This window comes from Flavobacterium soyangense (assembly GCF_015277675.1).
GTDB lineage: Bacteria > Bacteroidota > Bacteroidia > Flavobacteriales > Flavobacteriaceae > Flavobacterium > Flavobacterium soyangense.
Map to the genome: position 1 here is coordinate 1 of NZ_JADHEC010000027.1, position 50,166 is coordinate 50,166.

At 33.0% G+C, this 50,166-nt stretch carries 48 protein-coding genes, 1 other RNA gene and 1 pseudogene; 22 read left to right on the top strand and 28 right to left on the bottom strand.

Annotated elements, in window-relative coordinates:
* Nucleotides 1–1,471: hypothetical protein (locus IR213_RS11720; protein WP_194312500.1), on the bottom strand; the 1,471-nt coding region annotated here is incomplete at its 3' end.
* A 634-nt stretch (nt 1,472–2,105) separates the two neighbouring features.
* Between IR213_RS11720 and IR213_RS11725 the strand changes: the two genes are divergently transcribed.
* The 4 genes from IR213_RS11725 to IR213_RS11740 all read left to right on the top strand — a co-directional run bounded on the left by IR213_RS11725 (nt 2,106) and on the right by IR213_RS11740 (nt 5,891).
* Nucleotides 2,106–2,591, top strand: a complete 486-nt coding sequence (locus IR213_RS11725) for a SixA phosphatase family protein (RefSeq protein WP_194312501.1) — start codon at nt 2,106–2,108, stop codon at nt 2,589–2,591.
* A 5-nt stretch (nt 2,592–2,596) separates the two neighbouring features.
* The gene (gene ppk1 / locus IR213_RS11730) at nt 2,597–4,663 is read left to right on the top strand and encodes a polyphosphate kinase 1 (RefSeq protein ID WP_194312502.1); all 2,067 of its coding nucleotides are present in this window, start codon (nt 2,597–2,599) and stop codon (nt 4,661–4,663) included.
* 76 nt (nt 4,664–4,739) lie between these two features.
* Nucleotides 4,740–5,630 (top strand): Ppx/GppA phosphatase family protein, encoded by an 891-nt coding sequence (locus tag IR213_RS11735; RefSeq protein ID WP_194312545.1) that lies wholly within the window; start codon nt 4,740–4,742, stop codon nt 5,628–5,630.
* Nucleotides 5,631–5,657: 27 nt separating this feature from the next.
* Complete coding sequence (locus IR213_RS11740; RefSeq protein WP_194312503.1) at nt 5,658–5,891, top strand: hypothetical protein; 234 nt, start codon at nt 5,658–5,660, stop codon at nt 5,889–5,891.
* A gap of 25 nt (nt 5,892–5,916) precedes the next feature.
* Here IR213_RS11740 and IR213_RS16355 read toward each other — a convergent pair whose 3' ends face one another.
* Nucleotides 5,917–6,198 carry a DNA polymerase III gene (locus tag IR213_RS16355; protein ID WP_228479176.1) on the bottom strand — a complete coding sequence of 94 codons (282 nt, stop codon included), beginning with the start codon at nt 6,196–6,198 and terminating at the stop codon, nt 5,917–5,919.
* 136 nt (nt 6,199–6,334) lie between these two features.
* Between IR213_RS16355 and IR213_RS11750 the strand changes: the two genes are divergently transcribed.
* The gene (locus IR213_RS11750) at nt 6,335–6,562 is read left to right on the top strand and encodes a hypothetical protein (RefSeq protein WP_194312504.1); all 228 of its coding nucleotides are present in this window, start codon (nt 6,335–6,337) and stop codon (nt 6,560–6,562) included.
* Between the two features lie 28 nt (nt 6,563–6,590).
* Here IR213_RS11750 and dnaX read toward each other — a convergent pair whose 3' ends face one another.
* Together dnaX and IR213_RS11760 are read right to left on the bottom strand one after the other, a co-directional pair.
* Entirely contained in the window at nt 6,591–7,676 is a 1,086-nt protein-coding gene (gene dnaX / locus IR213_RS11755) for a DNA polymerase III subunit gamma/tau (RefSeq protein ID WP_194312505.1), read from the bottom strand.
* A 247-nt stretch (nt 7,677–7,923) separates the two neighbouring features.
* On the bottom strand, nt 7,924–8,214 hold the full coding sequence (locus IR213_RS11760; protein WP_194312506.1) for a hypothetical protein: 291 nt from the start codon (nt 8,212–8,214) through the stop codon (nt 7,924–7,926).
* Nucleotides 8,215–8,331: 117 nt separating this feature from the next.
* On the opposite strand from IR213_RS11760, the gene rnpB reads away from it, so the two are divergent.
* An RNA gene (gene rnpB / locus IR213_RS11765) (RNase P RNA component class A) lies at nt 8,332–8,645 on the top strand.
* 102 nt (nt 8,646–8,747) lie between these two features.
* On the opposite strand, the gene IR213_RS11770 is transcribed toward rnpB, so the two are convergent.
* Nucleotides 8,748–9,344: an RsmD family RNA methyltransferase gene (locus tag IR213_RS11770; protein WP_194312507.1), complete on the bottom strand. Its 597-nt coding sequence runs from the start codon at nt 9,342–9,344 to the stop codon at nt 8,748–8,750.
* Nucleotides 9,341–10,159 carry a DUF3822 family protein gene (locus tag IR213_RS11775; RefSeq protein ID WP_194312508.1) on the bottom strand — a complete coding sequence of 273 codons (819 nt, stop codon included), beginning with the start codon at nt 10,157–10,159 and terminating at the stop codon, nt 9,341–9,343. The genes IR213_RS11770 and IR213_RS11775 overlap by 4 nt, the downstream gene beginning before the upstream one ends.
* Nucleotides 10,160–10,260: 101 nt before the next feature.
* Here IR213_RS11775 and IR213_RS11780 point away from each other — a divergent pair, with 101 nt between their 5' ends.
* The 4 genes and pseudogenes from IR213_RS11780 to kdsB all read left to right on the top strand — a co-directional run bounded on the left by IR213_RS11780 (nt 10,261) and on the right by kdsB (nt 13,789).
* Nucleotides 10,261–11,682 carry an ATP-dependent DNA helicase gene (locus tag IR213_RS11780; RefSeq protein WP_194312509.1) on the top strand — a complete coding sequence of 474 codons (1,422 nt, stop codon included), beginning with the start codon at nt 10,261–10,263 and terminating at the stop codon, nt 11,680–11,682.
* Between the two features lie 165 nt (nt 11,683–11,847).
* Nucleotides 11,848–11,988 (top strand): annotated as a pseudogene (locus IR213_RS11785) (4,5-DOPA dioxygenase extradiol); the annotation flags it as partial.
* A 61-nt stretch (nt 11,989–12,049) separates the two neighbouring features.
* Nucleotides 12,050–12,988 (top strand): DUF5655 domain-containing protein, encoded by a 939-nt coding sequence (locus IR213_RS11790; RefSeq protein WP_194312510.1) that lies wholly within the window; start codon nt 12,050–12,052, stop codon nt 12,986–12,988.
* A 75-nt stretch (nt 12,989–13,063) separates the two neighbouring features.
* A complete protein-coding gene (gene kdsB, locus IR213_RS11795; protein WP_194312511.1) occupies nt 13,064–13,789 on the top strand; it encodes a 3-deoxy-manno-octulosonate cytidylyltransferase in 726 nt (241 codons plus the stop codon).
* Here the strand turns inward: kdsB and IR213_RS11800 are convergent, their stop codons facing one another.
* Complete coding sequence (locus IR213_RS11800) at nt 13,790–14,500, bottom strand: potassium channel family protein (RefSeq protein WP_194312512.1); 711 nt, start codon at nt 14,498–14,500, stop codon at nt 13,790–13,792.
* Nucleotides 14,501–14,568: 68 nt separating this feature from the next.
* On the opposite strand from IR213_RS11800, the gene IR213_RS11805 reads away from it, so the two are divergent.
* Nucleotides 14,569–15,126, top strand: coding sequence for a 1-acyl-sn-glycerol-3-phosphate acyltransferase (locus IR213_RS11805; protein WP_194312513.1), 558 nt, complete (start codon nt 14,569–14,571; stop codon nt 15,124–15,126).
* Here the strand turns inward: IR213_RS11805 and IR213_RS11810 are convergent, their stop codons facing one another.
* Complete coding sequence (locus tag IR213_RS11810; RefSeq protein WP_194312514.1) at nt 15,127–15,606, bottom strand: helix-turn-helix domain-containing protein; 480 nt, start codon at nt 15,604–15,606, stop codon at nt 15,127–15,129.
* 311 nt (nt 15,607–15,917) lie between these two features.
* Between IR213_RS11810 and IR213_RS11815 the strand changes: the two genes are divergently transcribed.
* The 4 genes from IR213_RS11815 to IR213_RS11830 all read left to right on the top strand — a co-directional run bounded on the left by IR213_RS11815 (nt 15,918) and on the right by IR213_RS11830 (nt 20,798).
* Nucleotides 15,918–17,072 carry a M14 family metallopeptidase gene (locus IR213_RS11815; RefSeq protein ID WP_194312515.1) on the top strand — a complete coding sequence of 385 codons (1,155 nt, stop codon included), beginning with the start codon at nt 15,918–15,920 and terminating at the stop codon, nt 17,070–17,072.
* Nucleotides 17,073–17,112: 40 nt separating this feature from the next.
* Nucleotides 17,113–17,592 carry an Lrp/AsnC family transcriptional regulator gene (locus IR213_RS11820; RefSeq protein WP_194312516.1) on the top strand — a complete coding sequence of 160 codons (480 nt, stop codon included), beginning with the start codon at nt 17,113–17,115 and terminating at the stop codon, nt 17,590–17,592.
* A 94-nt stretch (nt 17,593–17,686) separates the two neighbouring features.
* On the top strand, nt 17,687–20,272 hold the full coding sequence (locus tag IR213_RS11825) for a phosphoenolpyruvate carboxylase (protein ID WP_194312517.1): 2,586 nt from the start codon (nt 17,687–17,689) through the stop codon (nt 20,270–20,272).
* Nucleotides 20,273–20,282: 10 nt separating this feature from the next.
* Nucleotides 20,283–20,798 carry a DinB family protein gene (locus tag IR213_RS11830; RefSeq protein WP_194312518.1) on the top strand — a complete coding sequence of 172 codons (516 nt, stop codon included), beginning with the start codon at nt 20,283–20,285 and terminating at the stop codon, nt 20,796–20,798.
* Between the two features lie 37 nt (nt 20,799–20,835).
* Here the strand turns inward: IR213_RS11830 and IR213_RS11835 are convergent, their stop codons facing one another.
* The 3 genes from IR213_RS11835 to IR213_RS11845 all read right to left on the bottom strand — a co-directional run bounded on the left by IR213_RS11835 (nt 20,836) and on the right by IR213_RS11845 (nt 23,903).
* On the bottom strand, nt 20,836–21,252 hold the full coding sequence (locus IR213_RS11835) for a thiol-disulfide oxidoreductase DCC family protein (protein WP_194312519.1): 417 nt from the start codon (nt 21,250–21,252) through the stop codon (nt 20,836–20,838).
* A gap of 187 nt (nt 21,253–21,439) precedes the next feature.
* The gene (locus IR213_RS16585) at nt 21,440–21,631 is read right to left on the bottom strand and encodes a GIY-YIG nuclease family protein (RefSeq protein ID WP_317173149.1); all 192 of its coding nucleotides are present in this window, start codon (nt 21,629–21,631) and stop codon (nt 21,440–21,442) included.
* Between the two features lie 106 nt (nt 21,632–21,737).
* On the bottom strand, nt 21,738–23,903 hold the full coding sequence (locus IR213_RS11845; RefSeq protein WP_194312520.1) for an endonuclease MutS2: 2,166 nt from the start codon (nt 23,901–23,903) through the stop codon (nt 21,738–21,740).
* A 115-nt stretch (nt 23,904–24,018) separates the two neighbouring features.
* Here IR213_RS11845 and ung point away from each other — a divergent pair, with 115 nt between their 5' ends.
* Nucleotides 24,019–24,687 (top strand): uracil-DNA glycosylase, encoded by a 669-nt coding sequence (gene ung / locus IR213_RS11850; RefSeq protein WP_194312521.1) that lies wholly within the window; start codon nt 24,019–24,021, stop codon nt 24,685–24,687.
* A 23-nt stretch (nt 24,688–24,710) separates the two neighbouring features.
* On the opposite strand, the gene IR213_RS11855 is transcribed toward ung, so the two are convergent.
* The 8 genes from IR213_RS11855 to truA all read right to left on the bottom strand — a co-directional run bounded on the left by IR213_RS11855 (nt 24,711) and on the right by truA (nt 32,399).
* On the bottom strand, nt 24,711–25,205 hold the full coding sequence (locus tag IR213_RS11855) for a hypothetical protein (RefSeq protein WP_194312522.1): 495 nt from the start codon (nt 25,203–25,205) through the stop codon (nt 24,711–24,713).
* The gene (locus IR213_RS11860; RefSeq protein ID WP_194312523.1) at nt 25,202–25,729 is read right to left on the bottom strand and encodes a GNAT family N-acetyltransferase; all 528 of its coding nucleotides are present in this window, start codon (nt 25,727–25,729) and stop codon (nt 25,202–25,204) included. Before IR213_RS11860 ends, IR213_RS11855 begins: the two co-directional genes overlap by 4 nt.
* A gap of 3 nt (nt 25,730–25,732) precedes the next feature.
* Entirely contained in the window at nt 25,733–26,599 is an 867-nt protein-coding gene (locus IR213_RS11865; protein ID WP_194312524.1) for a nucleoside phosphorylase, read from the bottom strand.
* Between the two features lie 48 nt (nt 26,600–26,647).
* Nucleotides 26,648–26,977 carry a translation initiation factor gene (locus tag IR213_RS11870; protein WP_194312525.1) on the bottom strand — a complete coding sequence of 110 codons (330 nt, stop codon included), beginning with the start codon at nt 26,975–26,977 and terminating at the stop codon, nt 26,648–26,650.
* 136 nt (nt 26,978–27,113) lie between these two features.
* Entirely contained in the window at nt 27,114–28,064 is a 951-nt protein-coding gene (locus tag IR213_RS11875) for an isopenicillin N synthase family dioxygenase (RefSeq protein ID WP_194312526.1), read from the bottom strand.
* Between the two features lie 207 nt (nt 28,065–28,271).
* Entirely contained in the window at nt 28,272–29,660 is a 1,389-nt protein-coding gene (lpdA, locus tag IR213_RS11880; RefSeq protein WP_194312527.1) for a dihydrolipoyl dehydrogenase, read from the bottom strand.
* Between the two features lie 216 nt (nt 29,661–29,876).
* Entirely contained in the window at nt 29,877–31,631 is a 1,755-nt protein-coding gene (locus IR213_RS11885) for an ABC transporter ATP-binding protein (protein WP_194312528.1), read from the bottom strand.
* 33 nt (nt 31,632–31,664) lie between these two features.
* Nucleotides 31,665–32,399, bottom strand: a complete 735-nt coding sequence (gene truA / locus IR213_RS11890; protein ID WP_194312529.1) for a tRNA pseudouridine(38-40) synthase TruA — start codon at nt 32,397–32,399, stop codon at nt 31,665–31,667.
* A 189-nt stretch (nt 32,400–32,588) separates the two neighbouring features.
* Between truA and IR213_RS11895 the strand changes: the two genes are divergently transcribed.
* Nucleotides 32,589–33,083: a metallophosphoesterase family protein gene (locus IR213_RS11895; protein ID WP_194312530.1), complete on the top strand. Its 495-nt coding sequence runs from the start codon at nt 32,589–32,591 to the stop codon at nt 33,081–33,083.
* Between the two features lie 133 nt (nt 33,084–33,216).
* On the opposite strand, the gene IR213_RS11900 is transcribed toward IR213_RS11895, so the two are convergent.
* Complete coding sequence (locus IR213_RS11900) at nt 33,217–33,630, bottom strand: DUF4293 domain-containing protein (protein WP_194312531.1); 414 nt, start codon at nt 33,628–33,630, stop codon at nt 33,217–33,219.
* Between the two features lie 180 nt (nt 33,631–33,810).
* On the opposite strand from IR213_RS11900, the gene rho reads away from it, so the two are divergent.
* Nucleotides 33,811–35,601, top strand: a complete 1,791-nt coding sequence (gene rho, locus IR213_RS11905) for a transcription termination factor Rho (RefSeq protein ID WP_194312532.1) — start codon at nt 33,811–33,813, stop codon at nt 35,599–35,601.
* Between the two features lie 90 nt (nt 35,602–35,691).
* Here the strand turns inward: rho and IR213_RS11910 are convergent, their stop codons facing one another.
* The 7 genes from IR213_RS11910 to IR213_RS11940 all read right to left on the bottom strand — a co-directional run bounded on the left by IR213_RS11910 (nt 35,692) and on the right by IR213_RS11940 (nt 43,122).
* A complete protein-coding gene (locus IR213_RS11910) occupies nt 35,692–36,948 on the bottom strand; it encodes an RsmB/NOP family class I SAM-dependent RNA methyltransferase (protein ID WP_194312533.1) in 1,257 nt (418 codons plus the stop codon).
* Nucleotides 36,949–37,065: 117 nt separating this feature from the next.
* Nucleotides 37,066–39,027 carry a KUP/HAK/KT family potassium transporter gene (locus IR213_RS11915; protein WP_194312534.1) on the bottom strand — a complete coding sequence of 654 codons (1,962 nt, stop codon included), beginning with the start codon at nt 39,025–39,027 and terminating at the stop codon, nt 37,066–37,068.
* 126 nt (nt 39,028–39,153) lie between these two features.
* Nucleotides 39,154–40,275: a hypothetical protein gene (locus IR213_RS11920; protein WP_194312535.1), complete on the bottom strand. Its 1,122-nt coding sequence runs from the start codon at nt 40,273–40,275 to the stop codon at nt 39,154–39,156.
* A gap of 227 nt (nt 40,276–40,502) precedes the next feature.
* Complete coding sequence (locus IR213_RS11925) at nt 40,503–40,955, bottom strand: sensor of ECF-type sigma factor (RefSeq protein WP_194312536.1); 453 nt, start codon at nt 40,953–40,955, stop codon at nt 40,503–40,505.
* Between the two features lie 6 nt (nt 40,956–40,961).
* Entirely contained in the window at nt 40,962–41,375 is a 414-nt protein-coding gene (locus IR213_RS11930) for a hypothetical protein (protein ID WP_194312537.1), read from the bottom strand.
* A gap of 33 nt (nt 41,376–41,408) precedes the next feature.
* Nucleotides 41,409–41,951 carry an RNA polymerase sigma factor gene (locus IR213_RS11935; RefSeq protein WP_194312538.1) on the bottom strand — a complete coding sequence of 181 codons (543 nt, stop codon included), beginning with the start codon at nt 41,949–41,951 and terminating at the stop codon, nt 41,409–41,411.
* Between the two features lie 61 nt (nt 41,952–42,012).
* A complete protein-coding gene (locus IR213_RS11940; protein ID WP_194312539.1) occupies nt 42,013–43,122 on the bottom strand; it encodes an SRPBCC family protein in 1,110 nt (369 codons plus the stop codon).
* Nucleotides 43,123–43,421: 299 nt separating this feature from the next.
* Here IR213_RS11940 and IR213_RS11945 point away from each other — a divergent pair, with 299 nt between their 5' ends.
* The 3 genes from IR213_RS11945 (at nt 43,422) to IR213_RS11955 (ending at nt 47,944) form a co-directional block, all read left to right on the top strand.
* On the top strand, nt 43,422–45,455 hold the full coding sequence (locus tag IR213_RS11945) for a dipeptidyl-peptidase 3 family protein (RefSeq protein WP_194312540.1): 2,034 nt from the start codon (nt 43,422–43,424) through the stop codon (nt 45,453–45,455).
* Between the two features lie 149 nt (nt 45,456–45,604).
* Complete coding sequence (locus IR213_RS11950; protein ID WP_194312541.1) at nt 45,605–47,053, top strand: IS1182 family transposase; 1,449 nt, start codon at nt 45,605–45,607, stop codon at nt 47,051–47,053.
* Between the two features lie 501 nt (nt 47,054–47,554).
* Entirely contained in the window at nt 47,555–47,944 is a 390-nt protein-coding gene (locus tag IR213_RS11955; RefSeq protein ID WP_194312542.1) for a pyrophosphohydrolase domain-containing protein, read from the top strand.
* Nucleotides 47,945–48,029: 85 nt separating this feature from the next.
* Here the strand turns inward: IR213_RS11955 and IR213_RS11960 are convergent, their stop codons facing one another.
* Complete coding sequence (locus IR213_RS11960) at nt 48,030–49,097, bottom strand: branched-chain amino acid aminotransferase (protein WP_194312543.1); 1,068 nt, start codon at nt 49,095–49,097, stop codon at nt 48,030–48,032.
* A gap of 276 nt (nt 49,098–49,373) precedes the next feature.
* On the opposite strand from IR213_RS11960, the gene mnmD reads away from it, so the two are divergent.
* Complete coding sequence (gene mnmD, locus IR213_RS11965; RefSeq protein ID WP_194312544.1) at nt 49,374–50,036, top strand: tRNA (5-methylaminomethyl-2-thiouridine)(34)-methyltransferase MnmD; 663 nt, start codon at nt 49,374–49,376, stop codon at nt 50,034–50,036.
* The last annotated feature ends 130 nt before the right edge of the window (nt 50,037–50,166 follow it).

The following is a 50,166-nucleotide window of genomic DNA, read 5'->3' on the forward strand; positions in this document are numbered from 1 at the left end:
CAAAAACTGGAGTAGCAGGACAATTGATGGTTGAAGTTGCAGGCAAAGCAGCAATAACTGGAGCGGTAATATCTTGAACGTTTATCGTTTGGGAAGCAGTGGATGAATTGTTGCAAGCATCTTTGGCAGTCCAAGTTCGGGTAACAGAATACGATCCTGCACAAGTACCAGACGTAGTTACATCGGCAAATGTTAATGAGGAAACCGTGCCACTATTATCAGTAGCGGTTGCTATAGCAAAGACTGGAGTAGCAGGACAATTGATGGTTGATGGTGTTGGTAAAATAGCAATTACAGGTGGAGTATTATCACCAGCTGTTATTATTACACTTGATGGTGGAGAAATACAACCTGTTGCAGATTTAGCTGTAACAGAATAAGTTCCAGCTAAAATAGATGTAAATATTCCTGTAGTATTTGTGTAAGTTAAACCATTAATACTATACGTCATCCCGGTTTGTATTGGAGAAGTAATAGTTATAGTTCCCGTTCCTCCAGAACATGGTGGTTGTGTCAATGTTGTTGTAGGAGCATTTGGCGCAGCATTCACTGTTATTTTAGCAGCACTTGAAAAAAATGAATTTACGCAAATACCTGTATTTAAAATTCTAGCTCTGTAGTAATGATTACCTACAGAAAGTAAACCAGGTGCATAAATATACAATCCTGAAGTACCAGCAATATCAGTAAAAGTTACTCCGTCTGTGCTATCTTGCCATGATTGAACAGTAGTATTTATTCCACCGTTTATAGTTAAAGTAAGTTGAGAAGCACTTGTTCCTTGACAAAGAGATTGGTTGGGAGTTACACTTCCCGAAAGTGGCACACCAAAATTCAGCTGTTGGCTAGTACATCCTGAAGAATTGGTAGATCCACCAGAAACAGAAGCATACCTTGCAACATTTATAGTTCCAGGTTGAGTTGTATTACAAGGATCAAAACCAATAGATGCAAAAGGAATATAAAACTCTACAAACACTTTATCACCTCCAGCACAACCATTAGAATCTCCATTTTTTCCGCTCAATCCACCTGGTACCAAGGCAACTTCAGTTACCGTTGTTGAAGTAAGATCTTTGAATAATTTAGTTGCGCCCGTATTAGTATTGATTTGAAGAATATATTCAGCCCCTCCAGCTGCAGGTGTACCTCCAAAAGAAGAATCTGTTATTAAGCCAGTTGAACTATTATTGTCTTTATCAATATATATCCTAATAAGAGCGGTACCTGCGTTCCCGATTTTAAAAGCTAAACGAAGACTCTGACCTAAATTGTCAACTTTAGCCCATATTTGGCCTATTTCACACGTACCACCTGAGCTGGATAGAGCGCCAGTGGTTAATTGACCTAAATATTCGTCTCCTGATACACCAGGTCCAGGACAATAACTACCATCGAAAGTATTTTGTGAATATGCATTACTAACGAACATAAAGAAAGCCAGTAAAAGAAGGGTAATTTTAGTTTTCATACAATTAAATTTTAATTTATTGTGTGTAATATTTGGGTTTTTGTACTAATTTATTTTTCATCATTTAAATTATAAATTACGCTTGTATTTTATAATTCATAAACTTTTCATAACAAATTTAAATACTATGCTGTTTATTGATGCTTTTTTTCTATGAATAACCTAAATACTCGTTGAAACGACATTTTTTTGTCATTTTTACTCTTTTATTATTAAAATTTATTATAATTTATTGATAATTTACTTGCTAATTTTAACCTAATTTTATCCATAAACAGATGGTTTTATATCTAAATCATTGTTTTTTCTAATTCAAATCTAATTTGGAATTTTATAGTTTTAACAAAAAATATCGTTTAAATGCAAAAAAAAACTGTTTATACATATAAAATATATTATTTTATATGTATAATATTATAAATAACAAATAAAAACAGTATTTATTTAAATGTTAAAAATTTTAACTATCAAAAATTGATTTGATATGTACGATTATAAAAATAAATATATCTGAGACTTTTCTATAAAAGAGTTTTTAAAGAATTATGAGCCCTTTTTGGAAAATATTTTGTAATTTGTAGTCATCAAAACTTATGTTGCCATACTATAAATTGACAATAAAATAAACCCAAAGATGAAAAATTTAATTGTAATTCGACACGCAAAATCAAGTTGGAAAGCTCCACTTAAAGATATTGATAGACCATTAGATCAGCGAGGAATTACTGATGCACATTTAGTCGCTTCAAATTGCATAAAATTTATTCCTTCTCCTTCTGTTATTTGGAGTAGTTCAGCAAAAAGAGCATCGGAAACGGCAATGATTTTTGCTCAAAATATTTTATATCCCATCGAAAGTATCGTTTTTAAAGAAGAACTTTATACTTTTGATGAAAACCAATTGGAAAAAGTGATCAAATCAAGTAGTAATGTTTTTGAAAATATAATTCTTTTTGGACATAACGAGGCTATTACAAATTTTGTTAATAAATTTGGAGATATTTTTATTGGTCATGTTCCTACAGCCGGGTTTGTATGGCTACAATTTAATACAAATAGTTGGGGAGAAATAACGAAAGGCAAAACTAAAAAAACTATATTCCCTAAAAATTTAAAATAAACATAGTGCATAAATATATAGAAAGAGAAAAAAGTTGGTTAACTTTTAATGCACGAGTGCTTCAAGAAGCTGGGGATAATTCAGTACCGTTATTGGAAAGGCTTAGGTTTTTAGGTATTTTTTCCAATAATTTAGATGAATTTTTTAGGGTTAGATTTGCTGCAATAAGAAGATTGAGTTTATCCGGCATATCAGGCGAAAAAGTACTTGGCGGTATCTCGGCACAACAATTAGTGAAAGATATTACCGAAATCGTAATTCAGCAACAATCCGAAAGTTTACGGATTTTAAATAATATTGAAGCAAAACTCGAAACTGAAAACATATTCATTATCGATGAAAATCACATTTCGGTAGAACAGGAAATATTTTTGAAAGACTTTTTTATTCAAAAACTAAGCCCTGAATTGATTACCATTATATTAAATGATTTGGCCGAATTTCCTATATTGAAAGATACTGTGGGCTATTTGGCCATAAAATTGGTTATGAAACATAATGCAGAAGTTCATTATGCAATGATTGAAATTCCCAATACAATCAATCGGTTTGTAGTTTTACCATCCAAGGATAAAAGACAATATGTCATTTTGCTTGACGATGTAATTAGACACCATTTGGGCAGCATTTTTAATATTTTTGATTACGAAAGTGTTTCGGCTCATATGATAAAAATCACTCGTGATGCTCAATTGGAAATTGATAGCGATTTGAGCAAAAGTATGCTCGAAAAAATCGCAACAAGTGTTAAAGACAGAAGAATAGGCGAACCTGTGCGGTTTATTTATGACCAGGAAATTGAAAAAGATACGCTTCAATTTTTTCTGGAAAAAATGCATATTGTGTCTACAGATAGTATTATTCCAGGAGGAAAGCACCATAATAGAAGGGATTATATGAAATTTCCAAATCTTGGAAGATTTGATCTGCTTTATAAAACCAACAATCCTTTACCCATTCCCGGGCTAAGTCTCGAAGGCAGCTTATTGGAAAAAATAAGCAAGAAGGATTATTTATTACATGCACCATACCAGTCATTTTCCTATCTCACTAAGTTTTTGCGTGAAGCTGCTTTGGATCCAAAAGTGACTTCTATTAAGATTACTTTATATCGATTAGCCCAAAATTCTCAAATTATAAGTTCCTTAATTAATGCGGCCAAAAACGGAAAAAAAGTAATTGTCCAAATTGAATTACAGGCCCGTTTCGATGAAGCTTCAAATATTTCTTATGCAGAACAAATGCAAACTGAAGGTATCGAGCTTATTTTTGGAATAAAAGGTCTAAAAGTACACAGTAAAGTATGCGTTATTGAAAGAACCGAAAAGGAAAAGACGAAACGATATGGTTTCATTTCTACAGGAAATTTTAACGAACAAACTGCAAAAGTATACACGGATGTTACCCTTTTTACAAGCCATCAGCAAATATTAAAGGATGTTTCCAAAATTTTTGAGTTTTTCGAAATCAATTACCGTTTATACAGATACAAACATTTGATTGTTTCTCCTCATTACACAAGATTTCGATTCAATAAATTGATTGACAGAGAAATTGCCCATGCTTTAGAAGGTAAAAAAACTTTTATGAAGCTAAAAATGAATAGTTTATCTGATTTTGATATGATTGATAAATTATATGAAGCCAGTAATGTAGGAGTGAAAATACAGCTTGAAGTAAGAGGGATATGCTCTTTAATTCCAGGTGTTCGCGGAATGAGCGAAAATATTGAAGCCATAAGTATCGTAGATAATTATCTTGAACATTCAAGAATCTATATTTTTGGTAATGCCGGCGATACTGAAGTTTACATTTCCTCCGCCGATTTTATGACCAGAAACCTCGATGGAAGAGTTGAAGTTACGTGCCCTATTTATGATTCGGAAATTAAAAAAGAACTGATTGATATTTTTGATTTGGGTTGGAAAGGCAATGTAAAAGTACGATACCATTCAGAAAAATTAGATAACAAGTATAAAATTCGCAAGGAAAACGAACCTGTTTTTAGAGCTCAATTAGAAACCTATAACTATTATCAAAAAAAAGTTGAAGTAGTTGCCGAGATTGTTTAATCGGAAATAGTTACAAAATAAAGAAAAATCAGAATTAATGAATGACCCATTAGCGATTAAACAACCCAACGAGAAAATGTTTAAAATTAAAAAATACGCTGCGATTGATATTGGTTCAAATGCAATGCGCCTTTTAATTACGAATATTGTCGAGCAGGATGGAAAAGAATCGCAATTTAACAAAAACTCCTTAGTTCGTGTGCCTATCCGTTTGGGGCAAGACTCCTTTACTGTTGGTGAAATTTCAGAAGAAAGTATTGCAAGAATGATTGATGCTATGAAAGCATTCCGTCTTTTGATGAAAGTGCATAAAGTTGAAAAGTACTTGGCTTTTGCCACATCAGCCATGCGAGAAGCTAATAATGCCTTCGAAGTAGTGGAAATCATTAACAAAGAATCCGATATAAAAATTGAAATTATTGACGGAAAAAAAGAAGCCACAATAATTGCTTCAACAGATTTGCACCATCTTCTAAAAACAGATAAAACCTATCTTTATGTGGATGTTGGAGGTGGAAGTACTGAATTTTCTCTTTTTTCTGATGGCAAAATTGTTGTTTCCAAATCATTTAAAGCTGGTACGGTTCGTTTTTTGAATGAAATGGTAAGCCAGGCAGTTTGGAAAGAAATGGAAAACTGGATTAAAATTAACACTCAAGATTATGATGATGTTACCCTTATAGGTTCCGGGGGAAATATCAATAAATTATTCAAAATGTCTGGCAAAGCTTTAGAAAAACCCTTGTCTTATATTTATCTGAATTCACAATATGCTTTCCTGAATTCACTCACTTACGAACAAAGAATCTCTGAATTAGGACTGAATCCAGATCGTGCCGATGTTATCATTCCGGCAACCCGAATCTATCTAAATGCAATGAAATGGAGTGGTGCCCGAAATATATATGTTCCTAAAATAGGATTGTCTGATGGAATAGTTAAGGCAATGTATTACGGGAAGATCTAATATGAATTTAATTTAATATACAAAAAAATGAAAAAGCACTTAGGTTTTGTAAATACATTTGTAATTATATTGACAATCATTCTTTTTGGAGTAGCACTATTTACCACAGGCTTCACACACGATTTACTATTAGAGGCTGGGGTTTTATTGGTTTCGATAAAATTAATAATGATGTCATATAAAAATTCTATTTTCAATAAAGAGTTATTAAATAAAATAGAAGAAATATCTGAAAAGTTAGATAAAATAAAAAATGTCTAATACTTAATAGTAAGTCTTTTAATTACTATATATCCAAATCAAATGTCTTTTTCAATAACTCTAAACTAGGGTTTATTTCTTTCAGCCTGTTGTATTTATCTATAGGCGTGAATGCAAATTTATTCTCCACTTTTTCATTGACTATAACTTCAATGCTAATATCATGATTGTGAAGTTTGCCTCTTAAATAGCCCAAAATTTCAATTTTTTCGGTTTCAAAATCAATCTTAGAACCCTCATTGGGAAGTTCGTGTGTGATAGTTGTTCCTTCTAATTTTGGATCGCCAATTAATAAAAGTGATTCCATTATTTTATGACCTTTGTCGCTTAATCGTTGCGCATATTTGCTCCATTGCAGCAACATTTCTGTTTCTGTGAATGCTTCAGTAGGAAGATGAACTTCTTCTTTTACAAATCCTTTTGTACTTTCAAGTAATTCTTTTTTGGCACGAATACTCGAAATGGAAAATGCTGAAACTTTAGGCTCTCCTGAAAGTTCTTGGGTTATAGGTTTTGGATTTGCTTCGACTGTTCGAGCGGAGTTATCGGGTTGGGTTTCGGTTGAAACTGCTAAATCAGAATTATTAATTTCAAGTTTTGTTTCTTCAATAACAACTTCAACTACAGGAGTTTTCTCGGCTACCTGTTTAACAATTTCAACTATCGAATAATCAGTTCTTCTAAAATAAGTAGGGGAAATTATAAATTTGTCAACTTTTTTTTTTCTCCATCAAAGGTGATAGAGGCTAGTTGCATCAGGCAAAGTTCAACGAGTAGTCGCTGGTTCTGACTCACTTTGTATTTCAAATCACAATCATTGGCAATTTCGATTCCTTTCAACAAGAAATCTTGAGATGCTTTTTGGGATTGAATTCCGTATAATTTTTGAGCTTGTTCGCCCACTTCCAACAATGATAAAGTAGATGGAGTTTTGGATACCAATAAATCCCTGAAATGTGTAGCCAATCCGGATACAAAATGATGCGCATCAAACCCTTTGGCAAGAATATCGTTGAAAACGATTAATAATTCCGGAATTTTGTTTTCCAAAATCAAATCGGTTACCGTGATATACGTTTCATAATCCAACACATTCAGGTTTTCGGTAACAGCCAGACGAGTCAGGTTATTGCCGCAATACGAAACCACTCGGTCAAAAATAGACAAAGCATCGCGCATCGCACCATCAGCTTTTTGTGCAATAATATGCAAAGCATCATCTTCGCAAGTTACGCCTTGGCTAAAAGCAACTTCGGCAAGATGTTCTTTTGCATCTTTTACGGTGATTCTTTTAAAATCAAATATCTGGCAACGAGAAAGTATCGTCGGAATAATTTTGTGTTTTTCGGTCGTGGCCAAAATAAAAATGGCATGTTTTGGCGGTTCTTCCAATGTTTTTAGGAAAGCATTAAAAGCTGCCGAAGACAACATATGCACCTCGTCAATAATATAAACCTTGTATTGTCCCGTTTGCGGCGGAATCCGAACTTGGTCAATCAAATTCCGAATGTCGTCTACGGAGTTGTTTGAAGCGGCATCCAATTCGAAAACATTGAAAGCAAAATCTTCATTCGGGTCATCATAACCGGGTTGGTTAATTTTCCGGGCAAGAATTCGGGCGCAAGTCGTTTTTCCAACACCACGAGGGCCAGTAAACAATAGGGCAGAAGCAAGATGATTGCTTTCTATAGCGTGCAATAAAGTGTTGGTAATCGCCTTTTGTCCCACAACATCTTTAAATGTTTGTGGACGATATTTACGAGCCGATACAACAAATTGTTCCATAGATTTTTTATTCGAAAGCAAATATAGTTTTTAATTCAAAGATTGAAAAATTTAAGGATTGAAAGATTCTATTATTTATCAATAGTTTGTTAAAAACATAAACCGCAGCCCATATTGCGATGGAAATCCTCTCGATTTTTTCGGGAGATTACTTCACTTAATTTTTTATTTTCATAGGAATACAGTGAACTTCGTTTGAAGCGAAGGGCTGGAAAAAGCTCCTAATCAAAATTTTTAATTGAGTGTTTTATGCTTTGATACTTATTTTTTCCAAAATTTGTGCAGTTTTATTTTCTGAGTTTGCCGAAAATCCTGCAACATAAACACCTTTTTCGCCTGAATTAGATTTTATTCCATAAACTACGGCTTCATCTCCGGGATCAGTATTGCCTTCATAGCGGTAAATGTGGATAATTTGATATTGATGCGGATTTTTTATAATGTTTTCATCTTGAAGGTTAAAATCATGGATGAAACCTTTTTTATTTAATTCTTCTAAAGCTTCCGAAACAGTGGCATAATGATAAATAGGTTTCATAATAAATGATTTACTGTTAGGACTTAAAGGTAACTATTTTATTTTTAAGTGATTGTGAAAGAGTTGTTAAAGTGAAGTCTTTAAAATAGGAAACAACGTTAATTATATTAAATTTGCACTGCAGACCGCCTTATCGCCGCGATTATATCGGGGAGGAAAGTCCGGACACCACAGAGAAGCATAGCGGGTAACGCCCGTCGGTTCCGATTTATCAGGATTAGGACAAGTGCAACAGAAAGTATGTACAGGTAATGCTGTAGTGAAACCAGGTAAACTCTATGCGGTGAAATTTCAAGTATATCGGCATTTAAGGGTTCTCGCCCGTTGTCGAAGGGTAGAAAGATGGAGCACATGAGCAATTGCGTGCCTAGATAAATGATAAGGCTCCGATTTATCGGGGACAGAATCCGGCTTACAGGTCTGCTTTTTTATTAAAAAATTTAATTTTTTAGCCACAGATTCACAAATTTTTTAATCACTTTTAAAATCTGTGAATCTGTGGCTATTATTTTTTTGAATATGGCTGTCTAAAATTATTCTTCTTCAGAATCCGAAAATAAATCTTCATCATCGATTTCTTCGTCGGTTGATTTTCCAATTTCGAAGAAACTAAAAATCGAACCACCATAACTTTTCTTGAATGAAAAATGAATCAAATGGTCGAGTTTTGTGTACTTAGAATGTTCAATAATCATCATTCCGTCTTCTTGAAGTGTATTTTTTTCGAAAACCAGCAACACAATTTTATCGAAGGTTTTCTGGTCTAAAGCATAAGGTGGATCGGCAAATATGATGTCGTAAGTGGCTTTGTTTCTTTCCAAAAATTGAAAAACATCGCTTTTGGTGGCTGCAATATTAAAGTCATATTCCGCAGCGACCTGTTTGATGAATTTTACGCAACCAAAATCAGCATCTACAGAAGTAATGGGCGTGCTGCCACGGGAAGCAAATTCGAAACTAATATTTCCGGTTCCTGCGAATAAATCTAGTATTTTCAAGCCTTCAAAACTGAAATGGTTGTTCAAAACATTGAATAATGCTTCTTTACTCATATCGGTCGTGGGGCGAACGGGGAGTCCTTTTGGCGGAAAAATGCGTCTTCCTTTGTATTTACCTGATATGATTCTCACGATTGGAATAAAATAAAATGTTTCTGATTTTGGGCAGTTGAAAAAGTATTGTTTTTTTGCAAATCCGAAACATCAAAAAGAGATACATTTCGAATGTATTTGAAAGCCAATTGATAAAAATTGTCTTCCTCGGCAATGGTTCCCAACAGTTCCAATTTGAAATTTTCCGGATTCATGTTCAATTGTTCTGCAGTGAAAAGCAAATAGTAAAGAAAATCTTCCGGTGTTTGATAATCGAAAGAATTGAATAAGTGCAATTTTTGGTTTTGGAGAACAATAATTTCAAAATGACCGGGATTGAAATTCACAATCATCTTTTTGTCGTCATTATTTTTAGATACATCCAATAGCTTTGTGACTAATATACTGTTGGCGTGTTTATAATCGAAAGAACCAAATTGGTCAATAAAGAAATTATTGATGTTCACATATGGAATGTAAACCGCATTCATTTGGTAACTCGATATTTCGTCGAAAGCAAAAAAATCGGTATCGAAAACCTTCGTATTGTATTGTAAATAACTTCCCAGGAAGTTTTCGTCAAAAAGCGGTTCTGGAACAAATGTAGAAAGATTATTGTTGTGAATTACGACTATTTCATCATAAGAATCCTTTAATTCCGGATTCTCCAAGAAAGCATTGGCGAACAATTCTTCGATTTTTGTGGCTTTATGAAACCTATCAAAATAAACTTCCTTAACGGAAAGTATCTTGTGATTTAAAGTATCAAAAACACAAAACGAAAGCCCTGTCAAGGAAACTTGAAGCGAGAGTTTTCTGTATTTTTTATCGGTGATGGTAGTGTTAATCGACATAGTTGCAAACTTACAATTTTTTTTTATTCTAATGCTATTTTATGTCTTTGCTTCATATTTCATCCTTATATTTGAAGTTCATTTATATTAACCAGTCCCGAATGAATTCCTCCTTGTTTTATAGTCTATTACAGAAAAAATTTCCATTTACGCCAACGTATAAACAGGATATATTTTTTCAGAAAATTGCTATTTTCTTGACTGAAAATGATAATAACACCATTTTCGTATTAAAAGGTTATGCCGGAACGGGAAAAACAACCGTGATTTCGACCATCGTAAATAATTTAATCGACATCAACAAGAAATATGTTTTGCTTGCACCAACAGGTCGCGCAGCCAAGGTTATTGCTAATTATTCGAATAAGCCCGCTTTCACCATTCACAAGAAAATATACTTTCCAAAGAAATCTTCAGGGGGGGGCGTTTCGTTTACTTTGCAACAAAACAAACACAAGAACACCATTTTTATCGTAGATGAAGCTTCGATGATTTCGGATACGAACTCGGATTCTAAGTTATACGAAAACGGTTCTTTGCTCGATGATTTGATTTCGTATGTGTATTCGGGAACCAATTGCAAGATGATTCTTTTGGGAGATACTGCCCAATTGCCGCCGGTAAATTTGGATATTAGTCCCGCATTGGATATTCAAACTTTGGGATTAAATTATAATAAGGAAGTTGAACACATCGAATTGGACGAAGTAATGCGTCAGGAAGAGAATTCCGGAATCTTGTACAATGCAACGGAACTTCGGGAATTGTTGAAGGATTCTTTTATTGACGAGTTTAAATTTGATTTGAAAAAATTTAAAGATATCGTTCGTTTGACGGATGGTTACGACATTCAGGACGCCATCAATTCGGCTTATAGTAATTACAGTATCGAAGACACGGCTTTTATCGTTCGGTCGAATAAACGAGCCAATCAATACAATGAGCAAATCCGCTCAAAAATTCTCGATAAAGAAAACGAATTGTCAACAGGAGATTTTTTGATGGTTGTGAAAAACAATTATTTTTGGTTGAAAGACTCCGATGAAGCCGGTTTTATTGCCAATGGCGATATCATCGAGGTTTTGGAAATCTTCAATATCAAGGAATTGTACGGTTTTAATTTTGCCAAAGTGAAAATACGAATGGTCGATTATCTGAACCAGATTCCGTTTGAAACCGTCCTATTATTAGACACAATAAAAAGCGAATCGCCGTCCTTGACTTATGAAGAATCGAATAGATTGTATCAGGAAGTCTTGAAGGATTATGAAGGCGAAACCAAGTTCAAGCAATTCCAAAAAGTGAAAGCTAACGAATATTTCAACGGCCTGCAAGTCAAGTTTTCGTATGCGATAACCTGCCACAAATCACAGGGAGGACAGTGGAATACTGTTTTTATCGAGCAACCATATTTGCCTGATGGAATAAATCGAGATTACATTCGCTGGTTGTACACCGCTATGACGAGAGCAAAAAATAAATTATATTTGATAGGTTTTAAGGATGAGAGTTTTGTGGAATAATTTTTTAATAGCCACGAATTCAAGAATTAAAACTAAAAATAATTACTATTAATTCGTGAATTCGTGGCAAAAAAATAAACAGTTTTAATTAAACACCCTAAACAATTTACATAAAATTTCAGGCACTTTTTCGAACGCCAAAAGATGCCTATATTGTTTCTGGGACAAATTACGATTCCTACTCAAGACCATTATTTGCCTTTGATTTATACTTTAGGATTAAAAGACAAAACCGAGGAACTGACTTTGTTCAATGACAAATTAGTAGCGGGTTCGTTAAGTATGACTTCGGTGAAGATTATGTAATTGGTTTTGTGGGAAAAGGTTATATTTGGGGGATTGAATTAAATTTAAAAGTCAAAAGCAAATGGCAATATTTGAAATTGAAAAAGGAAAAGCAAAACGAGTTCGATTAAGTGAATTTAAACTTGAAAAAGATCTTCAGCGATTAATTGAAGAAAACATTGGAATTATATTTAATTGCCAATTGATTGCAACTGAATTTTCTACAGGGAATATTCATTCTGGTCGTATAGATTCCCTTGCAATTTCAGAAGATTTTAATCCTGTAATTATTGAATACAAAAAAGTAGCTTCATCCGATTTAATTAATCAAAGTCTATATTATTTACATTGGATTAGAGATCATAAAGGCGATTTTCAGGTTGCAGCAAATAAAGGTTTAGGCAAAAATATTGAAGTAGATTGGTCTGACATTCGAGTGATTTGTATTGCTCCAGAATATAAGAAGTATGATTTACACGCTGTTCAGGTAATGGGAGCAAATATTGAACTTTGGCAATACAAACTTTATGAAAACGGTATATTGAATATTGAAGAAGTTTACAAACGCACCAATACAATTTCAAGAGAAGTTGGAGATTTCAACGAAAAAAATCCTGTAATGGTCGAAGCTGGGAAAAAGGCTGCTATTACCAGAAAAAATGCAGTTTATACAATTGAAGAACATTTTGATAATCTTGACAAAAGCTTAGTAGATTTATTTAATACTATTCGGGATTTCATTACTTCATTAGATAGTTCAATAGAAGAATTACCAAAGAAAAATTACATAGCATACAAAACTAGTCAGAACTTTGTTTGTCTCCAAACATACAAGAAAAAGTTAACACTGTATTTGAAACTCAATCCAGACGAAGTAAAACCTATGCCAGTACAATGTAGGGATGTTAGAAATATTGGGCATTATGGGACTGGTGAATTTGAATTAACTATTAAAGACGTAATAGATTTTGAAGAGACTAAATATTTAATAAGTGATGCATATAAGAATATTGGAGGGTAAAATTATTACCAAATAATAACTAAAAATAATACTTAGCGACTTACTATCTATCCAGTTAAATAAAAAAATAAAGTAATGAAAATAATAGCAGTCATTCCCGCACGTTACGCATCAACAAGATTTCCTGCCAAATTAATGCAGGATTTGGGAGGAAAAACCGTGATTTTACGAACCTATGAAGCAGCACAAAAATCTAATCTTTTTGATGACGTTTTCGTGGTTACCGATTCGGATTTGATTTATAAAGAAATAACTTCCAATGGAGGAAAAGTAATAAAGAGTATCAAAGAGCATGAATCTGGAAGTGACAGAATTGCCGAAGCGGTGGAAAATATGGATGTGGATATTGTGGTAAATGTGCAAGGCGACGAACCTTTTATCAACACAGAGGCTTTAGAAAAACTGATTGCAGTCTATAAAAACGACCCCGATAAGAAAGTTGATTTGGCTTCACTAATGTTTGAAATCACCGATGAAGACGAAATCAGCAATCCCAATAATGTAAAAGTTGTGGTGGACCAAAACGGCTTTGCCTTGTACTTTTCCCGTTCCGTGATTCCGTATCCAAGGGAGAAAAACTTGGGTGTTCGCTATATGCAACATATCGGGATTTACGCTTTCCGGAAACAAGCTCTTTTAGATTTTTACAGTTTGCCAATGAAATCCTTGGAAGCATCCGAAAAACTGGAGCAATTACGTTATCTCGAATTTGGCAAACGCATCAAAATGGTGGAAACTGCTGATAAAAGCATTGGCATTGACACACCGGAAGACTTGGAAAAGGCGAGAAGAATGATTTAATTAGGAATTGTTATCAAGATCAAAATAGCCTTTGGCTTTTATTCTGGTAGAGAAAAAATTTAAAAACAAAATAACAAAAAATAAAAACAGAATTGCTTGTGCACTCACCAGTACTTTTCCAATGGTAGTTATCGGATAATAATCGCCATATCCTATCGATGATGATGTAATTGTGCTGAAATAAACCGCATCAAACCAGTTTTCAAGCGGTTTGTTTAAATAATTGTCGCAAGAATACAAGACACCAAAAGCAAATACAATTTCTAAATAATTAAGGAAAAGCAAAAGCATAGATCTTTTATAAGAGCGCGGTTTTGAAAACAAATCCGAAGCGAAAATCAAGGTTGGAATGTATAAAACAGTCTCCAGCAATACATAAACCATTATCCAAATCACAAAAGGATAACTTTGCCAATGATAAATTAAAATCAATAAAGGGAAGCTGACTTTGAGCAAAACATAGAAATCCAAGGCTAAATCTCTATATTCATATCCTTTTAAAGTAGCTAAATATTTAATGTAAACGCCCGGAAAAAACAATTGTGACGAAGAAAGAAACAACCGCACTATTTTTTCTATTCCGTTGTCATCTTGATGATCGTTATTCCAAATGGCTTTAATGTTCTGAATGCGTTTTTGAACAGGATTATATTCGGGTTTTGTAATCCTTGAAACATTTCCTAACAAGAGTTTTTTTAGAATTGCTTTCATAATTTTAGGATTGGAATGCGACCTCTAATTTACGAAATAATTGCTAATTTTACCAAAAAAGGTTCCAAATGAAAAAAAGCATCTACAAATTTATTTTCTTTAAACAATTGGGTTGGAAGATTGAAGGCACTATTGATGAAAGCATCAAGAAATGTGTGCTGATGGTTTTGCCTCACACGAGTTGGCATGATTTTTTTCTGGGAATGTTTACCAGGGGAATTACTGGTATTGAAATGAATTTTATTGCCAAAAAAGAATTATTTCGTTTTCCATTCAGCTTTTATTTCAGTTGGATGGGTGGTGCGCCAATAGACAGAACCGGAAGTTTGAACAAAGTAGATGCTATTGCAAAAATATTTGAAAAACACGATGAGTTTAGACTGGCCATTTCTCCGGAAGGAACCAGAAAAAAAGTCAATGAACTAAAATCTGGGTTTTATTATATTGCATTAAAAGCAAATGTTCCCATAATTCCTGTGGCATTTGATTTTAGCAAAAAAACAGTACGCTTTGGTACACCATTTTATCCTACGTCAAACTACGAAGCCGATTTAAAAATTCTTCTTTACCATTTTGAAGGAGTTATCGGAAAAATCGCGGAAAATAGTTTTAGCTTAGAAAAATAATTATTCTGGTGAATACGTAGAAAAAGTTCCATTTTTATAGAAAATTACGATTCGGTCAATTTCGTTTCCATTTTTTGGATTGGATGTGATTGACGTATTGGCATTAGTATTTAAGAAATTTTCTTCAGTCCGATTTTTTGAATTTGAAATTTTTTCTGAAAACAAATCGGGTGGAGTTTCTATTTTAGTTGTTGCAATTGGAATAGTAAAAATTGGAGTAGGGGAAACAATATTGGGTTCACTATTTAATTCCGATTTTGGAAAAGTTCCCTTTCCATTTAAAATCCAATACAAATCAACATCAGGAAAAACGTCTAAGATTTTAAGAATAAAATCCAGGCTTGGTTTGTTTCTGCCAGAAAGAAGGTGAGACAAACTAGAACGTTGCACGCCTATTTTATCAGCAAATGAAGAAGCATTTAGACCGTAATAGTCCAGTATAATTTCCAATCTTTTTATAAAATCGTCTGTGTTTACCATTGTAAATTATGTTTTATGACACTAGATTTACAAATGTAACTAAATACAATCAAAGTACCAAAATTACAGATGTAAATCATTTAAAAATTAATAATTATATATAACTAATAAATAAAATAAACAACATTAATTAACTGATAAATAGAAATTTAATTATAAAAAAATATTTTAAATACAAATGTTAACAATACATGCGAAATAGAGTGCAAGCCAAGTTAAAATACTGTTTACAAATTTAAATAATTCTTGTTTTTTAAAGTTTACAAATGTAAATATAAAGATGTTTACTTTTGTAAAACAAAATTATACCCATGGATTTAGAACAATTATTTAGTCAATATAAAGAACAATCAATAGAAGGTCGTTATATAACTTTAGACTCAATTCTGCCTTTATTAAAAAAGATTAACACTAATAACCAAGTTGAAATTATTGGAAAATCAGTACTTGAAAATCCAATATATAAGTATCAGATTGGAATTGGAAAAATCAAAATATTGCTTTGGTCTCAAATGCATGGAAATGAAAGCACAACGACAAAAGCGCTTTTTGATTTTATAAATCTCTTAAATGGGGATTCAGAATTGGCTAAAAAACTCCTAACTACATTTACTTTTTGTTGTATCCCGATGTTAAATCCTGATGGGGCAAAATTATATACTCGTGAAAATGCCAATAAAGTAGACTTGAATCGTGATTCACAAAACCTTTCACAACCAGAAAGTAGGGTTTTAAGAGAAGCTTTCGAGAAATTTGAACCAGATTACTGTTATAACCTTCACGATCAGCGCACTATTTTTGGAGTAGGAAGCACAGGCAAGCCAGCAACCTTGTCTTTTTTAGCGCCTGCTTATAATGAAGCAAGAGAAATAAACGAATCCCGATTAAAAGCAATCAATCTTATTGCTGGAATAAATGAAGTCTTGCAGCAATATATTCCGGGACAGGTAGGTCGTTTTGATGATGCTTTTAATATTAATTGCATTGGAGATACTTTTCAGTCCTTAGGAGTTCCAACGGTTTTGTTTGAAGCGGGACATTTTCCTAATGATTATTTGAGAGAGAAAACCCGAAAATATGTTTTTATATCTCTAGTTTCAAGTTTCAATATACTAAACGAAAACGATATAGTTGTCAATAAATTTAATAATTATTTGAGTATTTCTCAAAATAAAGCAGTTTTTTATGATTTAATGTATAAAAATATCAAAATAAATTATGATGGTATTAAAATAATCACGAATTTTGCTGCTCAATACAAAGAAGAATTAATAGAAGGTAAGATTTGTTTTAATGCCTATATTGTTCGAATAAGTGATTTAGATAATTATTTTGGACATTTTGAATATGATGCTAAAGGAGCTCTTTATCAGGATGATTATGATAATTTTCCAAAATTAGATCAAAAAGCAGACTTTTATTTAGACAACAATGTCAAGTTTGTTAATGGTTTAATTGAAAAATAAATCTTTGTAATTGTAAATAATAACATTAATTTATTGAATTATGAGCAAGTTTCGTTTAGATGAAGTAGACCACCAGATTTTGGACATGTTGATTGACAACACAAGGATTCCTTTTACAGATATTGCAAAAAAATTATTGATTTCTGCAGGAACTGTTCATGTAAGAGTTAAGAAAATGGAAGATGCAGGAATTATAATGGGTTCTTCATTAGTGCTTGATTATGATAAACTAGGATATTCTTTTATAGCTTATGTTGGTGTTTTTCTTAATAATACATCACAAACTAAATTTGTTTTGCAACGCATAAATGAAATTCCTTTTGTGACAGTTGCTTCTGTGACTACGGGGAAATTCAATATTTTTTGCAAAATCAGAGCAAAAGATACAAAGCATGCAAAAGATGTGATTTTTATGATTGATGATATTGAAGGAGTTTACAGAACCGAAACGATGATTTCATTAGAAGAAAGCATAAATGATAAAAAGCGTTTAATGCACACAATTTTTAAAGATATATAATTCATTTGAAATTTATTTTATAATATAACCTCAAGTGAATTCTTGAGGTTTTTTTTTGATTAACTATCATTCATCTTAACTAATACAACCATTTATGTATACGCATCCTAAAATTGAAAGATTCAACGAAGAAGTTCTTTCTAAATATCATATATACAATAGCGTATTTATTACTTTACCCTTTGATTCTATAGACAATACAGGTGTCTTACTCCCATTATTTACTGATGGTTGCGAAAGTGGCTTCAAAAAACAAGAAACTCCTAAAGAAATTGTCAATTTTTTTGCCCAAAAATACATGCAGGGAGCTACCGAAAAAGAAAAAATTGATTTAATGTTTCGTTTTATTCAATATATCGAGCGACAAATTGTCCTTTTTGACGCCATTGAAGATGCAGCTTTTTCTATTGTAAATAATATGGAAGGAAGAGGTTCGTTACGTGATATTAAAGAAAAAGCAGGCGCTAAAGACAGGGAGGTAGAGTTAATAGATTTCTTGGAAAACTTTAATGTACGACCAGTTTTAACTGCTCACCCAACACAGTTTTATCCCGGACCTGTTCTTGGGATAATTAATGATTTGACCGATGCCATCCGTAAAAATAATTTATTGAATATTAAGCAATTGTTGGCTCAATTAGGAAAAACGCCATTCATACAAACTGAAAAGCCGAATCCTTTTGATGAAGCGGTAAGTTTGATATGGTATCTCGAAAATGTATTTTATGAAACTTCCGGAGAAATTGTACATTACCTCCAAAAAAATTTATTTCGTGGAGGTTCAATTCAAAACCAATTAATAAAATTGGGATTTTGGCCTGGTGGAGATCGTGATGGAAACCCATTCGTAACTACTGAAATTACACTTAAAGTTGCTGATCGATTGAGAACTTCTATTTTGAAATGTTACTATCTTGAAATGAGAAATCTAAAAAGAAAGCTAACATTCTTTGAGGTAGATGTTTTAGTTGCTGAACTTGAAAATAAACTTTATAGGTCTGTTTACTATTCGAAAGGAGAAATTTACATCACTTTAAACGAGTTTAAATCACAATTAAACAAGATTAAAACAATACTTATTGAACGACATCAATCCTTATATTTAGATGAAGTGGAAGCACTTCTTATTAAAGTTAATTTATTTGGTTTCCATTTTGCATCACTGGATATTCGTCAAAACAGTAAAATTCATGACGCTGTTTTTGAGGATGTTGTATCATTTTATTTAAACTCAAATTCTAATGTTTTTCCAAAGAATTATTTTGAGTTATCCGAAAACGAAAAATTTGAAATACTGTCAAATCTAAAAGGTAATCTCGATCCAAATGTTTTTGAAAACGAAATAACAAAATCGACAATTGAGTCTATTCAGGCCATAAAACAAATTCAGGAAAACAACGGAGAATTTGGAGCAAACCGTTACATCATCAGCAATAATGAAAGTGCATTAAATGTAATGGAAACATTTGCGCTTTTTAAATTGAATAATTGGGAGAATCTTTCGGTAGACATTATTCCGTTATTCGAATCAGTTGATGATTTACAAAGTGCTCACTTGATAATGGAAAAGTTATATTCAAATCCTGCTTATGCTGATCATTTAACGAATAGAAACAAAAAGCAAACCATTATGCTTGGATTTTCTGATGGAACTAAAGATGGTGGATACTTGATGGCGAATTGGAGTATTTATAAAGCTAAAGAGGAATTGACAGCAATGTCAAGAAAATACGGAATTAAAGCTATTTTCTTTGATGGACGTGGTGGACCTCCTGCACGTGGTGGGGGGAAAACGCATAAATTCTATGCTTCTTTAGGTCCAAAAATTGAAAACAATGAGATTCAAGTTACTGTACAAGGGCAAACAATTAGCTCTAATTTTGGAACTTTAGATTCATGTCGTTATAATTTGGAAAATTTATTAAGTGCTGGAGCCACAAATCAGGTTTTTAATAAAGTTAAAAATGAATTGTCTGAAAAAGAAAAAGGTATTTTAGATCAATTGGCTGAATTAGGGTATCAAAAATATTTAAACTTTAAGAATCATCCAAAATTTATTCCATATTTGGAACAAATGAGTACTTTGAAATATTATGCCAAAACAAACATAGGAAGTCGTCCGTCTAAAAGGAGTAAATCTGCAACTTTAGATTTTGCAGATTTAAGAGCGATACCATTTGTGGGTTCTTGGAGTCAATTAAAACAAAATGTTCCTGGATTTTTTGGAGTGGGTTCAGCATTAAAACACTTTGAGGACAACAATCAATGGGATAAAGTTCAGGATTTATATAACAATTCATTGTTCTTTAGAACCCTGTTAGAAAACAGTATGATGTCATTGGCAAAATCATTTTTCCCCTTGACCGCTTACATGAAAAAAGATCCTGAATTTGGTCCTTTTTGGCAAATTATTTATGATGAATTTTTAGAAACAAAACGTTTATTATTAAAAATTGCTGGCCACAAAGAATTAATGGAAAACTATCCTGACGGTAAAGCTTCAATTGATATAAGAGAACGTATTGTATTGCCATTGTTAACAATACAACAATATGCTTTATTGAAAATTAGCGAACTGAACAAAGAAGGAAACCCAGATTTGGATTTGATAAAAACATACGAAAAAATAGTGACCCGTTCTCTTTTTGGAAATACTAATGCCAGTAGAAACTCAGCTTAAAATTGAATTTATGCAACCAAGCGAATTATCAAAACTGGAATATTCTTCTTTTAACGCCACTTATATTGATGCATTAGAAAATTTAAGTTTAATCGAAGGATTAGAAAATGGTTTGTGCCAAATGGTTTCTTTTATTTCAGCAATTTCTATTGAGAAATTAGAATATCGCTATGCGGATAATAAATGGACAATCAAAGATATTTTGCTTCATCTTATTGATGCCGAACGTATTTTTGCGTATCGTGCTTTGAGAATAGGGCGTGGGGATAAAACTGCTTTGGCTGGGTTTGAAGAAAACGATTATGTTCCTAACGCTGGAGCTAATTATCGAACTTCAGAAAGTTTATTGGAAGAGTTTAAATTTGTTAGAAATGCCACTTTATACTTGTTTAAAAATTTTTCCGACGAACAGCTGCTGTATTTGGGAACGGCTTCCAATCATACAATTTCTGTTCGTGCAATAGGTTTTGTGATTTCAGGACATCAAAACCATCATTTAAGAATAATTCAAGAGCGCTATTTGTAGAGTTTTAATAGAAATTAATTTATCATACTTGAGAATTTTATTCTAAAAATTTCAATTTTAATTGCTCTGTTGGAACCATACAAGTTTCCTTTTTTCCATACCATTTGTAGCGATTTTTGGCAATATAATCATAAAGATAATTGCGTATTCCTGTTGGAATAATCTTGAAAATTGTCCCAACATGGAAAAATCCGCCCAGATTTTTAGCGATTTCTAATGCTGCTTGGGATTTATAATAATAGGCAACTCCAGGTTCATATAGAATGATGCTGTAGATGTTTGCTGGATTGATTCCTATATGTTTTAAAATTTCCTGACCTAATTCGGATTGCAAAGAAACAAACCGAAAAATATCCTTTTTGTCATGTTTAATTATAAATTGAACTGTAGAATCGCATAAATTGCAAACGCCGTCAAAGAGAATTATTTTTTTGTTTTGTGGGAGATTTAGCATTGTTTTGTCATTGCGAGGAACGAAGCAATCACATTTGTTGCTCAACTTTGCTCCTTGTGTTAGTATGATTTTTATCCCGTCATTATATCCTTAATTTCTTCAAATAAATCTTTCCAAGTTGGGTTCAGAGAACGAATTAAATCGTTTTTAGCTTCCCTTGAACCTGCTTTTATTTGTTTTTCTCTAGCTATTGCATCGCCAATCCATTGAAATGTTCATAATATACCAGTATATTCAAACTATAGCGAGCAGAAAATGAATTTGGATGTCTTTTTTCTTTGTGCTCCATTATTCTTTGTGCAAGATTTGAAGTAACACCCGTATAAACTACAGTTTGGTATTTATTGGTAATGATATAAATAAATGCCGGTTTCATCATTTTTTATTGTTTTTTGTTATTGATAGGAACGAGGTAATCACAATAAGTTGCTCAATTTGAGTTTTCTCGTAATTCGATTGCTTCGTTCCTCGCAATGACTTTGTGATTACTTCTTAACCGCTTCGACCAATTCCAATTCATCCACGCTAACTTTCGAAGTAAACATTCCGTAATTTACGGTTGCCTTGTTTTTTTCAATAGTATCAATACTTCCCACGGCTTTTCCGTCAATCATTCTAACTCTGTCACCCACCTTTAGAATGGCTTTTGGTTTTTCGATAATGGGTTTTAGTTTCTTTTCTTTTTTGGCCACCCTAATTTCCTCCACCTTGACCTCAATTTCTTTGATGGCTTCCTTTTTCTTTTCGACAATTGCCTTGGCTTCTTTTGGCGTGGCTTTCTTGCGTTTGGAGTTTTCGATTTCTACGATTTTCAAAAACTCCCCAATCAAGTCTTTTTTATTTTTATTATTGAAATAATTCTCGGCAATTGTTTCTACTTTTTGTCCAATGTAAATCGTTTTCTGGTTGCTGTCATACAATTCTTGGTAGCTTTCCAGTTTTTGCTTGATTTTTACGTTGATCGTTTCCATTTTCCTGCCTTCCTCACGTGCTTTTGTTTCCTCTTCTTTCAGCGTTTGCGAGGTTTTTTCCATCTTTGAACGTTCTTTCTGAAGCGTGGCAATAGTTTTGTCAAAACGTACTTTCCCCACTTCAATTTTCTTTTTTGCCCGATTGATTAAACTGAATGGAATTCCGTTTTTGAGTGCCACTTCAAAGGTGAATGAACTTCCGGCTTGCCCCAAAACCAATTTATACATCGGTTCCAAGGTTTTTTCATCAAAAAGCATATTGGCATTTATGGCAAAGGGTAATTCGTTGGCCAAAATTTTCAGGTTCGAATAATGCGTCGTGATTATCCCGAAAGCTTCCCGATGGTAGAATTCTTCCAAGAAAATTTCTGCCAAAGCACCTCCCAATTCAGGATCGGAACCCGTGCCAAATTCATCAATCAAGAACATTGTTTTCCTGTTGCATTTCTTCAAGAAGTAGTTCATATTCTTGAGTCGGTAACTGTATGTACTTAGATGATTTTCAATGGATTGATTATCTCCAATGTCTGTTAAAATCCTGTCGAATAAAAAGGTTTCACTGCGTTCGTGAACAGGAATTAACATTCCGGATTGTAACATAAGTTGGAGTAATCCAACGGTTTTTAGCGATATGGTTTTTCCTCCGGCATTGGGGCCAGAAATAACGATGATTCGTTTTTCCTGATTCAATTCAATGGTTTGTGGATGCGTAACTTCGTTTTTCTGCTTGTTATTTAAATACAAAATAGGGTGGGAGGCATCCCGAAAATAAAGTCTTCTATTTTCGGTAATTGCGGGTAAAATTCCATTAATTCTGTTGGCATATTTTGCCTTGGCGGCAATCACGTCAATATCGCTCAAGAAATCCTGATATTGAATAAGCAGTGGTAGAAAGGGGCGAATTTGGTTGGATAATTGTTTCAGAATTCGGGTAATTTCCTCTTTTTCCTCGTATTCTAAATTGCTCAATTCACGGGAATATTTCAGGGTAGTTTCGGGTTCAATATAAGCGATGCTTCCGGTCTTGGAACTGCCCAAAATAGATCCTTTCACTTTGCGACGATACATTGCCAAAACAGCCAAAACCCTACGATTTTGAACAAAACTTTCCTTAATATCGTCTAGATATCCAAGGGAATTGTATTGCGTTAATGCCACTCCAAAACTTTGGTTTACTTTTCCGCGAACGAGATTCATTTCTCGGCGAATATTTGATAATTCGGGTGAAGCATTGTCTTTGATCTCGCCATATTTATCGACGACCACATCGATAAGGCTACTGATTTCCTTAGTTATTTGAACTTTTGAAGCTTTTGCATTTAGATTTGGATAATAATCATCAAATTTCTTGAAATAATTCAACAGGAAATTCGTGGTTTCTGATATTGTGGCAATTTTTCTAAAACCTCCAACTTCCAAGAAGCTGTCTTCTATTGCCAAAAACTTGATTTCATAAGTAATGGCATCAAATCCGTGATTGGGGATGGCGTTGTTATTTTGGAAAGAAGAAACATATTCAGATGTTTGCATCAAAGCTTCCATTAAAGTTTCCTTGTCTTTGAAGGGAATGATTTCGAGTGCTTTTTGTTTGCCAATATCGGTGTTACAAATCACCGAAAGCGTTTCGAGAACAGTTGGAAATTGTAAGTCTTGAAGAGTTTTTTCTGTTATGGATATCATTTTATATGTCGAAAGTCTAATGTCAAAAGTCCAAAGTTACAAAGTAATAAAGTCAAAAACCATTTTCTTCGCTCACTTTGCGAAAACTTTACGAACTTTGCTGTAAAATATATTTATGCAACCCAAACTAAATCCTTCTTGGCAAACTATTTTAGCTGACGAAATCCAGAAACCTTATTTTCAGGATTTAATGAAAGCTGTCGATGAAGAATACAAAAACCACATTTGTTTTCCTCCAAAGGAATTGATTTTTGCTGCTTTTGACCATTGTTCGTTCGATGATTTGAAAGTGGTTATTATTGGTCAAGATCCTTATCATGGAGTTGGTGAAGCCAATGGTTTGTGTTTTTCGGTTAATGATGCCGTTAAAATTCCACCTTCGTTGCGCAATATTTTCAGGGAATTGAATGATGATTTAGGTTCAATTTTCTTTCCAAATTCAGGTAATTTAGAACATTGGGCAAAACAAGGTGTTTTACTTTTGAACGCTTCACTTTCAGTTCGAATAGACAGTCCCAACAGCCATAAACATTTGAAATGGGGAACTTTTACGGATGCGGTTATACAGAAAATTTCGGATAAAAAAGAGCACGTTGTTTTCTTGCTTTGGGGAAGTTTTGCCAAAAAGAAAGGTTCTAAAATTGACCGAACCAAACATCTGGTTTTAGAATGTGGACATCCCTCGCCTATGAGTGCTAATCAAGGAAAATGGTTCGGGAACAAACATTTTAGTCAAGTGAATACTTATTTGAAATCGAAAGGAAAGAGGGAAATAGAATGGTAAAAAATTGAAAAATCGTTGTATTTTTATAAAGATAAATTTTCAATACACTGTTCTCTAATTTTCCATATTTGTTCAAAACTAATTCCAGAATTATTTTCTGACAACCAATTTTTAATAAAATTTTGATGGTATTCAATTTTAAAATCCCCCACTTGGTATGGTTCTATTTCAATTTCTTCCAACAAATCATTTTTAATTTTATCGAAATCAGAATTGCTTGAGGTACAATCAAATCGGACGCCATCAATTTTTAAATAGCAATGTGCCTCAGGGATATACTCCATTTTGTTTTCTGACAATATCGTTCCAATTTTGGTGTTGGACTCGTTCATTTTGTAAATTCCAATGACTAATTTTACATTTAGAATACTATTTTTATCCGCAAAATCCTTTAGATATGCGTGTTTAGAACTACAAGTTCCTTTTTTTTCGGCAACAACCAATGAAAAATCTGTTCGGTTTGAATTTCTGCCATAAGGTAAATTTTTTATAGACAATAAAATTTCTTCCCAAGTCATAACAAATCATTTTTAATTTGATACCAATTCCAAGAAACTCCATCTTCGAGGTATTGTTCCGTCATTAGCATCCCAATTTTTTGAAGAATTCTATTGGAGGCTATATTATCAGTATGTGCGGAGGCTTCCATAGTTTTGATTTTCATTGTTTCGAAAGCATATTTCATCCAAGCAATAGTAGCTTCGCTAGCGAATCCTTTTCCCCAAAATTTTTCATCTAATCGATACCCAATATCATAAAAATTTGTTTTATTATTTACAATTTCGGTATTGAATTTTAATCCAGCCCAACCGATAAACTCGTTGGTTTCTTTTGAAATCATTGCAAATCGACCAATGCCATTATCAACATATTGTTTTTGGACAAAGGCGATGATTTCGATTGTTTCTTCTATTTTTTGGACGGGTTTATTCCATAAATATTGGTGAACATTAGGATTATTATCCATTGCAAAAAAATCCTCCGCATCTGAAAGTTTTAGTTCACGGAGAAGTAATCGGTCTGTTTCTAATGTTAAATCCATAGTTTACTCCGCCAATTTTTCCAAAGCATATCCGATCAATTCATCAACGGCTTTGTACGGATCTTCACTAAAAGTTCCCGAAGCGCGGTTCGCAATGATCGCATTTAACGACAAGCAATGATGCCCGAGGAGTTTTCCCAATCCATAAATGGCCGCGGTTTCCATTTCGAGATTGGTAATTCTGGTTCCTTCGAAATTGAAATTATCCATCTTGGAATTCAAGTTTTCGTCCTGGATGTTTAAACGCAAAACTCTACCTTGTGGACCGTAAAATCCGCCTGCGGTTGCTGTAATTCCTTTAAATATCCTGTCACTTTCCAAACGTTTTTCCAGTTTTTCAGAACAAGGAATGATGTATGGCTGTCCTTTTCTCGAATCCCAATTGGTGTGTTTGATAAAAGCATCTTCCATTTTTGGAATTGAAATTTTGTCTATCAAATAGGAGCGGAGCATATTGTCCAATCCTAATCCGAATTTTGCCATTACAAAACTGTCGACCGGAATATCAGTTTGTAAGGAACCCGAAGTTCCAATTCTGATTATATTTAATGAAGTGATTTTTTCTTTTAGTGTTCTCGTTTTTAAATCAATGTTAACCAAAGCATCTAATTCGTTCATCACGATATCTATGTTGTCAGGGCCAATTCCGGTTGACATTACTGTAATTCGTTTACCTTTGAAAATGCCGGTTTGGGTTTTGAATTCTCTTTTTTGGGTTGAAAATTCAATGCTGTCAAAAAATTGTGTGATTTTTTCCACACGATTTTGGTCACCCACAAAGATGATGTCCTGCGCAATATGTTCGGGCAGCAAATTCAAGTGATACACGCTCCCGTCTGGATTGAGTATCAATTCTGATGATTTTATCATTAGAGATTTTGTTTATATTGTTTAAAGTTGCAATCGGGTTTTTGAAAATTATCCTCCAACTCTTTTTACCTTAAAGCCTTTATCCTTGAGTATTTGCATAATTTTATCGCGATAATCGCCTTGAATGATTATAGAATCGTCTTTGAAAGTTCCGCCAACGCTTAATTTGGTTTTGATTTCTTTAGCTAAGATTTTGAAATCTTCATCACTTCCTTCGTAACCTTCTATTATGGTGGTAACTTTCCCTTTTCGCTTTTCGAATTTGCAAATCATTGGTTCTTTTTGAATGAAAAGAACGTGATCTTCTTCAAAAATTTCTTCAGGTTCCGATTCGATATGGTCAGGAAATAGATTTTTTAGTTGCTCTTGTAAGTCCATTTTTTTACAATTAAATTGTTTTTAAAAACCATTAAGAAATAAAGTTTCATTTACAAATAAAAAATTTAATATGACTTAATTTCTTAATGGTAAAAGTACAAAAACAGCAAGTTACCTGTTTTTTTTTTGATATATATTATTTTTTGATTAAACCTAAATCTACCAATCTTTCGTGCAAGTAATCTCCAGCGGTAATATCGTCAAATTTCTTTGGATTTTCATCATCAATGCAATTTTCTAAACAATCTAATTTCATATCACTGACAGGATGCATAAAAAACGGAATTGAAAAACGAGATGTTCCCCATAATTCCCTTGGCGGATTCACCACTTGGTGAATGGTAGATTTTAGTTTATTATTGGTATGACGAGACAACATATCACCCACATTAATTACTAATTCATCTGATTCAGCAATGGCGTCAATCCAATCTCCATCGTGATTTTGAACCTGTAAACCGCGACCTTGCGCACCCATCAAAAGTGTAATCAGGTTAATATCTCCGTGAGCTGCGGCACGAATGGCATTTTCGGGTTCAGAAGTAATGGGTGGGTAATGAATTGGACGTAAAATAGAATTCCCTTCTTTTGCATATTCGTCAAAATAAAACTCGTCTAATCCAAGATGCAACGCCAAAGCTCTCAACACGTAAACCCCAGTTTTTTCGAGCATTTGGTAGGCTTCTTTTCCCACAATATTAAAGCGAGGCAATTCTTTTACTTCAACATTATCAGGATATTCTGCAGCGTGTTTGGAGTTTTTATCAACATATTGGCCAAAGTGCCAAAACTCTTTTAAATCTCCTTCTTTTCTTCCTTTGGCGTGCTCTTTTCCAAAAGAAACGTAGCCTCTTTGACCTCCAATTCCAGGAATTTCATAACCATGTTTGGTTTCTAATGGCAAAGCGAAAAAGTTTCTGATTTCGCCATACAATTCTTCAACTAATTGGTCGTCAAGAAAATGCCCTTTTAGGGCAACGAATCCAATTTCTTCAAAGGCACTTCCGATTTCATTTACAAATTTTTGTTTACGTTTCGGGTCATCCGAAAGGAAATCACGCAAGTCAACACTGGGAATGTTTTGCATAGTATAATTTAATTTTAAACTTAAACTTAAAAAAGGTGTTAAACCTTAACCAACAAATATAAAGAATAATTTTAGAAAGTTTCAAATATAATACAAGCTTATAATAGCTTTAGAAAAAGATAAATATTTATTTAAAAGCAAAAATCCGATTTGCTTCCACAAAACGGATTTTATATATAAATGCAAAAAACTTTTTATATCTCAAACTTACAAATGAATTACTTCGCCATAAGCTTCGGCTACAGCTTCCATAACGGCTTCACTCATTGTTGGATGTGGGTGAATTGATTTTAGGATTTCATGTCCTGTAGTTTCCAGTTTTCTGGCAACAACAGCTTCGGCAATCATATCAGTAACGCCAGCACCTATCATATGGCAACCCAACCATTCACCGTATTTGGCATCAAAAATCACTTTTACAAAACCATCTGGAGTTCCTGCAGCTTTTGCTTTTCCTGAGGCTGAGAATGGGAATTTTCCAATTTTCAATTCATATCCTTTTTCTTTGGCTTGTTTTTCGGTCAAACCTACAGAAGCTATTTCTGGTGTTGCATACGTACAACCTGGGATGTTTCCGTAATCAATAGGATCAACGTGCAATCCAGCGATTTTTTCTACGCAAGTAATTCCTTCGGCAGAGGCTACGTGTGCCAAAGCTGGTCCTGGAACTACATCGCCAATGGCATAATAACCCGGTACGTTAGTTTGGTAAAAATCGTTTACTAGAATTTTATCTCTGTCAGTGGCAATTCCCACTTCTTCTAATCCTATATTTTCGATATTAGTTTTGATTCCAACTGCCGAAAGCAAAATGTCAGCTTCAAGAATTTCTTCTCCTTTTGTTGTTTTTACAAAGGCTTTAACCCCAGAACCGGAAATGTCAATTTTCTCAACTGAAGAGTTGGTCATAATTTTAACTCCCGATTTTTTCATTGAACGTTCCATTTGTTTAGAAATATCTTCGTCTTCTAATGGAACTATATTTGGTAAGAATTCAACTATAGTCACATCCGTTCCCATTGAGTTATAGAAATGTGCAAATTCAACTCCAATGGCACCTGAACCCACAACAATCATTGATTTTGGTTGGGTTGGCAATGTCATTGCCTGTCTGTATCCAATTACTTTTACGCCGTCTTGTGGCAAGTTTGGCAATTCGCGAGAACGTGCGCCAGTTGCAATAATAATATGATCGGCAGAATATTCAGTCACTTTTCCATCAGCAGAAGTTACATCAATTTTTTTGCCTGGTTTTAGTTTTCCAAAACCATCAATCACATCAATTTTATTCTTTTTCATCAGGAATTGAACCCCTTTGCTCATTCCGTCAGCAACGGAACGGCTTCGTTTTACGACAGCAGGGAAATCTTTGTCAAATTCAGAAACAGTCAATCCATAATCCGAAGCATGTTTCAAGTAATCAAAAACTTGTGCTGATTTTAAAAGTGCTTTTGTTGGTATACAACCCCAATTCAAACAAACCCCACCAAGATTTTCTTTTTCGATTACGGCTACTTTAAAGCCCAATTGTGATGCTCTAATGGCTGTCACATAACCGCCCGGTCCACTTCCTAAAACTATAATATCGTATTTCATTTTTTTCGTTTTTATTTTATTATCGTAAAAATGCAGTCACAAAAGCTCGTGTCATTTTTTCTTATTTATTTAAATATGATAAAAATGCAGTCGCAAAAGCTCGTGTCATTTTTGTGTGTTTTATATGTTAAAATTCTGCTGCGAAATTAGCAAATATTTTTTAATTTGATAATAGGAAAAGTACAATTAGTAGTTGCTGATCGTACTTTTCAAGGATTAAGTATTTAATATAAATTGTGAATCATACAAATTTTTATAATAACCGTCCATTTTCTCCAATAATTCCTGATGTGTTCCTTGTTCAACAATCAAACCTTTATCCATAACGACGATTTTGTCAGCTTTGACAATGGTAGCCAATCTATGTGCAATTACTATAGAAGTTCTTCCCTTGGTGATGGTTTCAGTAGCTTTTTGAATCAACTCTTCAGAATAGGTATCGATAGAAGAAGTCGCTTCATCAAGGATTAGAATACTAGGATTGCTAACATAGGCACGAAGAAAAGCAATTAATTGACGTTGTCCTGAAGATAACATTACGCCACGTTCTTTGACGTCAAAATCATAATTATCGGGTAGGCTCATAATGAATTTATGAACGCCAATTTTTTTGGCTGCAGCCAAAACTTGCTCACGTGAAATATCAGGATTGTTTAGTGTGATGTTATTGAAAATGGTATCTGCAAAAAGGAAAACGTCTTGTAAAACCACTGCAATTTGCTTGCGCAGCGAACTCAAAGTATAGTTTTCTATATTGTGACCATCAATACAAATCGTACCACTATTAATTTCATAAAAACGGTTCAGTAAATTGATAATTGTCGATTTTCCGGCTCCTGTTGCTCCGACAATGGCAACGGTTTTACCTGCTTTTACATCTAAATCAATGCCTTTTATCACATATTCTTCGTCAATATAACTAAAATGAACATCCTTAAATTGTATGTTCCCTTTGAAAATAGGTGCTTCGATAGTTCCGGTATCCTGAATTTGGTCTTGGGTATCGAGAATATCGAAAACACGATTGGCAGCAATCATCCCAAGTTGCATTTCGTTGAATTTATCCGCAATTTGACGCAATGGGTTGAATAACATTCCTATGAACATTGTATATGCTGTCATTTGTCCTAAAGTGGTAAACGAATTTTCATTTATGATTTGCAATCCACCGTAAAGCACTATAAAACCTAAAGTTAATGACGAAATTATATCGGCAATTGGGAAGAATATGGAGTTGTACAAAATTGTTTTTATCCAGGCTTTATTGTGTTTCTCGTTGATATTTCTGAATTTTTCAGCTTCTATATCTTCGCGATTAAAAAGTTGAACAATTTTCATCCCTGTCACTCGTTCTTGAACGAAAGAATTCATATTGGCAATTTGAGTTCGTACTTCTTCAAAAGCCACTTGCATTTTCTTTTGGAATATTCGCGTAAAAAAAACCAATATAGGCATTGCTAAAACTACAATAAAGGAGAGTTGCCAATTCATCCAAAACATAATAATCAAGCAGGCAATCATTTTCATCACGTCACTGGCAATCATAAACAATCCTTGACTAAAAATACGGGCAATTGCCTCTATATCAGAAACGGAACGTGTCACAAGTTGTCCTACAGGTGTATTATCAAAGTATTTCATTTTAAAAGTTAAAATGTGTCTAAACATTTTTGTTCGAATGTCTTTTACAATGTCTTGCCCGAGCCAATTAGCCCAATAGACAAAGAAAAATTGGGAAATAACTTCTAACAACAAAGTAATTCCCATTAAGGTTACATACATTAATAATCCCTGATTATCTTTAGGTTTTATATAAGTATCTACAGTGCCTTGTAAAATCAATGGACGCACTGCTGCAAATATAGACAGGAAAACAGCAAAAATTATCACGCCATTAAAACGCAATTGGTAAGGCTTGGTATATTTTAAGATTCTTTTGAATAATCTGGTGTCGAATGCTTTTGCTTTCATTTTTTTGTTGTTGTGCGTTTGCTAAGCAATCTGCTATAAATAATCATAATCAATTTTTGTCAAATATAATCCATGTGCCGGAACCGAAAAACCAGCTTTGTCTCGGTCTTTCCCTTTAATTATGGCTTCGAAATCGGTCAGGGAAATTTTGTGCAAACCTACATAAACTAATGTTCCTACAATGGCCCTAACCATATTTCGTAGAAAACGATTTGCCGAAATTGTAAATACAAGATTGTTGTTTTCCTTTCTCCAATGTGCTTCAAAAATAGAACAATCAAAGGTGTTTACATCGGTATTCACTTTTGAGAAACATTGAAAATCAATATGGTTAAATAATAATTCCGAGGCTTTATTCATCAAATCGATGTCTAATTCTTGATGAAAATACCAACTCTGGTCTTGCAAAAAAGCATCTTTAAATGCGTTGATATGATATTCATAGGTTCTTTTTGTGGCATCAAAGCGAGCGTGAGCTTCGTTGTGAACCGGAATAATATTATATATGACAATATCTTTTGGTAAATAGGAATTGAGCTTATGCACTAAACTTTGAATTTCAAATGGAGTTTCAAAATCAAAATGGGCAAACATTTCCTTGGCGTGAACACCAGTATCTGTTCGACCTGCTCCCATAAGATTTACCTCGGAATTCAATACGACCGAAACTGCTTTGTTCAGTGTTTCCTGCACGGAAGAAGCATTGGGTTGGTATTGCCATCCGTGATAATTGGTTCCGTTGTATGCCAGTTTTATAAAATACCTCAAGTTTAAATTTCAGATTTCAGATTTCAGATTTCAGATTTGTTTGAAAATAGAAACCAATATTAAAATGCAAATCTACAAAGATTGTCAATCTTATTGGCTATGTTTTTTTCAAATCTGAAATCAAAAATAGTTAATCTTCCATCTTAAATAATAACTTTGTTGCTTTGAGTCTTTGTGGCAAAATTACCTATGAAAAAAATACTCCTTCTTTCCGATACACACAGTCATATAGATGACACGATTTTAAAATATGTTGCACAGGCTGACGAAGTTTGGCACGCCGGCGATATTGGAAATTTAATCGTTACGGATACCATAAAAAAAATCAAACCTTTGCGCGGGGTTTACGGTAATATTGATGATGATAAAGCCAGAATGGAGTTTCCGTTGCACAATCGTTTTATGTGCGAAGGTGTAGATGTTTGGATAACACACATTGGTGGTTATTCTGGAAAATACAATCCAAATATTAAGACCGAAATGACTGAAAATCCTCCAAAATTGTTTATTTGCGGCCATTCCCATATTCTGAAAGTTATTTTTGATAAGAAACACAATCTTTTACATATGAATCCCGGAGCTGCCGGAACAAGTGGTTTTCATCAAGTGAGAACAATGTTGCGTTTCGTGATTGATGATGACAAAATAAAAGATTTGGAAATAATTGAAATTGGGAAGAAGTAGTCAGAAGTGAAAAGTGAGTAGGAAATAGTAAGAAATGAAAGGTGAGATTGCTTCTTTCCTCGCAATGACATACAAAAAAACCCGAACTTTTACATTCGGGTTTCCTTCGCACTAATAAACTAAGTTTATAGGATTATCTCAATCTGTCCACAGATTTTACAAGATCTTCGTCCTTTTTGATGGCCTTGTTAGCTAAGACTAACAACACGATAGCAACAATAGGTAGAAACATCCCAATACCTTTCTCAGAAACAGCCAGTGTTTCTCCAGATACATTTAGCGAACGATATACAAACAAGCCTAATAAAATTAAATTTAAAATTATATTCAATCTGCCAATAACAAATTGATTTTGTCTTTTTTTATACGAAACAATACTCAACAAAGATAGCGTTGTACTCAACCCGAACACAATAACATAGATTTGATTTTGCATAAAAAAGTATGTGGAACCATCAGTCATTGTCCATAACGGAATGAAGAATGGTAAAATTCCTGTTGCCACGAAGGCTAGAAGTAAATATATGGTTTGAATTCTTTGTAACATTTTCTCAATTTCTTTTACAAAAATATATTTTCTTTTTAATAAATACTATTGTAGATTAAAATTTATTCGTAATATTGCATAACAAATCCGTAAGTACTTCATTCTTCGGTCAATTCAAAATCAAAAATTTTACTACACACTTTTATAGTATTCCCAAATATTTAAACTCACAGAACATTTATGTTTGACATTTCTGCATTAAAAGAAATGAAGCTTTCTGAGCTTCAAGAAATAGCTAAAGCGGCTAAAACAATAAAAATTGCCGGTGTAAAAAAAGAGGTATTAATTAACCAAATTTTAGAACTTCAGTCGGCAAATACAGATTCAACTTCAGATAATAAAAAGGTTGAAGAAAAAATGGAAGATGACAAGCCTAAAAGAGCGCGAATTGTAGCTCCGAAAAAAGTGGCTATTCAAAAAAATTCCAATAATTCACTTTTTTCAGAAGAAGAAATCTCTGTGGAACCGAGCGTTCCTGAGATAGTAAGCGAAACTCCAGTCGAAGTTGTTCCCGAAAAGAAAGTAGGGAAAGTGATTAAATTTAATAAATCAGCCTACGAAAAGAAGGTGGCGCTGCAAAAAGAAAAAGAAGAAGCAAAAGAAGCTGTTATAGAGAATGAATCTGATTCTGTTACTGAAATTGTTGAAAATACAGAAACTACCGAAAATGCTGAAGTTAGCGTTCCCGCAAAAAAAATAAATCCAAACCAACTTCACAAGCAAAACCCACACGAGCGAAAACGAACTGACGAAGTAAATCAAAACCCTAACGCAAATCCAAATCAAAACGGAAATGGAAATGTGAATCCCAATTTCAAAAGCAAGAAAAACAATTTTAGGGATTCGGATTTTGAATTTGACGGAATTATAGAAAGTGAAGGCGTTCTGGAAATGATGCCTGATGGTTATGGTTTCCTTCGCTCTTCGGATTATAATTATTTGGCTTCGCCAGATGATATTTATTTATCAACTTCACAAATTAGATTATTCGGACTTAAAACCGGAGATACTGTAAAAGGAGTGGTTCGTCCTCCAAAAGAAGGCGAAAAATTCTTTCCGTTAGTTCGGGTTTTAAAAATCAACGGACACGATCCGCAAGTGGTTCGTGACCGAGTTTCATTCGAACATTTAACTCCTGTTTTTCCATCTGAAAAATTCAAATTAGCCGAAAGGCAAAGCACTATTTCTACTCGAATTATAGATTTGTTTTCACCAATAGGAAAAGGACAACGTGGAATGATTGTAGCGCAGCCTAAAACGGGTAAAACGATGTTATTGAAAGACATTGCAAATGCCATTGCAGCTAATCATCCTGAAGTTTATTTGATCGTTTTATTAATTGATGAACGTCCTGAAGAGGTTACTGATATGGTACGAAGCGTTCGTGGCGAAGTAATTGCTTCAACTTTTGACAGAGAACCACAAGAACACGTGAAAATTGCTAATATTGTTCTCGAAAAAGCAAAACGTTTGGTTGAATGTGGTCATGATGTTGTGATTTTATTGGATTCTATTACGCGTTTAGCAAGAGCTTATAATACTGTACAACCTGCATCTGGTAAGGTATTGAGTGGTGGTGTTGATGCCAATGCATTACAGAAACCAAAAAGATTCTTTGGAGCGGCCAGAAATGTTGAAAACGGAGGTTCTTTGACTATAATTGCAACAGCCTTGACAGAAACTGGTTCAAAAATGGATGAAGTTATCTTCGAAGAATTCAAAGGAACTGGAAATATGGAATTGCAGTTGGATAGAAAAATTGCCAACAAACGTATTTTCCCTGCAATTGATTTGACTTCATCAAGTACTAGACGTGATGATTTGTTATTGGATCCAAAAACATTGCAAAGAATGTGGATTATGAGAAAATACCTTTCTGACATGAATCCAGTGGAAGCAATGGATTTTATCAATGATCGTTTCAAGAAAACTAAAAATAATGAGGAGTTTTTAATTTCGATGAATGATTAAGAAGATTTAAAGAGTATTGAATATTTATAAAGAATAAAAAAATTCCTCGAAATAATCGAGGATTTTTTTTGTGGATTTTGAGTCTAAAATCTATTCTATTTCTTTCTGTACTCTTTTTTCTTTCTGCTCTATACTTTCTTTACGTTCCAATAAAGCCATATAAAATCCATCAAATCCTGATTCCGAAGCTAATATTTTGCGATCTTTTATGAAGTTAAATTGTTTTCCAATATCTGTAGTCAAGAATTTTTTAACCTGTTCTTGATTCTCAGAAGGCAAAATAGAACAAGTTGCATAGACTAATTTTCCACCTGGTTTTACAATTTTAGAATAGTTTTCCAAAACTTCCGCTTGCACTTTGCGAATATTATCGATGAATTCGGGTTGCAATTTCCATTTGGCATCTGGATTTCTTTTCAGCACTCCCAAACCGCTACAAGGTGCGTCAATCAAAACCCTGTCGGCTTTTTCATGCAGTTTTTTGATGACTTTTGTCGTATCAATAATGCGATATTCAATATTAAAAGCACCGTCTCTTTTGGCACGCAATTTCAATTGCTTCAATTTACTTTCGTACAAATCCATTGCTATTAATTGTCCTTTGTTTTCCATCAAAGCGGCAATATGCAAGGTTTTTCCACCAGCGCCGGCACAAGTGTCAACAATGCGCATTCCTGGTTTTACATCTAGGAAAGCGGCAACCAATTGAGAATTTGCATCCTGAACTTCAAAAAATCCTTGTTTGAAGGCATCGGTCAAGAAGACATTGGCTCTTTCTTTTAGTACCAAGGCATCAGGTTGATCTTTCAGGTATTCGGTTTCAATGTTCAAGTCCATTAAGATGGCTCTTAATTGTTCCTTAGTTGTTTTTAAAGTATTGGTTCTAAGAATAACTTTGGCTGGTTGGTTTTGCGCTGCAATTTCAGTTGCCCATACTTTTTCGCCTAATTCTTTTACTCCTAATTCGTCCATCCAATCCGGAATAGATTCTTTTAATGCCCTTACTTTTGAAAGTTCGTCAAAACGTCCTTTTATTTTTCTTTCGGGAGTTCCTTCCAATTGGCGCCAATCGGGGATAGGGTATCCTCTTAAAACTGCCCAAACCGAAAACATTCTCCAAAGATTATCTCTGTCAAATGGTTCTTTTACTTCGGCTATTTCTGCGTATAATCTTTTCCAACGAACGATTTCGTATATGGTTTCTGCTACGAATTTTCTATCGGAGCTTCCCCAACGTTTGTCTTTTTTTAAGGATCTTGCTACAACTTTATCGGCATATTCTCCTTCGTTGAAGATGGCGTTTAAAGCATCAATGGTTGTGTAAACTAAATTTCTGTGTAATCTCATTTTAAATAATTGAGGTGCAAAGGTACTACTAAATGATTGAAAGTTGAATTTTTAATTTTGGCATAAAAAAACACTGTTTTGGCACAGTGTTTTTTTGTCTCTATCTAAAGATAAACTTTATTGAATTCTGGTTAAACCAATGTTTTCAGGAGCATGAAGTACCATTGGGAATTTTTCCACTTTTACGGAGCTACTGTCTAAACCAAACGCACTTTCTTCAGAAAGACTTAATTTCTTGATAAAGAAGTAAGAGTTCATAATTATTTTTTCGAAGAAAGTTAAATCACTATCATTTGATAAATATTTTTCGGATAAGACAAATTTGAAATCACCGATAATATTATTTTTATTTAAGGATTCATATCTACTGGTAACATCCACCTCACCTTTTTTAACCATATCTGTGATTACTTCTTTAAACATCAGGTTTATTTTTGTAGGCTCCCTAAAACCTAAATTAAAGTCGACTCTGAATATGGTGTCTTTAGCAATTTCAGAAACTTTATATTCGGTTTTATAAGGTATATTTAAAATATTAACGTGGATAAACCAATAGATATCAGCTCGTTTTGGTCTTTTTCGTAAAATGGAGTACATTACTTTTTCCTCAATTTCATCAATTCTGCCCGCATTAGTCATATAAATTAAATGGGTAGCATATTTTGGTATCGATAAATCATCACTTAATTCGACCAATACTTTTTTATAATCATCTAATTTTACAATCTGAGTGTAGCTCTTGTTAATTTTCTTAGCAAAATACCAAATAGTCATAATAGAAATAAGAATAGAGGCAATAATTAATGTTACATAACCACCTTCGGCAAATTTTGTAATATTAGCGATAAGGAAACCAAATTCTATTGTTAAATATATTGTTATTATTGGCACCATAAAATACACTTTTACTCTTTTTAAAATCATATAATAATTGAGTAATATCGTGGTCATTATCATACACAATATAATGGCTAATCCATAAGCGTGTTCCATATTGCTTGATTTTTCGAAGTGTAACACAACGCCAACACATCCAAAAAACAATAGCCAGTTTATTGACGGAATATACAATTGTCCTTTTAATTCTGAAGGATATTTTATTTTTACTTTTGGCCAAAAATTCAATCGCATTGCTTCATTTATCAGTGTAAAGGAACCACTTATGAGTGCTTGTGATGCAATTACTGCTGCAAGGGTTGCCACTATAATTCCAAAAGGTTGAAACCAATCTGCCATTATTAAATAGAATGGATTTCCATTTTCGCCTCCTAAACCATCCAAGGTAAGTCCTTCATGGTGAATCAAATAAGCTCCTTGCCCAAAGTAGTTTAAAACCAAAGTGGTTTTTACGAAAATCCAACTGATCCTGATGTTTTTTCGTCCACAATGCCCCATATCCGAATATAATGCTTCGGCTCCAGTTGTACAAAGGAAAACAAATCCCAATACATAAAAACCTTCAGGATGAATTGTTAATAAATTATAGGCGTAATAAGGATTAAAAGCCTTAAGGACTTCAGGATGCTTTGTTATTTGCAATAAACCCAAAATGCCAAGCATACAAAACCAAAGAAGCATCATCGGAGCAAAAAAACGACCTACTAATTTAGAACCAAATTGCTGTATGGTAAACAATACAAATAAAATACCAATGACAATTGGAACCGTATTAATCTCTGGATAAAAAGTTTTAATTCCTTCAACAGCTGATGAGACAGAGATGGGCGGAGTAATTATTCCGTCAGCAAGCAAGGCGCTTCCTCCAATAATTGCCGGTATAATTAACCATTGTATTTTAGTCTTTTTGACTAATGCATATAATGCAAAAATCCCTCCTTCACCATGATTATCGGCACTTAAAGTGATGAGAACATATTTTATGGTGGTTTGTAATGTAAGTGTCCAGAAAACGGCTGAAATACCACCTAAAACGATATCTGCATTTATGACATGTGAACCAATTATGGCTTTCATTACATATAATGGTGAGGTTCCAATATCACCGTAAATTATTCCCAATGAAATTAATAAACCTCCTAATGTTAACTTACTGTGTAAGTCCTTATGCGAAATGCTCATGTATATTTATATAAAAAACTTGGCAAATCTACTGTTTTTAAATATATTATTGATTGTTATGTAAAAATAAATATAAAAAAAACACGGCTGATTGAACCGTGTTTTAATATTGGTTTTTTAAAAGTGTTATGATCTTCTATTGCCATTGCCTCTTGAAGAATTGTTATTGTCTCCTGAAGATGGATTTCTTGATTGAGTATTTTCTTTTGGAGATTCATTTCTTTGTGGTGCTGATGCTCTTGGAGTCTCAGTTCTGTTTTGGGAATAGTCTCTTTGTGAATCGTTTCTTTGCGGAGTATTTGCTCTTGGAGTCTCAGTTCTGTTTTGGGAATAATCTCTTTGTGAATCGTTTCTTTGCGGAGCATTTGCTCTTGGATATTCAGTTCTGTTTTGGGAATAATCTCTTTGTGAATCGTTTCTTTGCGGAGCATTTGCTCTTGGATATTCAGTTCTGTTGTTAGAATATCCAACGTCATTTCTAGAGCCAACATTTCTTGTGTTTCTTATTTGGTCTAATTCATAACGATTGTTTACCTGAGAATTTCTTCTTGAAAATGAATATTCAGGATATTGCCTTTCATAGCCATTAGAACGTCTTGAATTGTATATGTTTGCTGCATAATTACAACTTCTGTAATTTACATAATTGTAGTGATTATAAGTATAATTATTTAGACAATTATTGACATTATATCTGTATCTAAATACTGGGAATGGATTCCAGGCATAATAAAAACTTGGATAATAATTCCATGACCAAGCGGAATAATACGGACGATAATTTGATATCCAAAATGAGGCATAAATAAGTGGTGTGTAATAATATTCAGGTTCGTAAATATAATTTTGACCATACAAATAAGTGTTGCCAACTACTTGTATACGAACATTATTTCCCCAGTCTTTTTCCACTTCAATGGTGGCAACATCTTGATATAAGTCACAATCAAGAACAGATTGTATAATGATTACGTGTGTACGATTTTCCACGCATTCTATAACGCGTAGATAATCTACCTGATCATCATTATTCAAATCTAAATTTGATATTTGTAATTTTGGATCATTCAATCGTCTTTCAAAATCCCTAAGATTTTTTGAGTCTCCAAAGATAGAAGCAACAACTCTTAAATCTAAATTATCACTTATTTCAGAATTTAATGCTTGAACTGTAGTTCTGTTTTGCCCTTGCATTTGTGTTGCAAATACCGAAGTTATCATAGCAAATACTAGTAATTGAGTTTTCATATTTAATAAGATTAAATTATTTGATTTCAATTATCCAATTACTGTGCCAATAAATTATTTTGGTAAATATCAATCTTTAAAATAAATTACAAATATCTTTAATACAGACAATTAGATTATTTTTATTTTTATAAAAATAAAATGATTTGGATTGTTTTAAATAAAAAATCCAAGAAATAGATTGGACTATTTCTTGGTTTGTAGTTTTATTGTGAGAATCTATGAGACTATCTTCTTAGACCTTTGTCTCGATATTGTTGTAGCAATTTTCTATTAAAATCGTCTTCGGCCTTTTTCAATTTTATAATTTTTACTGGAGATAAAATTCCTTTTAGGCTAGCAATAAATTTTTTCCTGATTTGGTACAATTCATCTTCGTTACTTTCCATTTGAGCAAGCAGGGCAGAAGCTTCTTTATCACTCATTTTGTCTAAATCATCATCCATTCTATCCTTGAAGGCTCTCATTTTTTGATGTCTTAACTCAAACTGCTTGTCATCAAAAGCATTGTAAATTGGCCAAAATTTAACAGCTTCATCTGGTGTCAATGATAATTCATTAGTAATAAAACCCACTTTTAACGCTTTGATTTGTTCTTTTTTTTCTCCCATAGGCGGTTGAGCAAAGGAATGAATCGAAAGTAACAGTATAATAATAAGTAGTAGTTTGTTTGTTTTCATTTTGTTTTAATTTAATATATATTGCTCTAAATTTTTGTTAGTTGAAAGTTCATTTTCAATAGTTTTTTCTTCAATGTTGAAGTCAATATTCATTTTTTGAATATCTTTTTCGTCAAGAAGGTTAACTATATCTTCATCAGAAACAGTAGAATGATAAGTAATATAATTTTCTAATGTTACATCATCAATTTCTGCCGAATTACTGTAAAAATAATTATATACCGGAATAGTTAATGCCATAATCACAATAGCGGCAGCGGTATATAACCAAGTTTTTTTCCTGGCAAAAAGCGAAATTATCTTTGGCTCTTTTTTAGGTAATTGTTGCATCATTTTTGCAGAAAAATCCTCAAAGTAATTCTCCGGAGTTGTAAATCCAGTTTTAATTTTTGGTTCGTTTTCTAGTTTAAATGTTTTCATGATATTTATTGGACTTAATTGAAGTCAAAAGGTTTAATTTGTAGTAACAAAGGCTTCTATTTTTTTTACGGCATGATGATAAGATGCTTTTAAAGCTCCTACTGATGTTCCTAATATTTTTGATATTTCTTCGTATTTCAGTTCTTCAAAATATTTCATTTTAAATATTAATTGTTGCTTTTCAGGTAATAGCACAATTGCTTTTTGCAATTTTACTTGAATTTCGTTTCCATCAAAATAGACGTCAGCTTTAAGATTATCGATAGTTTTGTTTTGTAATGTTTCTGATGAAATTCCATTTTTTTTTGCTTTTTGACTTAAAAAGGTCAAAGCCTCATTGGTGGCAATTCGATACATCCACGAAAATAGTTTGCTTTCCCCTTTAAATTTATTCAAATATTGAAACACTTTCACGAAAGTGTTTTGCAAAACATCATCAGCATCATCATGGTCAATAACAATATTTCTTATGTGATTATATAAGGGTTTTTGATATTCTTTCAAGAGTTTTTCAAACGCAAGGTTTTGAGTCTTCGGGTTTAATAATTCCTGGATAAATTCCTTTTCTTCTTGCAAAGCTATAATTTATAAGTTTAGAATGGAATTTATCAAATAGGTTTAATCACAATTAAAAATATTAGAATTCAGAAGGAATTTCTTTCTCAACTTTAGGTTTTGGGGTAATTTCTTCATTTGTCGGAGTTGGTGTAACAATTGGTTTAGACACAACTTTTTGTCTTATTGGATAATAAATTTCGGTAATCCATTTTGAAGGATTATTTATATCATTTTTGCCAATTATGTATATTTCAATATGAGAAAATACAGTATCTGCATTAAGATAATTAGTCTTAAGATATTCCTGTGTTTTATCCAATGCTTTTTTAGTATGTGAATAATCACCAGCCAAGGTTGTTTTTACGGCTTGGAATGGTTGAAGTTTCTCTGATAAAATATCGCTTCCTTCAACTAAGAAAATAGGTTCTTTAATAGGAATACAAACCGACATTTTTGTAAGTTCATTGGTAATATCATAAGTATGATAAATGACAAATGGTTTGCCACTTATTGTAATATTATTTTTTTTACAGAAAGTAGTGATTTTAGAAATAACGATTCCGGAATTTTTGGAAACTTTTGAAAATTCACTGGTAAATGTTTGAGCTAGATAGAAAGTTTCGGGATTGTTTACTAAACCATTAACTTTTACGGAATACGTATTTATTTCATAATCCAGTTTCTTGTCTAAATTATTCAAACTTTTTTCAAATACAGAACCAAAAATTTTCTCCGCTCCGCCATTAAAAGCGGTCAACACTTTAAAAAGAAATCCCATTTTTCCTTTTGCTTTCCAGGATACTCTTGTTTTTCCCAATGTATCTTTAAAACTCATAGAAACATCAGCGGAATTACCGTTAAAATTCATTATTTGAAAAATGCTGTCGTTCTCTTTTATATTTATCGTCTGTAAATCACCATTTCCTTGTTTTCCTTCCCAAGTACAAGAACTGCCTTTGCCAATGGTGTTTTTTGAATAAGTAATGTTAATAAGAGAATCTTCTGTAGCTAGGGAATTCCATTCGCCCCAATTTTTAAAATCGTTAACATAATTAAATACGGATGATTTTGGCGAATTGATAATTTTACTTCTTTCTACAGTAAAATTACCTTTTTGTGTTGCAACAAAAATGGATAATGCTACTAAACTAAGTAATAATAATAGAAAGAGGTACTTTAAAATTCTCATAATAAACAGTTTAATTTCTGTTGTAAAGTTAGAAATTTTATCAATACATTTAACTGCCATAAAAGTATAAAATTTCTATTTCTATTCAATTTTGAAACATTTAAATAATAATATTTAATTCTTTTAATTTAAATTCCAATATATCAGAAAGTTGAATTCAAAATAATTCAAAAGCAAGACCAGTTAATACTAGTGTATTGTTTAATTTTTTCTCAAATAAATGTTAATTTTTGTGTTATGTTTAAAGAATACATATATTTGTTAAAATATTATTATAAAACAACTAAATATCTTTAATAATGAAATTACTTAAAATTGCTGGTGTTTTTATGACCGTTGGACTTTCTTTTATTTGTAATGCACAAATAAAGGTTTCTGATACGAAAACTACCGTAAAAGCTCCATTTGAATACGTTGTCGAACAATTTGCTGACATAAAAGTATTGCGTTACCAAATACCGGGTTGGGAAAATCTAACACTAAAAGAACAAAAATTAGTGTATTATCTCACTCAAGCAGGATATTCTGGTCGAGATATTGGTTGGGATCAACACTATAAAAGCAATCTGAAAATAAGAAAAGCACTTGAGAATATTTATGTAAACTATAAAGGAGACAAAACTTCCCAAGATTGGAAAAACTTTGAAATTTATCTAAAAAGAGTATGGTTTGCCAATGGAATCCATCATCATTATTCTAATGATAAAATTAAGCCTGCATTTTCTGCAGTTTATTTTAATAGTTTAATGAAAGCTACAAAAACAAGCTTATCGCCAGCAATTGTAGAAGTTCTTTTTAATGATGCCGATGCAAAAAAAGTGAATCTTGATGAATCAAAAGGATTGTTAGAAGGTTCTGCTATCAATTTTTATAGTAAAGGAATTACGGCAAAAGAAGTTGAAGATTTTTATGCCAAAAAAACAAGTCCTGATGCTAAAAGACCTTATTCGTATGGTTTAAATTCTAAATTAGTTCGTAATTCTAAAGGGCAATTAGAAGAAAAAGTATGGAAAAGTAAAGGAATGTACGGTGTTGCGATTGATAAAATTGTTTATTGGTTAGGAAAAGCGCAAAGTGTTGCTGAAAACAAGAAACAAGGCGATGCTATTGGATTGCTTATTAGTTATTACAAAACGGGAAGTTTAAAAACTTGGGATGATTACAACATCGCTTGGTTGCAAGCTACTGATGGAAATATTGATTATATCAACAGCTTTATTGAAGTTTACAATGATCCATTAGGATACAGAGGATCATATGAAAGCATCGTTCAAATTAAAGATTTTGATATGTCTAAAAAAATGGAGGTGATTTCAAAAAATGCTCAATGGTTTGAAGATAATTCTCCTTTGCTTCCGGAAAATAAAAAGAAAAATGTAGTTGGTGTTTCCTATAAAACTGTTGTTGTAGCAGGTGAATCTGGTGATTCTTCTCCGGCAACTCCTATTGGTGTAAACCTTCCAAATGCTGATTGGATTCGTGCTGAACACGGTTCAAAATCAGTTTCTTTAGGGAATATTATTGATTCCTATAATAAGGCCGGTGGAAAAGGTAGATTGCAAGAATTTGCTAATGATCCTGAAGAAATAGCTTTGGCTGAAAAATATGCTGAAATAGGAGATAAAATGCACACTGCTTTGCACGAAGTGATTGGTCACGCCTCTGGACAAATTAATCCTGGTGTGGGAACTCCAAAAGAGACCTTGAAAAGTTATGCTTCGACTCTTGAAGAAGGTAGAGCTGATTTAGTGGGATTGTACTATGTCTATAATCCAAAATTACAGGAACTTGGCTTGGTTGACGATTGGAAAAAACTAGGTATGGAATCGTATGACAGTTACATCCGTAACGGATTAATGACACAACTTATTCGATTGGAAAAAGGAGCTAATATTGAAGAAGCACACATGAGAAACCGTCAGTTTATAAGCTCTTGGGTTTTTGAAAAAGGAAAAGCAGACAATGTAATCGAGAAATTAACCCGTAACGGAAAGACCTATTTCAATATTACTGATTATGACAAATTACACGAATTATTCGGACAGTTATTACGTGAAATCCAACGCATAAAATCAGAAGGGGATTATGCTGCAGGAAAAGCTTTGGTTGAAAATTATGGTGTGAAAGTAGATCAAAAAAAACACGCGGAAGTATTGGAACGTAACAAACAATTTACATCTGCTCCTTACAGTGGTTTTGTAAATCCAGTTTTAGTTCCAAAATTAGATGCAAAAGGAAACATAATTTCGATTGAAGTAACACAGCCAAAATCATTTGCTGAACAAATGTTGAACTATTCAAAAACTTATGGTTCCTTGCCTTTGGAAAATTAAGAAATAATTGATTTATAAAAAAAGGATGTCTTGATAGGAGGGCACTGAAAAAGTCTTTTTTCGAATAAATTGACAAATAAAAGGAGTAGAAAACTTAGGATTTCTACTCCTTTTTTGGTATATTTAGCTGTAATTATAAAGTTTTTTAGATGTTAGTACAGCAACAAACAATAGACTTCAGCGAACATTCTTCGTTATATGATTTAATTGTGCCGAAGGATAATCTTTTGAGAAAAATTAATGATTTAATAGATTTTTCATTTATCTATGATGAGTTATTAAATAAATACTGCATCAATAATGGGCGTAAGGCAGAAAGTCCTGTTCGAATGTTTAAATATTTACTTCTTAAAACAATTTACACTGTTTCCGATGTTGATATAGTGGAACGTTCACGTTTTGATATGTCCTTTAAATATTTTTTGGACATGAATCCAGAAGACGATGTTATCAATCCTAGTTCGTTGACAAAATTTAGAAAACTACGTTTGAAAGACACCGACTTATTAAATTTATTGATAAGCAAAACGGTAAACATCGCTATTGAAAAAGGCATCATCCGTTCTAAATCTATTATTGTTGATGCCACACATACTTTATCAAGATCCAATCCATTTTCAGCAATCGAAGTATTGAGAGAACGTTCAAAACTACTTCGAAAAACAGTATACATCTTTGACGACCAATTCAAAGAACGCATGCCCAAAAAAAATACAGACAATGATATAGAAAAGGAGCTGGCTTATTGCAAAGAACTAGAAACAAGTATAGAAAATGAGCCTTCTATAAGTTCAATCCCTGCTGTGAAAGAAAAACTAAACCTATTAAAAGAAACTGTAGAAGATACTCAAGAAAATTTAACTTTATCAAAAGATCCCGATGCTAAAGTAGGTCATAAGTCTGCCGATAGTTCCTTTTTTGGCTATAAGACTCATTTGGCAATGACCGAAGAGCGCATCATTACTGCGGCTGTAGTTACATCCGGAGAAAAAGGCGATGGACCAGAATTACCTAAACTTTTAAAAATTAGTCAAGAAAACGGAATTGATGTAGAGGCCATTATTGGCGATGCGGCTTATTCCGGAAAAGAGAACCTTAAAATCACAAGTGAACAAAACATTAAAGTAGTAGCAAGGCTAAATCCATCGATAACACAAGGATTTAGAAAAGACGAAGATAGGTTTGATTACAATAAAGATGCCGATAGGTTTGTTTGCCCAGCAGGACATTTGGCCATACGAAAAGCACGTCAAGGATCCAAAGATGTCGGAACAAATCAAGTAGATACTTATTATTTTGATGTCGAAAAATGCAAGTCTTGCCCTTTAAAAGAAGGCTGTTACAAAGATGGAGCCAAAACAAAAACGTATTCGGTATCCATAAAATCAGAATTGCATCAAGACCAAATGGCTTTTCAAGAAACAGAATATTACAAAGAAAAAGCAAAACATCGGTACAAGATAGAAGCCAAAAATAGCGAGTTAAAAAATGCACACGGTTATGATAGAGCGATATCATACGGTATTACCAATATGCAAATGCAAGGTGCAATAGCAATTTTCACAGTCAACTTAAAAAGAATACTCAAATTAATGTAGAAAATACAATCTACACATACATTTTGCCAAACGAACCTGTATAAGTCAAAATCGGACTCATACAACCTACAATAAAAAACAGTTACAAAAATAAAAACGCTCATAACAGATGTTTAAAATCCTGTTATAAGCGTTTTTTTACTCTCTATAAAAAGAGGCTTTTTAAAATAAACAAGGTTTTTCAGTGCCCTCCTTGATAGGCATCCTTTTTTTATTATATATCAAATAACCCTAACGTTTAAAAAATATTTTTATCATAAATAAGATTATGATAAAGAGAATAAACCCAATCAGAATCTTATAATTTCCTTTGTAAAAGGTTTTGTGCAACTTTGCATCTTTTCTATAGGCATAAATCATTGCGATAACAAAAGCAACAAAAAAACAGCCTGCAAACACCAATTGTCCTGGACTAAACATAGTTTAAAATATTTTGGGCAAATTTAGGAATTAGTTTAGGAAAACTTGCTAATTTGCAACTTCATTTAATCAAATAAAATTATGCAAAAACAAATCAACGCAGTAAAGGAATTTCACACGGCATTTATCATAGGTCACAGCGAAACCCCTATAGGTGATTTGGGCGAAAATAAAAACTTGCTTCGTTACAATTTGATGAAAGAAGAAAACGAAGAATATCTTGAAGCAGTCCAGAATAATGATTTAATTGAAATCGCCGATGCTTTGGGTGACATGATGTACATTCTTTGTGGAACGATTATCGAACACGGTTTGCAACATAAAATTGAAGAAGTTTTTGACGAAATTCAACGCTCTAATATGAGTAAACTTGGAGAAGACGGGAAACCTATTTATCGTGAAGATGGAAAAGTAATGAAAGGTCCCAATTATTTTAAACCTGATTTTTCTAAAATACTTGGAGGAAAGTAGCCAGTAGCAAGTTAAAAAAAAGCAGTTTAAACATGAAACAAATCATGTTTAAACTGCTTTTTTGTATAAATAATTAGACTGAAAACTAAACTTTAACTGTCCAACCAAAAGTGTCTTCGGCTAGTTTATGTTGAATGTTTGTCAATTTATCTTTAAGTTCTAATGCAATTGAACTCTCTGATTTTGGCAATTCATAATAAACATCCTGATACGAGAATCCAATAATTGGGTTAACAACTGCGGCTGTCCCTGCTCCAAAAATTTCTTTTAAGCTACCGTTTTTAGCCCCTTCAACTAGTTCAGAAACTAAAACAGGACGAACTTCAACATTAATATTTTCTCTTTTTGCCAAATCAATAAGGCTTTTTCGAGTCACACCATCAAGAATTCTTTCGCTAGTGGGAGCAGTATATAAAGTGTCGTTTATTCTAAAAAACACATTCATTGTTCCAGCTTCTTCTAATTTAGTATGAGTTGCGTCATCCGTCCAAATCACTTGTTGAAAACCTGCTTTGTTGGCTAAATTTGTTGGGTAAAATTGAGCAGCATAATTTCCTGCAGCTTTTGCGGCACCAATACCACCGTTTGCAGCTCTACTGAAATGCTCCGCAATTAATACTTTTACTTCACCTGAATAGTATGCTTTTGCTGGCGATAATAGAATCATGAATTTATAATCATCAGATGGATTTGCAATTACTCCTGTTCCGGTAGCAATCATAAATGGTCTGATGTACATAGTGTTTCCTTTTCCTTTTTGAATCCAAGCCTCATCTAATTGTAATAATTGTTTCAGCCCTTCCATAAAGATTTCTTCAGGAACTTCAGGCATTGCCATTCTTGTTGCAGAATTATTGAAACGGTGGTAGTTTTCATCAGGTCTAAATAACCAAATTGCATCATTATCATCTTTGTACGCTTTCATTCCTTCAAAAATGGCTTGGCCATAATGGAAGACTTTTGCTGACGGATCCAATAAAAATGGAGCATAAGGTTTGATGACTGGTTTTTGCCATTCGCCATTTGTAAAATCACATTCGAATAAATGATCTGTAAAAACTTCCCCAAAATGTAAATTATCAAAATCGACATCTTTTATTTTTGAAGTTGCGGCTTTTATTATTTCAATTTTGTTGGTTTGTGTTGCACTCATAATTAGTTATTCTATTAAAATATTGTATAAGGTAGGATGATGTTAAACGAATTTACGTTTTGCAAAATTAAACAAAAAACATCATATTCCTTATCAAAAAAACATTAATTATAGCGTTTAACTGAGATTTATTTATATTCTAAAAAAAATGGAAAATTCAGAGTTTTTTTATGAAATATTTAAAAAATAAGAGTCAATGATGGTTAAACCTAATTAGGTTTTAATTAAATTTGGCAATCAATGACTTGGTTAAAGTAAAAAACCCTCCATACTATTTTGAAAAGAGAAATAATAAAAACTGCTGATGGCTCGACAACCATTCAAATTGAAGCATGGAACGAATGCTATCATTCAAAATTTGGAGCCATTCAGGAAGCCCAACACGTCTTTATAAAAAATGGACTTTTATTATTCGAAGGCAAACCTATTTCCATTTTGGAAATAGGTTTTGGTACGGGTCTGAATGCCTTTATCACTTTTTTAGAATCTAAAAAACTGAACCAAACTATAGATTATGTTGGAGTAGAAGCATATCCTATTTCTTCTGAAGAAGTGCTGTCAATGAATTATGTTTTTGAATTAAATGCTGAAAAGGAATTAGCTGTATTTGAAAAAATGCATGATTGCAACTGGGAAAAACAAGTTGTTTTGAGAGAAGATTTTGTGTTAACAAAAAGAAAGCAGTTTTTTACCGACATTGATGACTTAGAAAAGTTCGACTTGATTTATTTTGATGCTTTTGGCTATAATGTTCAACCTGAATTATGGAGCACGGCAATTTTTAAGAAAATGTACAATGCACTAAAAACTAATGGAATATTAGTTACTTATGCGGCTAGAGGAGTTGTAAAAAGGAGCATGAAAGAAGTGGGTTTTACTGTCGAAAAGCTTGTAGGACCGCCAGGAAAAAGAGAAATGTTTCGGGCACGAAAAGGTTAGTTTTTTAGAATAAAAAATCACTACTAACCGATTAATATTTTTAAACAGAAAGGGCTACTTTTAAAAGTAAGCCCTTTTTTTCATATATTTTGAGTGACAAAAAACAAAATTTATGAGTTCCAAAGATATT

Excerpts from the sequence above, each read along its gene's own strand:
- IR213_RS11725 (WP_194312501.1), top strand. The coding sequence starts at position 2,106 with ATGAAAAATTTAATTGTAATTCGACACGCAAAATCAAGTTGGAAAGCT.
- IR213_RS11735 (WP_194312545.1), top strand. The coding sequence starts at position 4,740 with ATGTTTAAAATTAAAAAATACGCTGCGATTGATATTGGTTCAAATGCA.
- IR213_RS11740 (WP_194312503.1), top strand. The coding sequence starts at position 5,658 with ATGAAAAAGCACTTAGGTTTTGTAAATACATTTGTAATTATATTGACA.
- IR213_RS16355 (WP_228479176.1), bottom strand. The coding sequence starts at position 6,198 with ATGGAATCACTTTTATTAATTGGCGATCCAAAATTAGAAGGAACAACT.
- dnaX (WP_194312505.1), bottom strand. The coding sequence starts at position 7,676 with ATGGAACAATTTGTTGTATCGGCTCGTAAATATCGTCCACAAACATTT.
- IR213_RS11760 (WP_194312506.1), bottom strand. The coding sequence starts at position 8,214 with ATGAAACCTATTTATCATTATGCCACTGTTTCGGAAGCTTTAGAAGAA.
- IR213_RS11775 (WP_194312508.1), bottom strand. The coding sequence starts at position 10,159 with ATGTCGATTAACACTACCATCACCGATAAAAAATACAGAAAACTCTCG.
- IR213_RS11780 (WP_194312509.1), top strand. The coding sequence starts at position 10,261 with ATGAATTCCTCCTTGTTTTATAGTCTATTACAGAAAAAATTTCCATTT.
- IR213_RS11790 (WP_194312510.1), top strand. The coding sequence starts at position 12,050 with ATGGCAATATTTGAAATTGAAAAAGGAAAAGCAAAACGAGTTCGATTA.
- kdsB (WP_194312511.1), top strand. The coding sequence starts at position 13,064 with ATGAAAATAATAGCAGTCATTCCCGCACGTTACGCATCAACAAGATTT.
- IR213_RS11800 (WP_194312512.1), bottom strand. The coding sequence starts at position 14,500 with ATGAAAGCAATTCTAAAAAAACTCTTGTTAGGAAATGTTTCAAGGATT.
- IR213_RS11805 (WP_194312513.1), top strand. The coding sequence starts at position 14,569 with ATGAAAAAAAGCATCTACAAATTTATTTTCTTTAAACAATTGGGTTGG.
- IR213_RS11810 (WP_194312514.1), bottom strand. The coding sequence starts at position 15,606 with ATGGTAAACACAGACGATTTTATAAAAAGATTGGAAATTATACTGGAC.
- IR213_RS11815 (WP_194312515.1), top strand. The coding sequence starts at position 15,918 with ATGGATTTAGAACAATTATTTAGTCAATATAAAGAACAATCAATAGAA.
- IR213_RS11820 (WP_194312516.1), top strand. The coding sequence starts at position 17,113 with ATGAGCAAGTTTCGTTTAGATGAAGTAGACCACCAGATTTTGGACATG.
- IR213_RS11825 (WP_194312517.1), top strand. The coding sequence starts at position 17,687 with ATGTATACGCATCCTAAAATTGAAAGATTCAACGAAGAAGTTCTTTCT.
- IR213_RS11830 (WP_194312518.1), top strand. The coding sequence starts at position 20,283 with ATGCAACCAAGCGAATTATCAAAACTGGAATATTCTTCTTTTAACGCC.
- IR213_RS11835 (WP_194312519.1), bottom strand. The coding sequence starts at position 21,252 with ATGCTAAATCTCCCACAAAACAAAAAAATAATTCTCTTTGACGGCGTT.
- IR213_RS16585 (WP_317173149.1), bottom strand. The coding sequence starts at position 21,631 with ATGATGAAACCGGCATTTATTTATATCATTACCAATAAATACCAAACT.
- IR213_RS11845 (WP_194312520.1), bottom strand. The coding sequence starts at position 23,903 with ATGATATCCATAACAGAAAAAACTCTTCAAGACTTACAATTTCCAACT.
- ung (WP_194312521.1), top strand. The coding sequence starts at position 24,019 with ATGCAACCCAAACTAAATCCTTCTTGGCAAACTATTTTAGCTGACGAA.
- IR213_RS11855 (WP_194312522.1), bottom strand. The coding sequence starts at position 25,205 with ATGACTTGGGAAGAAATTTTATTGTCTATAAAAAATTTACCTTATGGC.
- IR213_RS11860 (WP_194312523.1), bottom strand. The coding sequence starts at position 25,729 with ATGGATTTAACATTAGAAACAGACCGATTACTTCTCCGTGAACTAAAA.
- IR213_RS11865 (WP_194312524.1), bottom strand. The coding sequence starts at position 26,599 with ATGATAAAATCATCAGAATTGATACTCAATCCAGACGGGAGCGTGTAT.
- IR213_RS11870 (WP_194312525.1), bottom strand. The coding sequence starts at position 26,977 with ATGGACTTACAAGAGCAACTAAAAAATCTATTTCCTGACCATATCGAA.
- IR213_RS11875 (WP_194312526.1), bottom strand. The coding sequence starts at position 28,064 with ATGCAAAACATTCCCAGTGTTGACTTGCGTGATTTCCTTTCGGATGAC.
- lpdA (WP_194312527.1), bottom strand. The coding sequence starts at position 29,660 with ATGAAATACGATATTATAGTTTTAGGAAGTGGACCGGGCGGTTATGTG.
- IR213_RS11885 (WP_194312528.1), bottom strand. The coding sequence starts at position 31,631 with ATGAAAGCAAAAGCATTCGACACCAGATTATTCAAAAGAATCTTAAAA.
- IR213_RS11895 (WP_194312530.1), top strand. The coding sequence starts at position 32,589 with ATGAAAAAAATACTCCTTCTTTCCGATACACACAGTCATATAGATGAC.
- IR213_RS11900 (WP_194312531.1), bottom strand. The coding sequence starts at position 33,630 with ATGTTACAAAGAATTCAAACCATATATTTACTTCTAGCCTTCGTGGCA.
- rho (WP_194312532.1), top strand. The coding sequence starts at position 33,811 with ATGTTTGACATTTCTGCATTAAAAGAAATGAAGCTTTCTGAGCTTCAA.
- IR213_RS11910 (WP_194312533.1), bottom strand. The coding sequence starts at position 36,948 with ATGAGATTACACAGAAATTTAGTTTACACAACCATTGATGCTTTAAAC.
- IR213_RS11915 (WP_194312534.1), bottom strand. The coding sequence starts at position 39,027 with ATGAGCATTTCGCATAAGGACTTACACAGTAAGTTAACATTAGGAGGT.
- IR213_RS11920 (WP_194312535.1), bottom strand. The coding sequence starts at position 40,275 with ATGAAAACTCAATTACTAGTATTTGCTATGATAACTTCGGTATTTGCA.
- IR213_RS11925 (WP_194312536.1), bottom strand. The coding sequence starts at position 40,955 with ATGAAAACAAACAAACTACTACTTATTATTATACTGTTACTTTCGATT.
- IR213_RS11930 (WP_194312537.1), bottom strand. The coding sequence starts at position 41,375 with ATGAAAACATTTAAACTAGAAAACGAACCAAAAATTAAAACTGGATTT.
- IR213_RS11940 (WP_194312539.1), bottom strand. The coding sequence starts at position 43,122 with ATGAGAATTTTAAAGTACCTCTTTCTATTATTATTACTTAGTTTAGTA.
- IR213_RS11945 (WP_194312540.1), top strand. The coding sequence starts at position 43,422 with ATGAAATTACTTAAAATTGCTGGTGTTTTTATGACCGTTGGACTTTCT.
- IR213_RS11950 (WP_194312541.1), top strand. The coding sequence starts at position 45,605 with ATGTTAGTACAGCAACAAACAATAGACTTCAGCGAACATTCTTCGTTA.
- IR213_RS11955 (WP_194312542.1), top strand. The coding sequence starts at position 47,555 with ATGCAAAAACAAATCAACGCAGTAAAGGAATTTCACACGGCATTTATC.
- IR213_RS11960 (WP_194312543.1), bottom strand. The coding sequence starts at position 49,097 with ATGAGTGCAACACAAACCAACAAAATTGAAATAATAAAAGCCGCAACT.